A 53,264-nucleotide genomic window follows, 5' to 3' on the forward strand; every position below is an offset into this window, starting at 1 on the left:
TGGTTGCCAAGATCATCGAGTAATGATCTGAAGCGTCAGCAAAAGCCCCCGTTCTTCGGGGGCTTTTGTATTTGAGTTGACAGTGGGTGGTTGCATCAGTAGAATTGCGCCTCCCTTGGATGGGCCTGCCCGTTGTGCGGGTGTGCTCAGAAGAACCGTTACTTGGAGTTTCTGGTCAAATGCAGAACCAACAAATCCGTATTCGGTTGAAGGCTTTTGACCATCGCCTGATTGATCAATCTACCCAGGAAATCGTGGATACCGCGAAGCGTACTGGGGCTCAGGTGCGTGGTCCGATTCCTTTGCCGACTCGCAAAGAGCGTTTTACCGTATTGATTTCTCCGCACGTCAATAAAGATGCGCGGGATCAATATGAAATCCGTACCCACAAGCGGGTGCTGGATATCGTTCAGCCCACCGACAAAACTGTTGATGCGCTGATGAAGCTGGACCTGGCAGCAGGTGTAGAGGTCCAGATCAGCCTCGGCTGAAGCCCCACACGACGGGGGCTATCAGTCGTGTAACGCCCTGAAATGGGCGGCCATAGCGGGTAAATAGCCCCGTGCACTCATGAGGTTTACAACATGACTATTGGTGTAGTCGGCCGGAAATGCGGTATGACCCGCGTTTTCACTGAAGATGGTGTTTCCATTCCGGTTACGGTGATTGAAGTAGAGCCGAACCGTGTCACTCAGGTTAAGTCCCAGGATACCGACGGCTATCAGGCCGTGCAGGTGACCGTTGGTGAGCGTCGCGCTACTCGCGTGACCAAGCCGATGGCAGGGCATTTTGCCAAGGCCAATACTGCGGCAGGTCGCCGCGTATGCGAATTCCGCCTGGAAGCAGGTCAGGAGTTTGAAGCCGGCGCAGAAATTACCGTTAGCATTTTTGAAGCGGGCCAGAAAGTAGACGTTACCGGGCAATCCAAGGGTAAGGGCTTCGCCGGTACCATCAAGCGCTGGAACTTCCGCGGTCAGGATGCTACCCACGGTAACTCCGTTTCCCACCGTGTACCGGGTTCGATTGGCCAGTGCCAAACTCCGGGTCGCGTCTTCAAGGGCAAAAAAATGTCTGGTCACATGGGTGCTGAGCAAGTGACCGTGCAGACCCTGGAAGTCGTGCGCGTTGACGCCGAACGTAACCTGCTGCTCATCAAGGGCGCGGTACCTGGTGCTACCGGTAGCGACGTTGTTGTTCGCCCGGCAGTCAAGGCCAAGGGTTAAGGGGGAGTTACCATGAATTTGAATGTAGCTGGCGCAAGTGCGATCGACGTTTCCGATCTGACCTTTGCCGCCGAGTTTAACGAAACCCTGGTTCACCAGGCAGTCGTCGCCTACATGGCTGGCGGCCGTCAGGGCACCAAGCAGCAGAAGACCCGTTCCGACGTTTCTGGCGGTGGCAAAAAGCCCTGGCGCCAGAAAGGCACTGGTCGCGCCCGTGCCGGTACCATCCGCAGCCCGATCTGGCGTGGGGGCGGTACCACTTTCGCCGCGCGTCCGCGTGACTTCGAACAGAAGTTGAACCGCAAGATGTACCGCGGTGCCCTGCGTTCGATCCTGTCCGAGCTGGTCCGTCAGGAGCGTCTGGTTGTGGTTGAGAGCTTTGCTGTCGACGCACCCAAGACCAAAGGCCTGATCGGCAAGCTGAAGGATCTGAACCTGGACAACGTGCTGATCGTGACCGACAGCGTTGACGAAAACCTGTACCTGGCAGCGCGCAACCTGCCGCACGTCGATGTACGTGATGTACAGGGTTCGGACCCGGTCAGCCTGATCGCCTACGACAAGGTGCTGATTACCGTGCCTGCCGTCAAGAAGTTCGAGGAGATGCTGGGATGAACCAGGAGCGCATTTTCAAAGTACTGCTGGGCCCGCATGTGTCTGAAAAGGCGACTGTGCTGGCTGACAGCAAGAACCAGTTTGTGTTCAAGGTGGACACCACTGCCACCAAGCTGGAAATCAAGAAGGCCGTTGAGCAGTTGTTCAACGTTAAGGTCAAGAGCGTCTCGACCCTGAACGTCAAGGGCAAGACCAAGCGTACCATGCGCGGCCTGGGCAAGCGTAATGACTGGAAGAAGGCCTATATCAGCCTGGAAGCCGGTCAAGACATCGACTTCGCCAGCGCTGAATAAGGGGATACATCATGGCTATCGTTAAATGTAAACCTACTTCCGCTGGCCGCCGCTTCGTCGTCAAGGTCGTCAACTCTGACCTGCACAAGGGCGCGCCTTATGCTCCTCTGGTCGAGAAGCAAGGCAAGTCTGGTGGTCGTAACAACAATGGTCGCATCACCACGCGTCACCGCGGGGGCGGCCACAAGCAGCACTACCGTTTGGTCGATTTTCGTCGCAACAAGGATGGCATTCCGGCCGTCGTTGAGCGTATCGAATACGATCCGAACCGTACCGCTCATATTGCTCTGCTGAAATATGCCGATGGCGAGCGTCGTTACATCATCGCGCCCAAGGGCGTGAGTGCTGGTGATCAGGTGATCTCCGGTGCCGATGCACCGATCAAGCCGGGTAACACTCTGCCGCTGCGCAACATTCCGGTCGGTAGCACCATTCACGCGATCGAACTGAAGCCCGGCAAGGGTGCTCAGGTTGCTCGCAGCGCCGGTGCCTCCGTTCAGCTGGTTGCTCGTGAAGGTGCCTATGTCACCGTGCGTCTGCGCTCTGGCGAGATGCGCAAGGTGCTGGGTGAGTGCCGCGCCACCCTGGGCGAAGTGTCCAACGGTGAGCACAGCCTGCGCTCTCTCGGCAAGGCTGGCGCCAAACGCTGGCGTGGTATCCGTCCGACCGTTCGTGGTGTTGCCATGAACCCGGTTGATCACCCGCATGGTGGTGGTGAAGGGCGTACTTCTGGTGGTCGTCATCCGGTGTCGCCGTGGGGCTTCCCGACCAAGGGTGCCAAGACTCGGTCCAACAAGCGCACTGACAAGATGATTGTCCGTCGTCGCAGCAAGTAATTAGAGGGGATACGACAGTGCCGCGTTCTCTGAAGAAAGGTCCTTTTATCGATCTTCACCTGTTGAAGAAGATCGAAGTGGCAGTTGAAAAGAATGAGCGTAAGCCGATCAAGACCTGGTCGCGCCGTTCGATGATTCTGCCGCAGATGGTTGGTCTGACCATCGCCGTACATAACGGTCGTCAGCATGTACCGGTCATCGTTACCGAAGACATGGTCGGCCACAAGTTGGGCGAATTCTCTGCTACGCGTACCTATCGTGGTCACGCGGCAGACAAGAAAGCCAAGCGCTAAGGGGTTAGGAAGATGGAAGTAGCCGCTACTCTCAAGGGCGCCCGACTCTCTGCCCAGAAAGCTCGCTTGGTCGCCGACCAGATCCGCGGGAAAAAGGTGGATGAGGCCCTGAACCTGCTGAGCTTCAGCAACAAGAAGGCCGCTGATGTCATCAAGAAAGTGCTGGAGTCGGCAATTGCCAACGCCGAGCACAATGATGGCGCAGACGTGGATGACCTGAAGGTCTCCACCGTGTTTGTCAATGAAGGTCGCTCCCTGAAGCGCATCATGCCGCGTGCCAAAGGCCGTGCTGATCGCATCGTAAAGCGGTCTTGCCATATCACGGTCAAGGTTGCTGACAAGTAGGAGTCGATCACATGGGTCAGAAAGTACATCCGGTAGGCATTCGCCTCGGTATCGTTAAAGAACACACTTCGGTGTGGTACGCAGATGGTCGCAACTATGCCGACTATCTGAACACCGACCTGAAAGTACGTGCGTACATTCAGGACAAACTGAAAAGCGCTTCGGTCAGCCGCGTGGATATCCAGCGTCCGGCCCAAACCGCCCGTATCACCATTCACACCGCTCGTCCGGGCATCGTGATTGGCAAGAAGGGTGAGGACGTCGAGAAGCTGCGTCAGGAACTGACTCAGCAGATGGGCGTGCCGGTGCACATCAACATCGAAGAGATCCGCAAGCCGGAGCTCGACGGTGCCCTGGTGGCCCAGAGCGTTGCTCAGCAGCTGGAGCGTCGCGTGATGTTCCGTCGCGCCATGAAGCGTGCGGTTCAGAACGCCATGCGTATCGGTGCCAAGGGTATCAAGATTCAGGTCAGCGGCCGTTTGGGCGGCGCCGAAATCGCCCGCACCGAATGGTATCGCGAAGGTCGTGTGCCGCTGCACACCCTGCGCGCCGACATTGATTACGCGACAGCTGAAGCCCACACCACTTACGGTGTGATTGGCGTCAAGGTTTGGATCTTCAAGGGCGAGATCATTGGTGGTCTGCCGGAAGAAACCAAAGCTGCCGCTCCCAAGAAAAAAGCTGCTAAGTAAGGGGTACGCACATGTTGCAACCGAAGCGTACGAAGTTCCGCAAGCAAATGACCGGTCACAACCGTGGCCTGGCGCATCGCGGTAGTAAGGTGAGCTTTGGCGAGTTCGCCCTCAAGTCCGTCAGCCGTGGTCGTCTGACTGCTCGTCAGATCGAGGCGGCCCGTCGTGCCTTGACCCGTCACGTCAAGCGTGGTGGCAAGATCTGGATCCGGGTATTCCCCGACAAGCCGATCTCCAAGAAGCCGCTGGAAGTGCGGATGGGTAAAGGTAAAGGTAACGTCGAGTACTGGGTAGCCCAGATTCAGCCGGGCAAAGTCCTGTACGAGATTGAAGGTGTTTCCGAAGAGCTGGCGCGCGAGGCATTTGCCCTGGCCGCAGCCAAGCTGCCTCTCGCTACCACCTTTGTTAAGCGGACGGTGATGTGATGAAAGCGACAGAACTTCGTGAAAAATCAGCCGAGCAGCTCAACGAGCAGCTGCTCACCCTGCTGCGTGACCAGTTCAATCTGCGCATGCAGAAGGCTACCGGTCAACTGGGTCAGAGGCACCTGCTCAAGCAGGTCAAGCGTGATATCGCCCGTGTGAAGACCGTGCTCAATCAGAAAGGTGGTAACTGATCATGGCCGAGAACAAAACAGTACGTACCGTTACTGGCCGTGTGGTCAGCGACAAGATGGACAAGACCGTCACTGTGCTCGTTGAGCGTCAGGTAAAGCATCCCCTTTACGGCAAGTACGTAAAGCGCTCTACCAAGCTGCATGCGCACGACGAAAACAACGAATGCCGCATCGGCGACCTGGTCACCATCCGGGAAACCCGCCCCTTGGCTAAAACCAAGAGCTGGACCCTGGTGCAGGTTGACGAGCGCGCGGCGCAGGTATAAGCCCCGCGCGGTATAGCGGATTATTTAAGGGTCGGAGAAAGTTATGATTCAGACTCAATCCATGCTGGATGTGGCTGACAACAGTGGTGCACGTCGAGTGATGTGTATCAAGGTTCTGGGCGGTTCTCACCGCCGCTACGCCGGCATTGGCGACATCATCAAAGTTACCGTCAAGGAAGCGATTCCGCGCGGTAAGGTAAAGAAAGGCCAGGTGCTCAACGCGGTCATCGTGCGTACCCGTCACGGCGTACGCCGTACTGACGGTTCGCTGATCCGTTTCGATGGCAACGCTGCCGTTCTGCTCAACAACAAGAATGAGCCGATCGGTACCCGCATCTTTGGGCCAGTGACGCGTGAACTTCGTAACGAGAAGTTCATGAAGATCGTTTCCCTCGCGCCCGAAGTGCTGTAAGGAGCCCGGTCATGCAAAAGATCAAACGTGACGACGACGTAATCGTCATCGCCGGCAAAGACAAAGGCAAGCGTGGCAAGGTCCTCAAGGTCCTGGCTGATGCCCGCCTGTTGATCGCTGGCGTCAACATTGTCAAGCGCCACACCAAGCCTAATCCGATGGCTGGTCGTCAGGGCGGCATTGTTGAAAAGGAGGCGCCTATCCACGTCTCCAACGTGGCTATCTTCAACCCTGAGACCAGCAAGGCCGATCGCGTCGGCTTCAAGGTCGAAGACGGTAAGAAGGTTCGTATTTTCAAGTCGACCCAAAAAGCGGTCGACGCTTGAGAATCTAGGTGCTTACCATGGCAAGATTGAAAGAGCATTACCGCACTAACCTCGTTCCCAAGCTGAAAGAAGAGCTCGGCCTGAAGAACGTGATGGAAGTGCCGAAGATCACCAAGATCACCCTGAACATGGGTCTTGGTGAGGCCGTCGGTGACAAGAAAGTCATCGAGAACGCACTGGCCGATCTGGAAAAGATCACCGGTCGCAAGGGCATCGTGACCTATTCGCGCAAGTCGATCGCGGGTTTCAAGATCCGTGATGGCTGGCCGATCGGCGTCAAGGTGACCCTGCGTCGTGAGCAGATGTACGAATTTCTCGACCGTCTGCTGTCGATTTCGCTGCCGCGTGTACGTGACTTCCGTGGTCTGAACGCCAAGTCGTTCGACGGTCGCGGTAACTACAGCATGGGCGTCAAGGAACAGATCATTTTCCCGGAAATCGATTACGACAAGATCGATGCCCTGCGTGGTCTGGACATTACCCTGACCACCACCGCGCGGACCGACGATGAAGGTCGTGCGCTGCTGCGTGCGTTCAGCTTCCCGTTCCGCAACTAGGAGTCAGGTCATGGCCAAAATCAGCATGAAAAACCGCGAGGCCAAGCGCGCTCGTCTGGTTGCTAAGTACGCCAAGAAGCGTGCTGAGCTCAAGGCTACCATCGGTAATGTCAACGCCTCTGCCGAAGAGCGTTGGAATGCCCAGGTAGCCCTGCAAAAATTGCCGCGCGATGCCAGCCCGGTCCGTCAGCGTAACCGCTGCCGTATCACTGGTCGTCCGCACGGTGTATATCGCAAGTTCGGTCTGAGCCGCATCAAGCTGCGTGAAGCAGCCATGCGCGGTGATGTTCCCGGTCTGGTCAAGGCCAGCTGGTAATCCAGACCTTTATTACTCAGTTTCAGGAGCAGAAAGCCCATGAGTATGCAGGACCCGTTGGCAGATATGCTGACCCGTATCCGTAATGCCCAGATGGCTGAAAAGTCCAGTGTCAGCATGCCTTCGGCAAAGCTGAAGGTGGCTGTCGCCAAAGTACTTAAAGAAGAAGGCTATGTTGCCGGTTATGAAGTTTCAGGTGATGCCAAGCCTGTGCTCTCGATCGAGCTCAAGTACTTCGAGGGCAAGCCGGTAATTGAAGAGCTGAAGCGTGTGAGCCGTCCCGGCCTGCGCCAGTACAAAGCCGTTGACCAGCTGCCGAAGGTCAGGGGTGGACTGGGTGTCTCGATCGTCTCCACCAACAAGGGTGTAATGACTGATCGCGCTGCTCGCGCTGCCGGTATCGGCGGCGAAGTACTCTGCACCGTATTCTGATAGGGGGTTACGATGTCTCGCGTCGCTAAGAACCCTGTCAAATTGCCGCAGGGTGTAGAAATCAAGGTCAACGGCCAGGAGCTGTCAGTCAAGGGCGCCAAAGGTACCCTGCAGCTGAATCTGCACTCCACCGTTGAAGTCGTTCAGGAAGATGGTGAGTTGCGCGTAGCTGCTCGTCCGGGTAGCCCGAACATGGCCATGGCCGGTACCACCCGCGCCCTGGTCAACAACATGGTTATCGGCGTCAGCCAGGGCTTTGAGCGCAAGCTGCAGCTGGTCGGTGTAGGTTACAAGGCTCAGGCCAAAGGGCAGGTTCTGTCTCTGGCTCTGGGTTACTCGCACCCGATCGACTATCAGTTGCCCGAGGGTGTTTCCGTTGAAACCCCGAGCCAGACTGACATCATCATCAAAGGCATCGACAAGCAACTGGTCGGTCAAGTAGCCGCGGAAATTCGTGATTTCCGTCGTCCTGAGCCTTATAAGGGCAAGGGTGTACGCTACGCCGATGAGGTCGTGCGTCGTAAAGAAGCCAAGAAGAAGTAGGGCATAGCAAATGAGCGATAAAAAAGTTATTCGTCTCCGTCGCGCTCGCCGTTCGCGTCTGAAAATGCGTGAGCTGGAAGCCGTACGTCTGTGCGTGCACCGCTCTTCGCAGCACATTTACGCACAGGTGATCGCTGCCGATGGTTCCAAGGTTCTGGCCAGTGCCTCCACCCTGGACGCCAGCCTGCGTGGTGGCAACACCGGCAACATCGAAGCCGCCAAGAAGGTTGGTCAACTGGTCGCCGAGCGCGCCAAAGCTGCCGGCGTTACTCAGGTCGCTTTCGACCGTTCCGGCTTCAAGTATCATGGCCGCGTCAAGGCGTTGGCCGACGCTGCTCGTGAAGGCGGGCTGGAATTCTAAGGGTAAAAGCTATGGCTAATTTCGACCAAAAGCGCGACGAAGGTTACATTGAGAAGCTGGTTCAGGTTAACCGCGTTGCCAAAGTAGTAAAAGGTGGCCGTATCTTCGCCTTCACCGCACTGACTGTGGTAGGTGATGGCAAGGGCCGTGTTGGCTTCGGTCGTGGCAAGGCGCGTGAAGTGCCTGCCGCTATCCAGAAAGCCATGGAAGCCGCTCGTCGCAACATGATTCAGGTGGACCTGAACGGGACCACTCTGCAGTACCCGGTCAAAGCTGCTCATGGCGCCTCCAAGGTGTTCATGCAGCCGGCCTCCGAAGGTACTGGTGTCATCGCTGGTGGCGCAATGCGTGCCGTGCTGGAAGCTGCGGGCGTGCATAACGTTCTGGCCAAGTGCTACGGTTCCACCAACCCGGTTAACGTCGTTCAGGCTACCTACAAGGGTCTGAAGTCGATGCAGTCTCCCGAGTCTGTAGCGGCCAAACGCGGCAAGACCGTCGAAGACATCGCGGGGTAAGCTCAGATGGCTAACGAAAAAATCAAAGTAACGCTGACCAAGAGCGTTGCCGGTCGTCTGCCCAAGCACATCGCCTGTGTAAAGGGCCTGGGCCTGCGCCGTATCGGTCACACTGTTGAAGTCGAAGATACTCCGGCTGTCCGTGGGATGATCAACAAGGTCTCCTACATGGTTCGGGTAGAGGGTTAAGACATGAAACTGAATGATCTGCGTTCCGCACCGGGCGCCCGTCGCGAGAAGCATCGCGTCGGCCGCGGTATCGGTAGCGGCCTGGGCAAGACTGCCGGTCGCGGCCACAAGGGTCTGACTTCTCGCTCCGGCGGGACCGTCGCCCCGGGCTTCGAGGGTGGTCAACAGCCGTTGCATCGTCGTCTGCCGAAGTTTGGTTTTGTTTCCAAGATTGCCATGGTGACCGCCGAGATCCGTACCAGTGAGCTGAACAAGCTGGACGTTGAGGTGGTTGACCTGCAGGCGCTCAAGGATGCCAACATCATCGGCAACAAGTATTCGCGTGCCAAAGTGGTTCTCTCCGGAGAAATCACCAAGGCCGTCACCCTGAAAGGCCTGATGGCTACTAAGGGTGCACGTGCAGCGATCATCGCGGCTGGCGGCAAGATCGAGGACTAAATGGCTAAGCAAGGCGCTCTCTCTGGAATGAATCAAGGCGGCCTGAGTGAACTATGGGGGCGTTTGCGCTTCCTGTTCCTGGCGATCATTGTTTACCGTATCGGGGCGCATATCCCGGTGCCGGGTATCAACCCTGATCGTCTGGCCGATCTGTTCAGACAGAACGAGGGGACCATTCTTAGCCTGTTCAACATGTTCTCTGGTGGTGCCCTGGAGCGAATGAGTATCTTCGCCCTGGGCATCATGCCGTACATCTCTGCGTCAATTATCATGCAGTTGATGACGGCGGTCAGTCCAACCTTGGAGCAGTTGAAAAAGGAAGGTGAGTCCGGGCGTCGGAAAATCAGTCAATACACTCGTTATCTGACTCTGGTGCTGGCCTTTATTCAAGCCATTGGTATGTCTGTGGGTCTGGCCAGTCAGGGCGTAGCGTTCAATACCGGGTTCGGCTTCTACTTCGTAGCGGTCACGACCTTCGTATCGGGCGCCATGTTCATGATGTGGCTGGGTGAACAGATCACCGAGCGCGGTGTTGGCAACGGCATCTCGATGCTGATTTTTGCCGGTATCGTTGCCGGGTTGCCAAGTGCTATTGGCCAGTCGTTCGAAGCGGCGCGCCAGGGCGACATCAACATTTTCGCCTTGATTGCGATTGCCCTTCTGGCGATTGCCTTGGTGGCCTTCGTCGTTTTCGTCGAACGCGGCCAGCGTCGGATCACCGTCAATTACGCTAAGCGCCAACAGGGCCGCAAGGTGTTCGCCGCTCAGAGCAGTCATCTGCCGCTGAAGGTGAATATGGCGGGTGTGATTCCGGCGATTTTCGCCAGCAGTATCCTGTTGTTCCCGGCCTCGCTGGGGACCTGGTTCGGTCAGGGTGAGGGTATGGGCTGGCTGCAGAGCCTGTCTCAGGCCATTGCTCCGGGTCAGCCGCTGAATATCATTCTGTTTAGTGCAGGGATCATTTTCTTCTGCTTCTTCTATACAGCGTTGATGTTCAATCCGAAAGATGTCGCTGAAAACCTGAAGAAATCAGGTGCGTTCATTCCGGGTATTCGCCCCGGTGAGCAGTCAGCGCGTTACATTGACGGTGTTCTGACTCGTCTGACCATGTTCGGTGCCTTGTACATGACTGCGGTTTGTTTGTTGCCGCAGTTCCTGGTGGTATCGGCAAATGTGCCCTTCTATCTGGGTGGGACCTCGCTGTTGATCGTCGTAGTGGTTGTTATGGACTTCATGTCCCAAGTACAATCGCACCTCGTTTCTCAGCAGTACGAGTCTCTTTTGAAGAAATCGAACCTGAAGGGCTACGGCAGCGGCATGCTGCGCTGACGTTCAGGTTTTAGGAGTCGGTTATGAAAGTTGCAGCATCTGTGAAAAAACTTTGCCGTAACTGCAAGGTCATCCGCCGCAATGGTAGCGTGCGCGTGATTTGCAGTGCTGAGCCTCGTCACAAGCAGCGCCAAGGCTAATCGCCTCAACAGCTGATTGAAGACTACGTCTCAGGATAACCGCCACCCGGCCAGATAATTGGCTGGGTGGTTGAATTTTGTTTTTGTTAGCGCTACCCTACTGCACCCTTTTTTGCGCAACCTGGTTTGCTTGGGGTGAGTCAGGTAGCTGTCAGACGGAGTAAATTTGGATGGCCCGTATTGCAGGCGTCAACATCCCGGATAACAAACACACTGTTATCTCCCTGACCTATATCTTTGGTATCGGTCGGACCAAGGCACAGGAAATTTGTGCCACCACCGGCATTGCGCCGGATGTGAAAATCAAGGACCTCAACGAGGAGCAGGTTGACCTGCTGCGTAACGAAGTCGCCAAGAGCACTGTCGAAGGCGATCTGCGTCGTGCGATCAACATGAACGTCAAGCGTCTGATGGATCTGGGTTGCTACCGTGGTCTGCGTCACCGTCGTGGCCTGCCGGTCCGTGGTCAGCGCACCAAGACCAATGCTCGTACCCGTAAGGGTCCGCGCAAGCCGATCCGTAAGTAATCGCGAAGGAATATACAGATATGGCTAAGCCTGCTGCTCGTGTCCGTAAGAAAGTCAAGAAGACGGTGGTTGATGGGGTTGCCCACATCCACGCGTCGTTCAACAACACTATCATCACCATTACCGATCGCCAGGGTAATGCCCTGAGCTGGGCCACTTCCGGTGGTTCCGGTTTCCGTGGCTCGCGCAAGAGCACCCCGTTCGCTGCCCAGGTGGCTGCCGAGCGTGCTGGTCAGGCGGCTCTGGAATATGGTCTGAAGAACCTCGACGTGTGCGTCAAGGGCCCCGGCCCGGGTCGTGAGTCTGCTGTCCGTGCGCTGAATGCCTGCGGTTACAAAATCAGCAGCATCACTGACGTTACCCCCATCCCGCACAACGGCTGCCGCCCGCCGAAGAAGCGTCGCGTTTAATCAGGAGAGACGGAAATGGCTCGTTATATTGGTCCCAAGTGCAAGCTGTCTCGCCGTGAAGGTACAGATCTGTTCCTGAAAAGCGGTGCGCGTGCTCTCGAATCCAAGTGCAAACTGGAAACCCCTCCGGGCGTACACGGTCAACGCCGTGGTCGTCTGTCTGAGTACGGCACCCAGTTGCGTGAAAAACAGAAGGTCCGTCGTATGTACGGCGTTCTGGAGCGTCAATTCAGCAACTATTACAAGGAAGCTGCCCGCCTGAAGGGTGCTACCGGTGAGAACCTGCTGCAACTGCTCGAGCGTCGTCTGGACAATGTGGTTTACCGCATGGGCTTTGGTGCTACCCGCTCCGAAGCGCGTCAGCTGGTTTCCCACAAGGCCATCAGCGTTAACGGCAAGACCGTGAACATCGCTTCCTTCCTGGTATCCCCGGGTGACGTGGTAGCCGTTCGCGAGAAGGCCAAAAACCAGCTGCGTGTTAGCAGTGCGCTCGAACTGGCTGCCCAGCGCGGTCAAGTAGAGTGGATCGAGGTCGATTCTGGCAAGAAGGAAGGTGTCTTCAAGAGCCTGCCGAGCCGCAGCGACCTGTCCGCCGACATCAATGAAAACCTGATCGTCGAGCTCTACTCCAAGTAAGCGACAGACAGTAAATAGGTGCCCCATGCAGAGTTCGGTTACCGAGTTTCTAACCCCGCGTCACATTGACGTACAGGAAACCTCGCCCACCCGCGCCAAGATTACTCTTGAGCCGCTGGAGCGTGGTTTCGGCCATACCCTGGGCAATGCGCTGCGTCGCATCCTGCTCTCCTCCATGCCCGGTTGCGCCGTGGTAGAGGCGGAAATCGACGGCGTTTTGCATGAGTACAGCGCCATCGAGGGCGTCCAGGAAGATGTCATCGAGATCCTGCTGAACCTCAAAGGTCTGGCAATCAAGATGCACGGCCGTGACCAAGTGACCCTTAGCCTTTCCAAGAAAGGCCCAGGTCCGGTTACTGGCGCGGACATTCAACTGGATCACGATGTCGAGATCGTTAACCCCGATCACGTAATCGCCAACCTGTCCGACAACGGCTCCCTGAGCATGAAGTTGACTGTCGCTCGTGGCCGTGGCTACGAGCCGGCGGATGCTCGCCAGTCCGACGAAGACGAGAGCCGTTCGATCGGTCGTCTGCAACTTGACGCTACTTACACCCCGGTTCGCCGCGTGGCTTATGTAGTGGAAAGTGCGCGTGTCGAGCAACGGACCAACCTGGACAAGCTGGTTATCGATCTGGAGACCAACGGTACTCTGGACCCGGAAGAGGCCATTCGCCGTGCCGCTACCATTCTGCAGCAGCAGTTGGCAGCTTTCGTCGATCTCAAGGGTGACCAGGAGCCGGTGGTTGAGCAGCAGGAAGACGAGATTGATCCGATCCTGTTGCGTCCGGTGGACGATCTTGAACTGACTGTGCGCTCGGCCAACTGTCTGAAGGCTGAAAACATCTATTACATTGGCGATCTGATCCAGCGTACCGAAGTGGAGCTGCTGAAGACCCCGAACCTGGGCAAGAAGTCCCTGACCGAGATCAAGGACGTTCTGGCTTCGCGTGGTCTGTCCCTGGGTATGCGTCTGGACAACTGGCCGCCTGCTAGTTTGAAGAAGGACGACAAGGTTTCGGCCTGATCGTCTCGACACCGAGGAATTGAGAGATGCGTCATCGTAAAAGTGGTCGTCACCTGAGCCGGACCAGCTCACACCGCAAGGCCATGTTCCAGAACATGGCGGTGTCGCTGTTCGAGCATGAATTGATCAAAACCACCCTGCCCAAGGCCAAGGAGCTGCGTCGCGTTGCCGAGCCGCTGATCACCCTGGCTAAGGAAGACACTGTTGCCAACCGTCGTCTGGCGTTTGACCGTACCCGCAGCAAAGAAGCGGTCGGCAAACTGTTCAACGATCTGGGCAAGCGCTATGCCGACCGTCCCGGCGGTTATGTGCGTATCCTGAAGTGCGGTTTCCGCCCTGGCGACGCCGCGCCGATGGCTTACGTCGAGCTGGTTGATCGCCCTGAGCTGGCTTCTGCCGGCGAAGAGTAAGGTCAGTCCTTGCTTAGCAAAAAGGCCGGGTTTTCCCGGCTTTTTTGTGCCTGCGATTTGTCGCCTAATCTGTAATCCCTTCCTGAAAGTTTTTCTCTATTGGCAAGCTTGTGTAAATGAATTGGCTGAGTCAGCGCTCAAGGTCAATACTTGCTGCATCCGGTTTCGGCCGGTTCTACCCAGTGTCCATTCGTGACCTATGCATAGCAAGGAGCCTGATATGCCACACAAGAAGAAATCAGTTCAAGCTGAATACCCCTCGGTGATCAATTCACCTTCAAACCGATTTCCATGACTGAGCGCTAAGTCGGATTCTCGCAAAGCCTGGCGCTGACCTAAATCGAGCTCAGCCAAGCATAAAACTGGTATTTCTACCCATTCTGGCTCTATACCCAACCAGCAATGGCGTATCAACCTAAAGGAAGGAACATATGTCGACTGAATCAAAATGCCCTTACCATCCTGCGGGCCTTGGAACCCAGAATATTGACTGGTGGCCGAATATGCTGCGCGTTGATCTGCTCAACCAGCATTCGGAAAGATCTAATCCTCTGGGCGAGAAATTTAACTACGCCAAAGAGTTCAAGAAGCTCGACTATGCCGCGCTCAAGGCTGACATCAAGAAGACCCTGACCGACTCGCAAGAGTGGTGGCCTGCTGACTGGGGAAGCTACGGTGGCCTGTTCATTCGCATGGCTTGGCACAGTGCGGGTACCTATCGTCTGGTAGACGGCCGTGGCGGCGCCGGTCGCGGTCAGCACCGCTTCGCTCCCCTGGGCTCTTGGCCAGATAATGCCAGCCTGGACAAGAGTCGCCGTCTATTGTGGCCGGTAAAACAGAAGTACGGGCAGAAAATCAGTTGGGCCGACCTGTTTATCCTGGCAGGCAACATTGCCCTGGAGGCCTCGGGCTTTCGTACTTTCGGCTTTGCTGCTGGTCGTGAAGACACCTGGGAGCCGGATAACGATGTCAACTGGGGGACCGAGAAGGAGTGGCTGAAACACCGCCGTTCCGAGGCGCTGAAAGACAGTCCCTTGTCTGCTACCGAGATGGGTCTGATTTATGTTAACCCTGAAGGTCCGGAGGCCAGCGGTGATCCGCGTTCGGCGGCGCCGTTTATTCGCGCCACCTTTGGCAACATGGCGATGAACGACGAGGAAATCGTTGCGCTGATCGCTGGAGGCCACACCCTGGGCAAGACTCACGGTGCGGTTCCGGGCGACAAAATCGGGCCGGATCCGGAAGCGGCACCGATCGAACAGCAAGGTCTGGGCTGGGCCAGTGGCTATGGTAGTGGTGTGGGTAAGGATGCGATTACCTCAGGTATTGAAGTGATCTGGACACAGACCCCGACCCAGTGGAGTAACTACTTCTTTGAAAACCTGTTCAAGTACGAATGGGTTCAGACCAAGTCTCCGGCCGGCGCCATCCAATGGGAGGCCAAAGACGCACCAGAGATCATGCCTGACCCCTTCGATCCGTCGAAGAAGCGTAAGCCGACCATGTTGACCACGGACCTGACTCTGCGCTTCGATCCCGAGTTCGAAAAAATTTCGCGCAAGTTCCTCAATGATCCGCAGGCTTTCAACGAAGCCTTTGCGCGCGCCTGGTTTAAGCTGACCCACCGCGACATGGGTCCCAAGGCGCGCTATCTCGGCCCGGAAGTGCCGAAGGAAGATCTGATCTGGCAAGATCCGTTGCCGCCTGCTGGCGCTGCGCCGTCCGCTGCTGATATTGCTGATGCCAAGGCCAAGATCGCTGAGCTAGGGTTGAGTGTTTCCGACTTGGTTTCGCTCGGCTGGGCCTCAGCTGCAACCTTCCGTGGTGGTGACAAGCGCGGTGGTGCCAACGGCGCGCGTCTGGCCCTGCAGCCACAGCGTGGTTGGGCGGTCAACAAGGTCGCGGTTGCTGCTTTGGCCAAGATTGAGGCCATCAAGCCCGCGACCAAGCTGTCGCTGGCTGATCTGATCGTGCTCGCCGGCAATCTTGGTGTCGAGCAGGCAGCCAAGGCTGCGGGTGTGGCGGTCAATGTACCGTTCGCCGCCGGTCGGGTCGATGCGCTCCAGGAGCAGACCGAAGTCGATACCTTTGAATACCTAAAGGGTGTGGCTGATGGTTTCCGTAACTGGAAAGGTGACGGTGTTGATATCAGTGACGAAGTTCTGCTGCTGGACAAGGCTCAGCTTTTGACCTTGACCGGCCCTGAAATGACCGTGTTGGTTGGCGGAATGCGGGTGCTGGGAGCGAACTGGGACGGCAGCAAGCACGGGGTCTTCACTGATAGGGTGGGTGTGCTCAGCAATGACTTCTTCGTCAACCTTCTGGATATGGCTACCGTTTGGAAGTCCAACGGTGGTATCTACGAAGGCGTGGATCGCAAGAGTGGGGCCAAGAAGTACACCGCAACTCGTGCTGATCTGGTGTTTGGTTCCAACTCAATCCTGCGTGCCTATGCCGAGGTTTATGCTCAGGCTGGTGGTCAAGAGAAGTTCGTGCAGGACTTCGTGGCGGCCTGGACCAAGGTGATGAACCTGGACCGCTTCGATCTGGCCTAAACCGCCAGGCAAAGACCTTAGTGGTCATTGCCGCAAAAGCCGGGCTACAAGCCCGGCTTTTGCGTGTCTGCGTTGAGGCAAATTATCTGCGGGATGAATCAGGTACGGTCACGCTCCAGCAGCGGGCCGAGGAATCGCCCGGTGTGTGACTGGGGCATTGCTGCGACTTGTTCCGGGGTGCCACTGGCGATGATCTGTCCCCCCTTGGAACCACCCTCGGGACCAAGGTCGACCAGCCAGTCGGCGGTCTTGATCACGTCCAGGTTGTGTTCGATCACCACCACGGTGTTGCCGTGGTCGCGCAGCCGGTGCAGGACGTCGAGCAGTTGCTGAATGTCGGCAAAGTGCAGGCCGGTAGTCGGCTCGTCGAGAATGTACAGGGTCTTGCCGGTATCACGCTTGGACAGCTCGCGGGCCAACTTGACCCGTTGGGCTTCGCCGCCCGAGAGCGTGGTGGCCGACTGACCGAGGCGAATGTAGGACAATCCGACATCGATCAGGGTTTGCAGTTTGCGGGCAATCGCCGGAATCGCGTCGAAGAACTCGCGAGCCTCCTCGATGGTCATTTCCAGCACCTCATGGATGCTCTTGCCCTTGTAGCGAATCTCCAGGGTCTCGCGGTTGTAGCGTTTGCTCTTGCATACATCGCAGGGGACGTAGATATCTGGCAGAAAATGCATTTCGACCTTGATCAGACCGTCACCCTGGCAGGCTTCGCAACGCCCGCCCTTGACGTTGAACGAGAAGCGCCCGGCCTTGTAACCGCGAGAGCGGGCTTCCTGGGTGCCGGCAAACAGCTCGCGGATCGGGGTGAACAGGCCGGTGTAGGTGGCCGGATTGGAGCGCGGGGTACGGCCGATCGGGCTCTGGTCAATATCGACTACCTTGTCCAGGTGTTGCAGGCCGTCGAAGCTGTCGTAGGGGGCAGCCTCTAGGGTGGTGGCGCCGTTCAGTGCAGTAGCGGTGATCGGGAACAGGGTATTGTTGATCAGGGTTGATTTTCCCGAGCCGGAGACGCCGGTGATGCAGGTCAGCAGCCCAACCGGGATCTCCAGATTGACCTTCTGCAGGTTGTTGCCGCAGGCCCCCTTGAGCTTTAGCCACTGACCTTTCTGCAGTGGAGTGCGCTTGGCCGGCACGGCAATCTTCTTGCGCCCGGACAGGTATTTGCCGGTCAGCGAGGCGGGGTGCGCCATGACCTGCTGGGGGGTGCCATGGGCAACGATCTGGCCACCGTGCACGCCCGCTCCGGGGCCGATGTCGACCACATAGTCGGCCAGGCGGATGGCATCTTCGTCGTGCTCGACCACGATTACCGTGTTGCCCAGGTCGCGCAGGTGCACCAGGGTTGCCAGCAGTCGTTCGTTGTCGCGTTGATGCAGACCAATTGAGGGCTCGTCGAGGATATACATGACACCGACCAGGCCGGCGCCGATCTGGCTAGCCAGGCGGATGCGCTGGGCCTCGCCACCGGACAGGGTGTCGGCACTGCGGTCCAAGGTCAGGTAATCAAGGCCAACGTTGACCAGAAACTGCAGGCGTTCGCGAATTTCCTTGAGGATCTTCTCGGCGATCTCCCCCCGGCTGCCATCCAGATGCAACTGGCCGAAGTAATCGGCGGCGGCACCGACCGGCAGGGTGGTAATGCCCGGCAGGTTGCGTTCGTCGATGAATACGTGGCGAGCCTCGCGACGCAGTCGGGTGCCGTGGCAGTCTGGACAGGGTTGGGTGCTCAGGTACTTGGCCAGCTCTTCGCGTACGCTTTGCGATTCAGTTTCCCGGTAGCGTCGCTCCAGATTGGGAACGATGCCCTCAAACGGGTGTTCGCGCAGCACGATATCTCCGCGGTCATTGAGGTAGCGGAAGGTGACCTTAGTGCTGCCGGTGCCATTGAGGATCAGTTTGCGGTGTTGCTCAGACAGCTGGCCAAACGGGGTGTCCAGGTCGATACCGTAATGTTCGGCCAACGAGCCGAGCATCTGGAAATAATAGACGTTGCGCCGATCCCAGCCGCGGATGGCACCCTCGCCAAGGGTCAGCTCGCCATTGACCAGGCGCTTCTGATCGAAGAACTGCTTGACTCCGAGCCCGTCGCAGCTGGGGCAGGCACCGGCCGGATTGTTGAAAGAGAACAGCCGCGGTTCCAGTTCGCTGATCGAGTGCCCGCACTCGGGGCAGGCAAAGCGTGCGCTGAAGGTGATTTCGTCACCGTCTTCGCCGTCCATGGGGGCGATAATGGCGATGCCGTCGGCTAGTTGCAGAGCGGTTTCAAAGGATTCGGCCAGACGCAGTTGCAGATCATCTCGAACCTTGAACCGGTCGACCACCACTTCGATGCTGTGCTTGCGCTGTTTGTCCAGTGCCGGGGCTTCATCCAGATCATGCACACGGCCATCGATGCGGGCGCGGACAAAACCCTGGGCGCGCAGTTCGTCGAGCACTGCCAGGTGCTCGCCCTTACGCTCGCGGATTACCGGGGCCAGCAGCATCAGCTTGCTGCCTTCGGGCAGGGCCAGCACCTGGTCGACCATCTGGCTGACGGTCTGGGCCGCCAGCGGCAGGTCATGATCCGGGCAGCGTGGAATGCCGACCCGGGCATACAGCAGGCGCAGATAATCGTAGATTTCGGTAATAGTGCCGACGGTCGAGCGCGGGTTGTGCGAGGTAGATTTCTGCTCGATGGAGATCGCCGGCGACAGGCCTTCGATATGGTCGACATCGGGCTTTTCCATCATCGACAGAAACTGCCGGGCATAGGCCGACAGCGACTCGACGTAGCGGCGCTGACCCTCGGCATAGAGGGTGTCGAAGGCCAGGGAGGACTTGCCTGAGCCGGACAGGCCAGTGATCACGATCAGCTTGTCGCGGGGCAGATCAAGGTCGACATTCTTCAGGTTGTGGGTGCGTGCCCCACGAATCAGTATGGTATCCACAACACATGCACCGGGCGGCCAGCAAAGCGGACTAGTATACGGGTTTCGGCCACTGGACGGCAAAGTGATGGGGCTTGCGGCGTCGGTCGCTCGGGGCGTGGCGTGGCGGGGCGGTGTCGGCGTGCTAGAATGCGCGCTTTTGCTGATTGCGGAGCCACCATGCCCAGGGCTGATTCAATGACCACTGCCGAACGCCGGGCGGCCTCGTCGCTGGCGGCGGTGTTCGCCTTTCGCATGCTGGGGCTGTTCATGGTGCTGCCGGTGCTGGCCACTTACGGTCAGGGACTGGCCGGGGCGACACCGCTGCTGATCGGCATGGCGATTGGTGCCTATGGCCTGACCCAGGCCTTTCTGCAGATTCCCTTTGGCATGCTGTCCGACCGGATTGGGCGCAAGCCGGTGATCGTTGGTGGTCTGGTGCTGTTCGCCCTGGGTGGGTTACTGGCCAGCCAGGCGGAAACTATCTATGGCGTGATCGCCGGGCGGGTGCTGCAAGGGGCTGGAGCAATCGCCGCTGCGGTGATGGCGCTGGTGGCTGACCTGACGCGCGAGCAACACCGGACCAAGGCCATGGCCATGATCGGCATGAGTATCGGTACTTCTTTTGCCGTGGCGATGGTGGCTGGGCCGGTAATCGCTGGTCTGGGTGGCCTGACGGCAGTGTTTCAGGTGACCGCCGGGTTGGCCGTGTTGGGGTTGGTGCTGGTGCTCTGGGTGGTGCCGTCGCCGCAACAGGCGCTTCGTCACCGTGAGGCGGGGGTGGTGCGCGCGGCCTTTTGGCCGACCCTGCGCAACCCTGAGCTGCTGCGACTGAACTACGGCATTGCGGTACTGCACGCGATATTGATGGCGGTATTCATTGCCGTACCGCTGGCTCTGCAGGAACGGGCCGGGCTGCCGCCTGAGGAGCATTGGTGGGTCTATCTGGCGGCTTTGCTGGTGTCGTTCTTCGCCATGGTGCCGTTTATCATCTATGCCGAGCGTCAGCGACAGATGAAACGGGTGGTGTTGGGGGCAATCATGCTACTGGCGCTGGTCCAGCCGCTGTTCTGGCTGAGTGTTGATTCGCTGGGCTGGCTGGTGACGGCGGTCGTGCTGTTCTTCATTGGCTTCAATCTGCTTGAGGCTACCTTGCCATCGCTGCTCAGCAAGCTGGCGCCAGCCGGCAGCAAGGGTACCGCCATGGGCGTCTACTCAACCTGCCAGTTCGCTGGCGCGGCGCTGGGTGGGGTGCTGGGTGGCGCGGTATTCGGGGCCTTTGGCTTGACCGGGGTGTTCGTCTGTTGTGCGTTGCTTGCACTGTCCTGGTGGGTGATTGGTGTTACCATGGGCGAGCCACCGTACGTTACCAGCTACCGCCTGCCGTTGCCCCTGGCGCTGGTCCGGGATGAGGCATTACCCCGGCGAATTCTCGCGGTTCCGGGGGTAGCTGAAGCGGTGGTTGTGGCCGAAGAGGCCGCAGCATATCTAAAAGTCGATACACAGGTGCTCGACCGTGAGGCTCTGGATCGGGTCATTGATCCGGCCTGAGCTGGCGGCGGCACGTCAGGAGAGAAAACATGGCCAGAGGCGTCAACAAGGTAATTCTGATCGGTAATGTAGGGGGCGACCCGGAAGTGCGCTACCTGCCCAACGGCAATGCGGTGGCCAACGTCACCCTGGCCACCAGCGATAGCTGGAAAGACAAGCAGAGCGGTCAGATGCAGGAGCGTACTGAGTGGCACCGGGTGGTGTTCTTCGGCCGTTTGGCGGAAATCGTTGGAGAGTATGTACGCAAGGGCTCCAAGCTCTATATCGAAGGTCGTCTGCAGACCCGCGAATGGGAGAAGGATGGGGTCAAGCGCTACACCACCGAGATCGTGGTCGATATGGGCGGTCAGATGCAGTTGCTCGATAGCCGTCAGGGCGGAGAAGGCATGGGGCAACGTGCACCGCAGGAACGTCCGGCGCAGCCGGCTCGTCAACAGCCGCAGGCTCAGCCAGCCGCTCAGCAGCAGCCGGCGCCCGATTACGACAGCTTTGATGACGACATTCCGTTCTGATATGTAACTGTCGGTGAAACCCGGTATGACCGAGCATAGAATGCTATCCCGGTCTGCCGGGTTTTCTTTTGTTCAGTGAAAATGGGTTGCCCGATGTCAGATATCTACTTCGTACGCCATGGCCAGGCCTCCTTCGGCTCCAGCAACTATGATCAGTTGTCCGAGTTAGGACATCAGCAGGCGCGGCTGCTGGGCGAATATTTTCGCGAGCGGGACATGCAGTTTGAGCGGGTTCTGGTCGGCGATATGGTCCGGCATCGGGAAACCGCCGAAGGCATCTGTCAGGGGATGGGGCTCAGCGGTAGCAGCTTCGAGGTTCTGACAGAGCTCAACGAATTTGATTTTCATGCGATTCTGAAGGCCTATCTTACTCAATTCCCGGACCAGGCGTTGCCGGAGAAACCGGCGGTGGCGGACTTCTTCAAGCGTCTGCGCCAGGGCATTCTGCTCTGGTCGCGTGGCGAGCTGCAGGGTGAGTTGCCGGAAACCTGGGTGCAATTCGAGCAGCGTTTGCAGTATGTCCGTGAGTATGTGATGCGCGAGTGTGCCGGCCGCCGGGTGCTGGCGGTCAGTTCTGGTGGGGCGATTGCCATGTTGGTACGGCAACTGCTCAAGGCGCCGGAAGAAATCATGGTCGAACTCAACCTGCAAACCCGCAATACCGCGTTGATTCACTGCATCTTCAACCAGCGTTCAATGCGTTTGAGCAGTTTCAACAATGTGCCGCATCTGGATCACCCAGAGCGCCAGGCACTGATCAGCTACACCTGAGGGTGACGAGCAGGCCGCAAGCAATGCACAATGCAGCGAATCTGAACGGATAAAGGTAAGTGCATGCGCATGCGGGTAATGCTGCTGGGGGCTGACAATAGGTTGGGACAAGCCCTGACGGCTCTGGCAGCGGCTGAAGACATCCAGCTCATGGCGGTCGGCCAGCCTGAAGGCGGCTGGCGCGCCGAGGCGCTGGACAGTTGGCTGGCGCAGCAGCCGGACGCCGTGGTCAATCTGACCCATTACCATGAACAGTTTCAACTGGGTGTCCAGGATGCCCGCACGTTGCAGGCTCAGCGGGCCTTCGATACGGCGCTGCTCGCGGCCTGCCAGCAGCATGACGTGCTGTTGCTGATGCTCTCCAGCGCCAGGGTCTTCGATGGGCTCAAGCCGGCGCCCTACAGCGAAAAGGATGAGACCGCACCGGCTGATCCGCTGGGGGCGATGCAGGCTGAGCTGGAGCAGCGGCTGCTGGCCTGGGAGCGGCATTTGATCCTGCGCTTGAGCTGGGTGCTGGACAGTTCGGCTGAAGGTCAGCTCGGACGCTTGTTGACTCAGCTGTGTTCGGCCCAGCCAGTGACCCTGGCCGAAGAATGGCGTGGCAACCCGACCCCGGTGACCGATGTGGCCCGGGTGATACTGGCGCTGCTCAAACAGGTCGACTGTGACGCCCCATTGTACGGGCTCTACCACTATGGTGGTGCCGAGGTCAGTAGCTGGATCAGTCTGGCCAAGGCGTTGGTGCAGGAATTGCTGGCCGCCGGTTATATCGAGCACGACCCGCTGATTCAGCCGGTTCCCTTCAGCAGTCAGCCGATGGCCGGTAAGGAACCGCAGAATGCGGCGCTCTCGGGCAAGCGGATTCTGCATACTTTCGGGATCAAGCCCAGGGCCTGGCGCAGTCAACTGGCCGGGCTACTGGAGCAGAGCCTGGGAGCCAAAAACCAACGGCCGCAGTAGCGGCCGTTGTTCGTTCCCGGTGGGCTTAAAACTTGTAGCCCAGGCCCACCATGTAGACAAACGGGTCAACGTCGACATCGACTTTCAGGCGGCCGACGCCATCCAGGTGAGTGTAGCCGGTGGTGCTGATGTCGATATAACGAACCTGGGCGTTGACCATCAGATTTTCGGTCAGCATGTAATCAGCGCCGATCTGTGCAGCCCAGCCCCAGGAGTTATCCAGGCTCAGGCCGCGGAAACCCTTGCCCTTGGCCTCGCTGCCTACTTCCTCATCAAAGAACCAGGTGAAATTGACCCCAGCACCAACATAGGGCTGGAACGCTGAATTGTTCTGCAGCGGATACCACAGTGCACTCAGGGTCGGCGGCAGGTGTTTGATGGTTCCGAGTTTGCCGTTAAGGGCATCCAGGCCCGCTGGTGAGCCGGCAACCCCGACTTCGTGTTTGAACGGGGTGGCGGCCAGCAGCTCTACGGCAAACTGGTCGGTCAGCATGTAGGCAAAGTTCAAGCCAAGCTGGGTGTCCTTGTTCAGGGTAGCCTTGCCGCCCAGATTGGCGCCGCCGGTCTTAATGCCTGAGCTGTCCTCGCGCGGGTCGACCACAATGGCGCCAGCGCGGACGATGATATCACCGGCCTGATGAGCCTGGGCGACAGAAGCAGCGAGTAGAGCCGGAGCCAGCAGCAGGCTGGCGGTCAATTTGGAAACGAAATGCGACATGGAGTCTCTCCTTGAATAACGTGTAGGGCGACTTTAGTAGCTGGGTCATGGGGCGGTATTGATCTGGAGCAAAGGTTGAATGGGGTTGCCTGCGACCGTCTGTCACAGTGGTCAGGGAGTCTGCAGGGGAACGCCCGGGAAAATGTCCCGGGGCTGGATTGGTGGTTGAAGTCTGTGCAGTCAAAGATGATAATGCTTCTCTTTTAAGAGGCGCCGGCTAGAGCGGCGCGGTGGGAGATACCAATGAAAGTGGTGTGGATGGTGATGCTGGCCCTGTTGCCGGGTCTGGCGCTGGGCCAGAGTGCCGGTGAGCGGGCGCTGACCGAGAGCGAGGCGCTGAGCGCCGAGGCGGCGGCTTCCCAGCAGCGGATCGAGCAGATGGACGATGCTGCCCGGCAGGCGCTGGAGCGCTATCGCCAGGCGGTCACCCAGCGCGAGCAATTGCTGGCCTATAACGAGCGCCTGCGCGACATGGTGACCGCCCAGGAAGGTGAACTGGAAAGTCTGCAACTGCAGGTGGCCAGCATTGAGGAGACCCAGCGTGAAGTGCTGCCGATGATTCAGCGGATGGTCGACTCGCTGGAGCAGTTCGTCGCTCTGGATCTGCCATTTCTGGCAGAGGAGCGGGCCGAGCGGGTGACTCAGCTCAAGGAGCTGATGGCTCGGGCCGATGTCAGCGTAGCGGAAAAGTACCGGCGCACCATCGAAGCCTATCAGATTGAAAGTGATTACGGTCGGACCCTGGAGGCCTGGCGTGGCACTGTCGAAGCCAATGGCCAAGCCCGGGTGGTCGATTTCCTCCGGCTTGGACGGCTGATGCTGTTCTATCAGAGTCTGGATGGTCGCGAGCAGGGCTATTGGGATCCTCAGGCCCAGCGCTGGACCAGCCTGCCGTCGGGCTATCACCGGACGCTGGAACAGGGACTGAGCATTGCCCGTCAACAACAAACCCCGGTGATGCTGAAGTTACCGCTGCCGCCGATCAGCGAGCCGGGAGGTGAGTCATGAAACGCCTGTTGATTATCCTGCTGGCCGGATTGATGGCGCCGCTGGTACAGGCGCAACCGGCCAGCCTCGACGATCTGCTGCGCAACGTCCGTGAGCTGCGTAGCAGCGAACAGGCGGCAATGCGTGAGCGTGAAACCCGCTTCATTACTGAACGCGACCAGCAGCAACGCCGGCTGCGCGAGGCCGAGCAGGCGCTGGCCGGGGTTCAGGCTGAAGCCGACCGGCTCAAGGCTCGGTTCGATCAGCAGGAGGCTGAGCTGGCCGAACTGCAGGCTGAGCTGAGCCAGCGCAGTGGCAGTCTGGGCGAGTTGTTCGGGGTCGTCCGCCAGAGTGCGGGTGACACCCTCAGTCAGTGGCAAGATTCCTTGCTCAACCTGAAATTCCCTGAACGGATCGCGACTCTGCAGCAGTTGTCCGAGAGCCGGCAGATTCCCACCGTCGAGACGCTGGAGCAGTTCTGGTTCACCCTGCAGCAGGATATGACAGACAGTGGCAAGGTTAGCCGCTTCGACGCACCGGTTGTGGGGCGCGATGGCCAGCAGCAACTCAGCCCGGTGCTGGCAGTGGGGCCCTTCATCGCAGTGCAGGGGCGTGACTACCTGATTTATCAACCCGAAGCAGGGCAACTGCTGGTGGCTGCGCGTCAGCCTGATGGCAATGGCTTGGCGAGCAAGTTCGACAGCCCGCGCACCGGGCTGGCTGACCTGTGGGTCGACCCGACGCGTGGCAATGTCATCAACCAGTTGCAACTGACCCCGAGTCTGTGGGAGCGGGTTCAGCAGGGAGGCTTGGTGGGTTATGTGATTCTGGCACTGGGTCTGATTGGCCTGCTGCTGGCGCTGGCGCGGCTAGCCTGGCTGCAGCGCACCCAGCAACGAGTTGACCGGCAGATTGCTGATCTGGACAACCTGGATACCGGCAACCCGCTGGGCCGGGTACTTGGGGTCATCGGTGCGCAACCGAAGCTGGAACAGCTCGATACCCTGGAATTGAAGCTGGATGAAGCCATCCTCAAGGAAACGCCGGCGCTGGAGCGTTGGCAGGGGCTGATCAAACTGTTGGCCGCGGTGGCGCCGCTGCTCGGGCTGCTCGGCACCGTGACCGGGATGATCGCGACCTTTCAGGCCATCACCCTGTTTGGTACCGGTGATCCGAAACTGATGGCCGGGGGTATTTCCCAGGCGCTGGTAACCACAGTACTGGGCCTGGTGGTAGCCATTCCGCTGCTGTTCATGCACAGCCTGGTGGCGGCGCGTAGCAAGGCTCTGGTACAGCTGCTGGAACAGCAGAGTGCCGGCCTGATCGCGCTGCACCTGGGCGGCGATGAGCGTGGCGAGGAGCGCCGCGGTGCTTGACGGACTGTGGCTGCTGCGCGATTTCCTCGACAGCGGTGGCTGGGTCCTGTGGACCATTCTCTGGGTCACCGTACTGCTGTGGACGTTGATGCTTGAGCGCTTGTGGTTTCTGGGCTGGGTATTTCCCCGCCAGGCCCAGGGCTATCAGCAGGCCTGGCAAGCCCGGGCCGATCGCGCCAGCCTGGCCGCCCGGCATATACGCAACGCCTGGCTGTCTCAGGCCCAGCAGCGGCTTAACCGGTTTATCCCGCTGGTGCGGGTACTGATCGCCCTGTGCCCCTTGCTGGGGTTGCTGGGCACCGTGACCGGGATGATCCAGGTGTTCGATGTCATGGCCCTGAGTGGCAATGGCAATCCCCGGGCCATGGCGTCCGGGGTTTCGCGGGCGACCATGCCGACCATGGCCGGCATGGTGATCGCCATCAGCGGCTTATTTTGCCTGGCGCGGCTGGATCAACAGTCACGCAGGGCGCTGCAGCGGCTTACCGACCGACTGCGACACGATTAGGAATTGAGTTATGCGCATGCGCAGGCACACCGGCAATGACGAGGAAGCGGGCATCGACTTGACCCCGATGCTGGATATCGTCTTCATCATGCTGATCTTTTTCATCGTCACCAGCTCCTTTATCAAGGAATCGGGGATTACCGTGCAAACCCCTTCGGCGGCGAGCGCCAGTGAGCAGCCCAAGGGCAATATCCTGATTGCGGTCAGCCCCAACGGCGAAATCTGGATCGACCGTCAGCGGGTCGATATTCGCGCCGTGCGCGCAGCAGTCGAGCGTCTGCGGGTGGACCAGCCGGACAGCAGTGTCGTGGTCCAGGCCGACCGCGACTCGCGCAGCGGACTGGTGATTCAGGTCATGGATCAGGTACGCCTGGCCGGGGTCATGGACGTGGCTCTGGCGGCCACGGCAGAGAGCCGCTGATGCGCCTGTTGGTCAGTTTCCTTGGCGCGCTGCTGGTGGCGCTGGCGCTGTTCGCCCTGATGCTGGTGCTGATCATGCCGCCGCGTGACAACAGCCTGCCGGACGACGAGCTGGCACGGGTCAGCTTCGTGCGCAGCGTTTCCGATACCCAGAGCGACAGTCGCGAGCGCCAGCCGCGTCAGGCCCCTGAGCCGCCGACCCCGCAGCCGCCGGTCACGCCGACCCCGCCTAGGCCGCCGCAGCCGCAGGTCGATACCCAGGTCAATCTCAACATTGACCTGCCGAATATCAGTACCCCGCTGGCGATCAGCAGTGCGCCAAGCCTGCAGAACCTCAGTGCCGCGGCGGAAGTGGCAACGCCACCGCCAGCCCCGACCATGGACGCCACGCCAAGCCTGTCGGAAGAAGTGACGCCACTGGTCGATATTCCGCCGAACTACCCGCAACGGGCGCTGGCGGCTGGGATTGAAGGGGAGGTCACGCTAGCCTTCACCATCACCGCCGACGGTCGGGTCGACAACTTGCGGGTTACCCATGCCAATCCTCCAGGTGTGTTTGAGCGCGAGGCCCGCCGGGCGGCGATGCGCTGGCGTTTCGCCCCGCGACGGGAGAATGGCCAGAATGTGGCGCGCGAAGCCACCAAAACGCTCTACTTCCGTTTGGATGGAGGTCGCTGATGCGTTACTTGATCCTGTTACTGGTCCTGGCAAGCCCGATGGTGTGTGCTCAGCAGACGGTTCAGCCTTCCGTGTTTCAGGCCCTGACCAGTGCCCAGCAGGCGCAGCAGCAGGGTAACTACGGTCAGGCTCGCGACACGCTGCAGCAGGCGCTGAATCAGGTGCGGGCCGGCAGCCTGGAGCAGGCGCTGATTGAGCAGCGGCTGGGTTATCTGGCGATTGCCCGTGACCGCCACGAGGAAGCGATCGACTGGCTGAGCAAAGCTCTAGCACACGACCGGCTGGAGGCCGAAGCCGCCAGTCAGGATCGGCGTAATCTGGCCCAGTTGCTGGCCGTGGCCGGGCGTTACCGTGAGGCTGTGACGTTGCTTGAGGTAGAACAGGCGCGCGGCGCTCTGCCGCGAGACAGTCAGCGCCTGCTAGTGCAGGCCTACAGTCAGCTGCGTCAATTCGACAAGGCCATTCCCTTGGCCGAGCGGGTTGTGCGCGAAGAACCAGGCATCGATGCCGCCTGGTATCAATTGCTGGTCGGCATGAACTACCGCCTGCAGCGTTACAGTCAGGCCGAGCGCTGGCTCAAGCCGATGCTGCGCCGTGAGCCTGCCAATGCGGAGTACTGGCGGCAACTGGCCGCAATGCAAAGCCTGGACAACCGTCCTCGGGCGGCGGCGGCCAGTTTGCGCCTGGCTTATGAGGCCGGGGTGCGTTTCTCGGCCACCGACCTTGATAGCCTGGTCGGTCTGCAAACCCAGGCCGGCGCACCCTGGCAGGCGGCCAGGCTGCTGGAGGAAATGTTCGAGCGTGGGCTGTTGCCGGCCAATGCTGAGCGACGTGAGCGCCTGGCCCAGTTATGGCAGCTGGCGCGTGACCGGCAGCGCGCCGAGTCGGCCTGGCGCAGCCTGGCTGAACACAGTGGTCGCGCTTCACACTGGCTGAGAGTGGCAGCGGTGCAGATGGAGAGTGAAGACTGGAACGGGTTGCTGGCCAGCCTGGCCCGCGCCGAGTCTGACGCCAATGCCGAGCAGCGGCGGCAGATTCGTTTGTGGCAGGGTTATGCCCGCCAGGCCCTGGGTGAGCCGGAGGCGGCGCGTCGGGCCCTGCTGGAGGTTAGTGACGGGCGTCAGGCGGAAGAGGCCCGACGCTTGCTGGAGTGGATTGACAACCAGTCCTGAGCAGGCTGGACGCTCCAATCAATAGGTATAGGGCTCGACCTGGGCTCCGGCGATCCGGTAGCCGGCATTGGCCAGATCGCTTTCCATGTGCTCAACCTGCATGGGGCCGGTGATCCAGAAGGGCTGATACAGATCCTGCAGGGGAATGCCCTGGCTGCTCTTGACGTAGACGATCTGGTTTGATGGCGGCGGCGGAACATGGATGCAGGCGCCGAAGTAAGGCACCAGCAGAAACTCATCAACTTCCCCGCGCTCGGTAATCCCCAGCGGCACGACATAGCCGGGCAAGCGCACCTGGCGACCATCCAGTTCCGGTACTACCGGCGCCGCCGGCTCCACCTGCACCGCCGGGTCGCCATAGAATTCGTCACCCAGAGCGTCGGCCAGTTGCGACAGGTCGTGCACCGGTGCCGGCATGCCAAGCATGTCGCGGGCCTCGGGCGGTACCAGGTCGCCCCAGGTCAGTTCCTCAACGGCCCAGCTATTGGCGCTGAGCAGGGTGGTGGCGAGTAGTGCAGCCAGAATTCGCATAAATACTGCTTACCTCAGGTTCGTATCGACAGCCCATCGACCAGCGATTGGCGGTAGGCCCGCCAGGCCGGGACGCTGCCCATCAGGATGCTGGCGCACAGGATAGCGCCAAGCAGTTGCCATTCATACAGGCCCGGGGGGGTGATCTGGATGAACAGGCCATAGTGGGCAAGGATCAGCGGCTGACCGATCCACAGCCCCAGGTACATCAAGCCGAGCCCCAGCAGGATACCACTCAAGGCCAGACTGGCGGCTTCAAGCAGCAGCAGACCGAAGATGTGTCGGGGCTTGGCGCCAACCGAGCGCAGTATGGCCATTTCCCGTCGACGCTCGTTGAGACTGCTGAGAATAGCCGTCAGCATGCCGACCAGGCCGGTCAGGACTACAAACACCGAAACGATGAACAGGGCCTTTTCTGCGACCCCGAGCAGGCTCCAGAGTTCCTGCAGAGCGACGCCTGGCAGGATCGCCAGCAGCGGCTCACCGCGGTACTGATTGATCTCGCGCTGCACCGCAAAGGTACTGATCCGGTTGTTCAGGCCCAGCAACATGGCGGTGATGGCCTTGGGCGTCAGCTCCAGTTCGCGGGCCTGTTCGGCATCAATACGGGCCGAACCGCGGGCGGGCATGCCCTGTTGCCAGTCGACATGCAGGGCTTCCATGCCTTCCAGGCTGATATGCACGGTGCGGTCGACCGGTGTGCCGGTGCGTTCGAGAATACCGCTGACCCGAAACGGTTTGTCTGCGTGATCGACAAAGCTGACCGCGCCAGTGCCATGGGCCAGGACGATCTCGTCACCCAGGCGGTAATTCAGTTCGCGGGCGATATCGGCGCCGAGCACCGCGTCGTACAGGTCATCGAAGGCCTGACCCTGGCTCAGCTGCAGGGCCTGGCTGCGACCATAGCGAAAGTGCTCAAAATAGCTGTGATTGGTACCCATGACCGGGAATCCACGGTGCGAGTCGCCCAGCGAGACCGGTATGGCCCAGGCGACCCGGGGGTGCTCGGCAAAGTGCTCGAAGCTGTCCCAGCGGATGTTGTTGGTGGCGCTGCCGATACGAAAGACCGAATACAGCAGCAGTTGTACTGAACCCGAGCGGGCACCGACGATCAGGTCGGTGCCGCTGATGGTATTGGCGAAGCTGGCGCGGGCTTCAGTACGTACCTTCTCCACTGCCAGCAACAGGGTCACGCTGAGGGCGATGGCCAGCACCGTCAGAATTGCGGAAAAACGCCGGTTACCCAGGCTCTTCAAGGCCAGTCGCAGCAGATGCATCAAATCACCTCCTGGGTGCTGGCGGCCCGATTGAGTTGTTGCAGCGACAAGCCTCGGTCGAACAGCCGTTCCAGTGAGGCATCATGGCTGACAAACAGCAGGCTGCTGCCGGCGGCCTGACATTCGGCGAACAGCAGTTTGAGAAACGCCTCGCGGCTGTCGGCATCCAGCGCCGAGGTCGGCTCGTCAGCGATTACCAGTTCCGGGCTGCCGATCAGGGCGCGAGCCGAAGCCACGCGTTGTTGTTGACCAATCGACAGTTCGGTCACCGGACGCCGCAACAGGGCTGGGTCAGCCAGACCGAGGTGGGCGAGCAGCTCGCAAGCAGCTTGCTCCAGGCTGGGGTGGCGTGCCAGCGCGCGCTGGCGGCGGATTCGTGAGAAACGGCAGGGCAGGATGACATTGTCGACCAACGACAAATAGGGCAGCAGGTTGAACATCTGAAATATGTAGCCGGTGTGGTCGGCGCGGAAACGGTCGCGGCGTACCGATGACAGTCTGGCCAGATCCTGGCCGAGCAGGCGGATATGTCCGCTGGCTGGCAGGTAGACCCCACCAAGCAGGCCCAGCAGGGTGGTCTTGCCGCTACCTGATGGCCCCTTGAGAAAGACTTTTTCACCAGCTTGCAGGGTGAACTCATGGATATCCAGCAGGGTTGGCTGGCCAGGCCATGCATAGGTCATGTCGTGCAGTTGGATAACAGGCTGGGTCATGGGCGTGCCGTTGGCAGATTGCAGGGGTTCAAACTACAGGCTTGGGCTAATGCAAGACAAGAGGGCGTGCAGGGCGGGTCTGCACGCCGGGGGTATTTCAGAAGCGGATCAGGTTCTGAGCCGGGCTCAGCTCGCCACCTTGCTGGCCTGCCGGCGTGATGGCCTGCAGCAGCAGTTTCTCGGTGCGCGGGAAGCTTTCAAACAGCTTCAGTTCAATCTGGTTCAGAGCTGCGACGTTGGTGCAGGTAAAGTGGTAGTGCGCTTCGATGTCGTTATGGGCATTATCATGGTCATGTTTGTGCGTGTGAGCGTGGCCGTGGTCATGCTTGTGGCTGTGCTCGACGGCGCTGAACAGAGGGCTTTGCAGTTCCACCTGATCCAGGCTGCAACCGGCGGCGGCCGGGAACTGGAACAGGGCATCGGCCTGGCGCAGGCTGGCCATGGCCTCACGCACCTTGGCTTTGTCGGCGTCGGTGCTGGGCAGGTATTCGAAGCCCACCAGGTTGTCGGCCGGGCTTTCCAGTTCAATGGCCAGGGCGCTGCCTTCGAGTACCAGGTTCAGGTTGGCTACCCCGTGCTGATGGGCGCCCAGGCTGTCGCCGTGCTCATGTGCATGGTCATGATCGTGGCCGTTATGCCCGTGATGATCGTGGTTGTGGGCATGCAGGCTGAAGGCCAGAGTAGTCAGCAGACTACCGGCTACAAGGGGGAGTAGGCGCATCGGGAAGTTCTCCTGGCAGTCGGTGAAAAGCATGATGTTATCTTATAACGCCTGCAAAGACCAAAAGCAGCTTTGCTGCGGTATGTTTCAACCGCAGCCCGGTCACCGATCAATAGAGAAGCTGATACAGCTTGCGGCGAAACTGCAGGGTCAGTGGGTGGTCGCTGCCCAACAGATCGAACACCTGCAGCAGCGTTTTGTGCGCCGCGCCGTCAGCGTAACCGCGGTCCTGGCGGAACAGCTCCAGCAAGGCTTGCAGGCCGGCTTCGTGACGCTGGGCGGCCAGATCACTGACCGCCAGTTGGTAGAGCGCTTCGCTGTCGTTGGTCGCGGCTGCCAGACGCTGTTCCAGTGCCTGGCGGGGCGGGAAGCCGGCGGCCTGACGCAGGAAGGTCAGTTGCGCCCGGGCACCGTTCAGCGCCGCCTTGTGGCTATCCCGGTCCTTGACCGCCTCCAGTACCTGGCCCGCCTCGTCGAGTTGGCCATCGAGCGCCAGGGCGCGGGCCAGCAAAATCAGCAAGGGGTCGTCAGGCTTCTCGCTGATCAGGGGCTGCAACAGGGCAATTGCGGCTGCCGGATCGCCGGCCTCCAGCAGCTCGCTGGCCTGGCTGGCCGGATCGGCGGTGTCGCTGGGCTCCGGCGGGGTGCCGACATGGGGCTCAAGCAGGGTGCGGATCGCGCTCTCAGGCTGGACTCCGGCAAAGCCATCTACCGGCTGGCCATCCTTGAACAGCACCACAGTCGGCAGGCTGCGAATCCCGAAGCGCTGGGTCAGTCCGGCCTGTTCGTCACAGTTGACCTTGGCCAGCAGCAGCTCACCTCCAAGGCTTTCGGTAATTTTTGCCAGTACCGGCATCAGTGCCTTGCAGGGGGCGCACCAGTCCGCCCAAAAGTCGACCAGCACTGGCTTGTGAAACGAGTTTTCCAGAACAAAGCGGTCAAAATCGGCTTCTGTTACATCGAATATATAGGGCGACTGACTCATCGGGCTGATCCGTTCAAGGCTGGGGTATTGGTCGATAGTGGGGGCGGGGGGTAGGGAAATCAAGCCGCCGCTGAGGGGCGTTGGCGCGTGCTGTACAGCGCCACCTGGCGAAATTCCAGCGGCTCGCCCAGATCCGGCCAGGTCTGCCCCGCCAGTGTGGCCAGCCGCCGATAGTGTGGATGCTCAAGCTGGCGGACCCGTGAGTCGGCGATCAGCACCCGTGGTGCACGCTCGGCGAAATGTTCAAGCAGCGGGTGGTTGTCGCGGTCATAAAGCACATCGGCGGCAATGATCAGGTCCAGCTCGTCGGCAACGGCAAAGTAGTCGCCGGCCAGTTCCAGTTCTACGCCGTTCAGTTCGGCGTTCAGCGCGCTGGCCCACAGTGCCGGTTGATCAAGGTCGCAGGCAATACTGGTTCGGGCCCCAGCCAGGGCGCAGGCCAGAGCGACCACGCCGGAACCCGCGCCAAAATCCAGGACTCGTTGGCCGCGCACCTGCTGCGGATTGTCGAGAATCCAACGCGCCAGGGCCAGACCGCTGCCCCAGCAGAAGCCCCAGTACGGCGGGCTGTCGAGCAGGCGGCGGGTTTCGTCGCTGGCGAAGGCGCGATCCAGATTGGCCGGATCCAGCAGCCACAGTTTCAGCTCCGGCAGACCGGGCAGCGCCGTGGCGCATAGGCGGGCATCGGGCAGGACGGCATGCAGGGCGAGTTCAAGGCGGTTCAGGGTCATGGTCATTATCGGGCTTGAGCGGCGCGTTGGTGTCAGGATCGCACCTTACGGCCAGGGCTCACTCCAGTCCAGACTTCCCAGCCGCTCACGCAAAAACTCGATCAGCGCCCGGGCTGCGGGTGTGGGGTAGAGGTTTGGGGCGGTGATCAGGTACAACCGGTCGCCCCAGTCATCGACCCTGATCTGATACTGGTCGAGCAGCACGTCCAGCCGGTGATCATGCAGGGCATCGCTGACGGCGTAGGCCGGGAGCAGGGCGCAACCCAACCCGCTGATGGCGGCGCGCTTAAGGAACAGCACTTCGGCAGACTGCAGGCGCGACGTTACCGTCAGGTTCAAGCGCTGGGTCTGTGAGCTCAGGCGCAGAGTCAGCCGGTTGCCACTGAGCGGGGCGGTGAGAAATGGGTGCTGGCTCAACTGCTCCGGAGTGTTCGGTCGGCCTTGGCGTTGCAGGTAGTCGGGGGCGGCGCACAATACCCAATCGATGGGGCCTAGATCGCGCGCCACTACCGACTCCGGTGGGTAGCTGGTGATCCGGATGGCAATGTCGACTTCCTCGGCCATCAAGTCGGTAATCCGGTTGCTGAAAATCACCTGCAGGCTGACGTCCGGGTGGCGTTGGCCGAACTCCAGCAGCCAGGGGCCAATGACCATCTGGCCAAGGGCTGTCGGCATGCTGACGCGGATATGCCCACGCAAGCTCTGGCCCAGATCTTCCACTGTGGCCTGCAACGCCTGTAGCTCGCGGCTGATGCGTATCGCGTGAGCATGCAGCGCCCAGCCGATCTGGGTCGGTTCGAGCTGGCGGGTGGTACGTCGGAACAACTGTGCCTGAATCTGCTGTTCCAGAGACTTGATTCGCCGGCTGATGTAGGACCGGGTAGTACCAAGGCGCCGGGCGGCTGCACTCATCGAGCCCGCTTCGACAACGGCGAGCAGAAATTGCAGGGTTTTGATATCGGTTATTGTTTCCATAATGGAATCAGTTTGAGTGGTATATGGGTAATTGTCGACTGTTTGGGCGGTATCTATAGTCGGGTGCAGTTTCAGCGCCATCCATTCATTGTCCCCCGGAGTCCTGCCATGACCGCCGAACTGATTTTTGCCGAACAGTCATACCCCCCTGCCGAGCTGGATGATCGGGCTCTGCGCCTGGCTGGCGGCCTGGCGCGTCTGGGCGTGGAAGATGGTGACGTGCTGGCGCTGATGCTGCGTAACGGGCCGGCCTTCGTCGATGCCATTCAGGCTTGCCAGACGGCCGGCTGCTTCTATTGCCCGATCAACTGGCACTTCAAGGCCGAAGAGGTCGGCTTCATCCTGCGCGACTGCGCGGCCAAGGTGTTGCTGATCGAGGCCGATTTGCTGGCTGAGGTGCAGGTGGCGATTCCAGAGGGTGTCCGGTTGCTGGTGGTGGGCGCGGCAACTGCTGCCAGTGAGGCCCAGGACTATGGCCAATGGCTGGCGCTGCAGGCCCCTTATGCCGGGCCGCCGCGTACCCCGCGTGCGCACATGGCTTACACCTCGGGCACCACGGGACGGCCCAAGGGGGTCAAGCGTATGGCCCCGCAGCCTGAGGAGCGTGAGTTGATGCTGGCGCGCATGGCCGAGCTGGTAGCGACGGCCTGGGGTATCCGCCCAGGCGTCCGGGCACTGGTGTCGGCACCTTTGTATCACAGTGCCCCTAGCTCGTTTGCCCAGCAGGCTCTGCAGCAGGCCGAAACCCTGGTACTGATGGCCCGCTTCGATGCCGAGCAGACCCTGGCGCTGATTGAGCGCCACCGCATCGATACGGTGTTTCTGGTGCCGATCATGTATGTGCGTCTGTTGCGCTTGCCGGCCGAGGTACGTGCGCGTTACGACCTGTCTTCGGTACGTTTCGTCGCCTCGACCGGCGCGCCCTGCGCCCCTGAGGTCAAGCGCGCGATGCTGGATTGGTGGGGGCCAGTCATCTATGAGACCTACGCTTCCAGCGAAACCGGCATGATTACCCTGCAGGACCCGCAGTCGGCCCGGGACAAGCCCGGCAGTGTCGGCCGGCCAATCACCGGTACGCGGCTGCGTATCGTTGATGAGCATGGTCACGATTGCCCCGTGGGTGTGCCGGGGGTGGTTTATGTACGCCAGCCAGCGGTTACCGACTTCACCTATCTGAACAATCCGCAGGCCCGGGCTGATGCCGGGTTGGACGACCTGGTGACGGTCGGTGATATCGGCTATCTGGACGATGACGGTTATCTGTACATCTGCGATCGTGCCTCGGATATGGTGATTTCCGGCGGGGTGAATATCTACCCGGCTGAAATCGAACATGTTCTGCTGACCATGCCCGGTGTGGCCGACTGCGCCGTCTTCGGAGTGCCGGATGCGGAGTATGGCGAGACCTTGGTGGCGCTGCTGGCCGGGCAGGACAGTGGCCGGGCGACGCCTGATCAGGTGCGCGAGCAGTTGCGCCAGCGGCTGGCAGGCTACAAGGTGCCGCGTGTGATTGAATGGGTCGAGCAGTTGCCGCGCGATGACAATGGCAAGGTTGCCAAGCGTCGGTTGCGTGATAGCTGGTTAGCCACGCAACGCTGAGTTTCGCCGCTGGCGTTTATTCATGCCGGGCATGGGAGTAAGATGGGCGGCGCTTAAGACCCTAGGAACCCAGCTATGCATTGCCCGTTCTGTGGTGCCCATGACACCAAGGTGATTGATTCCCGGCTTGTGGCCGATGGCGATCAGGTGCGCCGACGGCGTGAATGTCTGGCCTGCCAGGAACGCTTCACTACCTTCGAGACCGCCGAGTTGGTGCTGCCTCGGGTGATCAAGCAGGATGGCCGGCGTCAGCCGTTCGATGAGGAAAAGCTCCGGGCTGGTCTGCTGCGGGCGCTGGAAAAGCGTCCGGTCAGCGTCGAACAGATCGAAGCGGCGATCGGCCATATCAAGCACCGGTTGCGGGCTACCGGTGAGCGGGAGATCAAGGCCATGGTGGTGGGCGAGATGGTGATGGACGAACTCAAGCAGCTCGACGAGGTCGCCTATATCCGCTTTGCTTCGGTCTATCGCCGGTTCCAGGATCTCAATCAGTTCCGTGAGGAAATCGAGCGCCTGTCGCGGGGCGATCAGGATCCCGGCAATGCCTGAAATGGCGGTGCTCGATCAGCAGATGATGGCTCGCGCCCTGCAACTGGCGGCGCGCGGCCTGTATACCACCGAGCCCAATCCGCGGGTTGGCTGCGTGCTGGTGCGCGATGGGCAGATTGTCGGCGAGGGCTGGCATGTGCGTGCCGGCCAAGGGCACGCCGAGGTCAATGCGCTGGCCCAGGCCGGCGCCCAGGCCCGGGGCGCAACGGCCTATGTCACCCTGGAGCCCTGCAGTCATTTCGGTAAGACGCCACCCTGTGCCGATGCGCTGGTCAAGGCCGGCGTCAGCCGGGTGGTTGCGGCCATGCAGGACCCTAATCCGCAAGTGGCCGGGCGCGGCCTGGAGCGTTTGCGCGCGGCGGGCATCGCCGTTACCTGTGGGGTGCTGGAGGCCGAGGCCAAAGCGCTCAATCCCGGTTTTATCAAACGTATGCGCAGTGGTTTGCCTTGGGTACGACTCAAGCTGGCCATGAGTCTGGACGGCCGCACGGCCATGGCCAGTGGCGAAAGTCAGTGGATTACCGGCCCGGCTGCACGCGCCGATGTGCAGCGGCTGCGGGCCCGCAGTGGCGCAGTGATCAGCGGCGCCGACAGCGTGTTGCTGGATGACTCGGCCCTGAACGTGCGCGCCGCCGAGCTGGACCTGCCGGAAGACCAGGCCCGTGCCGCCGCCGAACGCCAGCCGCTGCGCGTGTTGATCGACGGCCGTCTGCGGGTCCCGCTGACGCGCCGGCTGTTCCAGACCCCAGGCCCGACCCTGGTGGTCTGTTATCAGGCCTCGAACCGTCAGGCCGAATACCAGGCGGCGGGCAGTGAGCTGCTGGCGCTGCCGGGCCAGGACCAGCATGTGGATCTGGCGGCGCTGCTGGCCGAGCTGGCCGGGCGTGGCTGCAACGAGGTGCTGGTGGAGTCCGGTGCCCACCTGGCTGGCGCCTTCTGGCGTGCGCAACTGGTCGATGAATTGGTGATTTATATGGCACCGCGGCTGCTGGGCAGCCAGGCCCGCGGCTTGCTTGAGTTGCCGTTTGCCCATATGGCCGAGGCCATGGATGTCGAGATTACCGACCTGCGCGCGGTCGGTCGCGACTGGCGGATTACGGCGCGCCCGGTTTTTCCTTCCTGAAGAGTACGTCACATGCATAGCGCGGTAGAGGTGCTGCTGATCGTCATGGCGATTGCAGCGTTTGCGGGGGTTGTGCTGGAAGAGGTCATTCACGTCAGCAAGGCCAAGGTGGTGTTGCTGTTCGGTGCGCTGGCCTGGCTGGTCATGTTTATGGCTGCACCGGATCCGGCGTTCCGGGCCGAGGTCCAGGCCGCCCTGAACCATAATATTGCCGATATCGCCGGGCTCTGGCTGTTTCTGCTGGCGACCATGACCTTTGTTGCCTACCTGAACAAGAAGGGGTTGATCGAGAACCTCATATACCTGGTGCTGCCGGGGCGGATTACCGAGCGCAAGCTGCTGTTTCTCACCGCGCTGTTCTGCTTTGTATTTTCCTCGATTGCCGACAACATCACCGCGACCCTGGTATCGGTGGCGTTGATCCTCAGCCTCAACATGGAAGCGCGCAAGACCTTGCGTTTTGCGACTCTGGTGGTGTTTGCGGTCAACTCCGGCGGGGTGGCGATGATCACCGGGGATGTCACCACGCTGATGATCTTCCTGGCTGACAAGGTCGAGATCACCCATCTGCTGATGCTAAGCCTGCCGGCATTCATGGCAGTGATGCTGCTGGCCGGATTGCTATCCTGGGGGCTTAATGGCGAGGCGGTGATCGAGAAAGAAGCGTTGCGACCGATCCGTGGGGTGGATCAGGTGATTGCCGGGATTTTCCTGGCGACCATCGTCTTTACCATCCTCGCCAGCCTGCTCTGGGCGATTCCGCCAGTGCTGAGCTTTCTTACCGGCCTGGCGATCATGTTTCTGGTGGCCCGGTTCTTCAACGAAGACATCGACAACGACCCGATTCTCGAATATATCCGGGCCATCGAGTTCGAGACGCTGCTGTTCTTCCTCGGCGTGTTGCTGCTGGTTGGCATGCTGCAGTTCATCGGCGTACTCGAAGGCCTGACCGCGCTCTATGGCATGATGCCGACCCTGCTGGCCAACTTCCTGATGGGGCTGCTCTCGGCGTTGATCGACAACGTGCCGCTGACGGCCGCGCTGCTCAAGTCCGATCTTAAGATGAGCGTCGCCGAGTGGATGGGGCTGACTTATGCTGTCGGAGTGGGCGGTTCCTTGCTTATAATTGGCTCCGCCGCCGGTATCGTGGCCATGAGCAAGGTGCCGGGGCTGACCTTCATGACATACCTTCGCAGCTTCGGGCTGCTGCTGTTGGCTTTTGCCTTCGGCTTTCTGGCGGTGTACGGTCTCGGCCTGGTGGTCGGTGGCTGACAGCGTACTTCGTGCAACGAGAGGCATCCTATGTTCACTGGCATCATCGAAGCCGTGGGTCGGATCCAGAGCATGCAGCCACGTGGTGGCGATGTGCGGGTCTACGTGAAAACCGGGAAACTGGATATGGCCGACGTCAAACTGGGCGACAGCATCGCCGTCAACGGCGTGTGTCTGACCGCCGTGGAATTGCCGGGTGACGGCTTTTGGGCCGACGTCAGTCAGGAGACCATTCGCCGTACCGCATTCACCACCCTCAAGGAAGGTAGCCGGGTCAATCTGGAGAAGGCGCTGACCCCGGCTTCGCGGCTGGGCGGCCATCTGGTCAGCGGTCATGTCGACGGCGTCGGCAAGGTCCTGTCGATGCATGAGGATGCCCGTTCCTGGCACTTCCGGATCGAGGCGCCGGCGGCGCTGGCCAAATACATAGCCGAGAAGGGCTCGATCACCGTCGACGGCACCAGTCTGACCGTCAACGCAGTGGACGGTGCGGTGTTTCACCTCAACATCGTCCCGCATACGTTGCAGGAAACCATCATGGGCGACTACCGCCCCGGGCATCCGGTCAACCTGGAGGTCGATGTGATTGCCCGCTATCTGGAACGCCTGCTGCTGGGTGACAAGGCGGCCGAGCCGGGTGCCGGTGACGGCGGCCTTAGCCTGGCGTTCCTGGCCGAAAACGGCTATCTGAAGTCCTGATCAAGGTGCCCGGGAGGGCCGCATGAAACTCAACAGTATCGAAGAAATCATCGAAGATATTCGCGCCGGCAAGATGGTCATCCTGATGGATGACGAAGACCGCGAGAATGAGGGCGACCTGATCATGGCCGCCGAAGCCTGCCAGGCCGAGCACATCAACTTCATGGCGCGTTTCGCCCGTGGTCTGATCTGCATGCCGATGAGCCTGGAGCACTGCGAACGGCTCAAGCTGCCGCTGATGGTCCAGCGCAACGCCTCCGGTTTCGGCACCAAGTTCACCGTTTCAATCGAGGCGGCCACCGGTGTTACCACCGGCATTTCCGCCGCCGACCGGGCGCGGACCGTGCAGGCCGCCGCTGCGCCTAATGCCGTGGCTGAAGATATCGTCAGCCCCGGCCACATCTTCCCGCTGATGGCTCAGCCCGGTGGTGTGCTGGCGCGGGCTGGCCACACCGAAGCGGCCTGCGATCTGGCCCGGATGGGCGGGTTCGGCGAGGCTGGGGTGATTTGCGAGATCATGAATGACGACGGCAGCATGGCCCGGCGGCCTGAGCTGGAAAAGTTCGCCAAGGAACACAACCTGAAGATCGGCACCATCGCCGACCTGATTCACTATCGCCTGCTCAATGAGCGCACTGTGCAGCGCGCAGCCGAGCAGGAGATCAACAGTGAACTGGGCAACTTCCGCCTGGTCGCCTATCGTGATAGTACCGACGGCCTGGTGCACATGGCCCTGACCCTGGGCGAGATCAGCCCGGAGCAGCCAGTGCTGGTGCGGGTGCACAACGTCGATCCGTTGCGCGATCTGTTCCAGGTGCAGGAGTCGGGACGCTGGAGTCTGCAGGACGCCATGCGCAAGGTCGCCGAGGATGGTTCCGGGGTGGTGTTGTTGCTGGGCAACCACATCGATGGTGATGCGCTGCTGGAGCATGTTCGCCAGTTGGGCGGTACTCGTGAGCAGCAACCGCGCCGGCCTACCACCTACAATACGGTAGGCGCCGGCTCGCAGATCCTGCGTGATCTGGGGGTACGCAAGATGCGCCTGCTGTCGACGCCGATGAAATTCAATGCGATATCCGGTTTCGACCTGGAAGTAGTAGAATACTTGCCCCGCGACTGATCGCACCGAATCCATGTGCCGGCAAGGCACGCGATGATGGCGCCACTGCGCGCCATCCGTTCTTTAAGAGAGAGAGACCATGACTGCTATCCGTAATATCGAAGGCGACTTCATCGCCGTCCAGGGCCGCTACGCACTGGTTGTTGGCCGTTTCAACAGCTTTGTGGTGGAAAGCCTGGTGGCTGGTGCGGTCGATACGCTCAAGCGCCACGGAGTCAAGGACGAGGACATCACTATTATCCGCGTGCCCGGCGCCTTCGAAATTCCGCTGATGGTCAAGAAGGTCGCAGAGCTCAAGCAGTTCGACGGCATCATCACCCTGGGTGCCGTAATTCGCGGTGGTACGCCGCATTTCGAGTACGTCGCCGGTGAGTGCGTCAAGGGCGTGGGCTCGGTATCGCTGGAATACGGCGTGCCGGTGGCTTTTGGTGTGCTGACGGTCGACAGCATCGAACAGGCCATCGAGCGTTCCGGCACCAAGGCCGGCAACAAGGGCGCTGAAGCGGCACTGTCGGTGGTCGAGATGGTCAGCGTCATCAAGCAACTGGGGGCCTGAGTGAGCGAGCATGATCCCCGACCGGCCCGCGCGGCCGGTCCCAAGCCATCGGCTCGGCGCAAGGCGCGCAGCCTGGCCATGCAGGCCCTGTACTCCTGGCACATGGCCGATCAGCCAGTGTCCGACATCGAGGCTCAGTTCCTTACCGACAACGATTTCAGCAAGGTCGATGGGGCCTATTTCCACGAACTGCTGACTGGCGTGCCACGCCATCTCGACGAGATCGACGGAGCCTTGGCCGATGTGCTTGACCGGCCGGTGGCCGAGGTCGACCCGATCGAACTGTCGATCCTGCGTCTGGGGGTCTATGAACTGCTCAAGCGCATCGACGTGCCCTACAAGGTGGTGATCAACGAGGGCATCGAACTGGCCAAGACCTTCGGTGCCACCGAAGGACACAAGTACGTCAACGGCATTCTCGACAAGCTGGCGCCCCGGCTACGCAGTGTCGAGGTCAACGCGGCCCGCAAGGGGCGTTGATGCCCCTGACTCGAGTCGGTTGTCATGGCGCTGGGTGAGTTTGAGCTGATCCGGCGTTATTTTCGCAGTGCAGCGCTGGAGAAGGCTGGCCCGCAGGCGGCCATCATCCAGAGCATCGGCGATGACGCCGCCTTGCTGCAGCCTGCCCCCGGCCAGCAGTTGGTGATCTCCACCGACAGCCTGGTCGAAGGGGTGCATTTCCCGCTCGACTACCTGCCTGCCGATCTTGGCTACCGCGCCCTGGCGGTGGCGGTCAGTGACCTGGCGGCTATGGCCGCCACCCCGCTTGCCTTTACCCTGGCGCTGACCCTGCCTGCTGTCCGCGAGGACTGGCTGGCCGGTTTTGCCGAGGGCTTGGCCGCTGCTGCCGCTGATCACCGGATCAGCCTGATCGGCGGCGATACCACCCGAGGCCCGCTGAATCTTGGACTCACCGTATTCGGCCAGGTTGCCGCCGGCCAGGCGCTGCGCCGTGCTGGCGCCGCGGCGGGTGATCTGCTGTGCGTCGGTGGCCCGCTGGGCGATGCTGGTGCCGGGCTGGCGCTGGTGCAGAGCCAGGCGGCCCCGCCAGCACTTGATCCGGCCGGGCGCGACTATCTGCTGCAACGCTTCTGGCGACCGCGAGCCCAGTGTGGATTGGGCATGGCACTGGCCGGTGTTGCCAGTGCCGGGCTGGACATTTCCGACGGGTTGCTGGCTGACGCCGGACATCTGGCTGCCGCCAGCGGCGTTGCCGTGCATATCCGTGCCGCCGATCTGCCCTGTTCCGCTGCCCTGGCCTGCTGGCCCGAACCTCAGCGGCTGAACTGGATGCTAGGCGCTGGCGATGACTACGTCTTGCTGTTCAGTCTGCCTGCCAGGCACAGAGCCCGGCTGGAGGCTGACGGCTGGTGGTTGCGGGTAATCGGCGAAGTGGCAGCGGGCGAGGGCGTCTGGCTCGATCAGGGCCAAGGGCCGGAGCGGGTCAGCGCATTACCCGGTTACCAACACTTCAAGGAGTCCCAGGATGGCTGAGTCCCGAGAACCCACCCCGGCATCGGTGTGGCGCAACCCTATTCATTTTCTTGCCTTTGGGTTTGGTAGCGGCGCGATGCCGCGCGCGCCCGGAACCTGGGGCACCCTGGCGGCGCTGCCGTTTGTGCTGCTGTGGCAGCAATTACCGCCTGGAGGCTATACCCTGGTGCTGATCGTCAGCACCCTGCTCGGTATCTGGCTGTGCGGACGTACCTCGCGCGACCTGGGTGTGCACGATCACGGCGGGATCGTCTGGGATGAATTTGTCGGGCTGTGGATCGCCCTGTGGCTGGCACCGCCCGGCTGGGCGTGGCTGCTCGCCGGTTTTGTGCTGTTCCGGCTGTTCGATATCTGGAAACCCTGGCCGATTCGCTGGATTGACCGGCATGTGCACGGCGGTCTGGGCATCATGCTGGACGATATCATCGCCGGGTTCATGGCCCTGGCGGTCCTGTGGCTGGCCGAGTGGGCGCTGCTGCCGCTATTCTGAGTTCATCGATGCGATCAATTCGGGAGCCCCGATGAAACGCTTGCTGATTCTGCCTGTTGCGCTGTTGGCCCCGCTGGCGTTTGCCGAGCCGGTGGTCAGAGTGGTTGGTTTGTTTTCCGGTGCGGCGGTGATCACCGTCGACGGTCAGCGACATATGCTCCGGGCCGGCCGGCCTGGGCCGCAGGGTATCGAGCTGCTCAGTGCCGACAGTCACAGCGCGACCCTGCGAATCAATGGTCAGACCCGTCAGTTCCGGCTTGAGCGCGATTACACCGAGGGCTTTGCCCAGCCGGAGCGCCAGCGGGTCAGTATCCCGCGCGGCGATGGCGGGCACTACCGTATCGCTGGCTCGATCAATGGTCAGGGTGTCCAGTTTCTGGTTGATACCGGTGCCACCAGCGTGGCCATGAGCTCGGTGCAGGCCCGACGTCTGGGTATCGACTACCGGATTGCCGGCACCCCGGTGCAGGCCGCTACCGCCAGTGGCCAGGCCAACGGCTACCGGGTGCGGCTGGATCGGGTCAAGGTCGGCGATATCGAGCTGACCGGCGTCGAGGGACTGGTGCTGGAGGGCGGCTTTCCCCTGGAGGTGCTGCTGGGCATGAGTTATCTCAGCCGGGTGCGGATGGATGATCAGGGCAGTAGTCTGGTGCTCGAGCGCCGTTATTAGGGAACCTCTGAAAAACTACCTGTGTTGGCAATACTGCGTTAAAAACAGCCTCAAAATGCTCATTTACCACACGTAAACTGCGCTTTTTCGGCTGTTTTTGCCTTGTCTTGCCTGCCTCGCCTACGTTTTTCAGGTGTCCCATAGGCACTATTCAGAGGCTTCTGACCGTCGCGGTCAGGTTCCGCACCTGCTAATATGGCTGCCCCTTTTTGTGTGCAGCGGCTGTACAGGAGTCCGGTGTGGCAGTCACCTTCATTGCTTCGTCCAAGTTGCCGACCCCGTGGGGCACCTTCACCATGCACGGATTCTTCGAGGAAGAAACCGGCAAGGAGCATGTGGTGCTGACGATGGGCGAGATCGCCGATGGCCAGCCGGTCCTCGGCCGGCTGCATTCCGAATGCCTGACTGGCGACGCGCTGTTCAGTCTGCGCTGCGACTGCGGCTTCCAGTTGGAGGCGGCGCTCAAAGCGATTGCCGATGAAGGTCGTGGGGCGCTGCTGTATCTGCGCCAGGAAGGCCGGGGCATTGGCCTGATGAACAAGATCCGCGCCTACCACCTGCAGGATGGCGGTGCTGATACCGTCGAAGCCAACGAGCAGCTTGGCTTTGGCGCCGACCAGCGCGATTACAGCATCTGCAAGCCGATGCTCGAGCATCTGGGCATCAAGACCCTCAAACTGCTGACCAACAACCCGCGTAAGGTCAAGGCGCTGGAAGAGTTCGGGGTGCCGGTAGCCGAGCGTTTGCCGCTGCAGTTTGGTCTCAACCCGCATAACCGCAAGTACCTGGCGACCAAGGCCGGCAAGCTTGGGCATATGTTGGGCAACATCCATCAGGCCGAGGCCGACTGATGTTTGATACGCGTCCGCACTGGAAAGCCCTGCAGCGCAACTGGCGCTTGCAGACCGTCGTTTCGCTGGGCCTGCCGATTGCTCTGGTCTGGTTCCTTGGCAGTTGGCAAGGTGCCTGGGAGCAAGCGGCCATCCCGCTGTTCGTGGTCGGGGTTGCTAGTGTGTTCCTTACCCTGCGGCGCTTTCGGTATTACAAGCAGGCACTGATCGAAGCTGATCGTCAGGGGCAGCAGCCCGAAGCGGAAGCGGCCTGGGCGCGGCTGCATCATCAGCAACTGCTGGGCCTGCTCAATGCCAAGCTGCCAGGCTGGATCGGCATGCTGCAGTATGTCTGCGCCGGTGAACTGGTGCCGCTGATTCTGCTGGTGCTGGCCAGCCAGGGCGTGATGCTGCTGTATCGCCCACCGGCTGCCTGGGTCCAGGCCGCAAACCAGTGATGCTGCGCTGGCTGCTGACCACACTGCTGGTGCTGGTCAGCCTGCCAGCACTGGCGGCCGAACGGATCGTCAGCCTCGCCCCTTTTCTCACTGATCTGATCGTACAACTCGACGCTGGCGAGCGCCTGGTCGGCGTGCTCGACGACGGCAACCTGCCGCCCGAGCTGGCCACGGTAACCCGGGTCGGCAGCCACCAGAGCCTGCCGGTCGAGCGTATTCTGGCGACCCGTCCCGATATGGTCCTGGCCTGGACCAGCGGCAATCCGCCGGAGTTGCTGGCACGCCTGGAGCAGTTGGGACTGCGGGTCGAGCGCTTTGACCCGCAAAGCCTGGCGCAGATTGCCGAGGTTACCCTGGCGGTGGGGCGTCTGAGCGCGACCGAAGCCCGCGCTGCTGCACTGGTCGATAGCTACCACCAGCAACTGGCGCAGTTGCACCGGCCACTGACCGAGGACTCTCCCCGGGTGTTCATTCAGCTCTGGGACGACCCGCTGTATACCATCAGCGACGCCCAGTTGATGGGCGATGCCCTGCGCCACTGCGGTGCTCGCAACATCTTCGCCGACCTGGCTATTCTGGCTCCGCAGATCGGTCGGGAAAGTGTCATTGCCGCCGACCCGGATGTGATTATCCTGCTGGCTGACGAGCGCAAGCTGGCCGCCCCCTGGCTTCAGCGTTGGCGCCAGTTTCCGCACCTGCGGGCGGTGCGTCATGAGGCGCTGTTCGTGCTCGACAGCAACACCCTGGTACGTCCGACTCCGGCTGCGGTAGAGGGGGTGAGGGTGCTGTGTGAGTTGGTTTGGCAGGAGCAGCGCGGTTTCAGTGCGCCGCATGCGGACACGATCCGGCCATAGCGCCCGCTGTTCAAGCCCGCCAAAGCATGCCAGCATGAGCCTTTCCATCACGGGCAGGAGCCGGGTTATGAGTGCAGGTAGCAATGGGCACAATGTGGGGCTGGCGGTGTTGATCGATGCGGACAATGCCAACCCGGCGATCGTCGAGGGGTTGCTGGCTGAGGTGGCGAAGTTTGGAGTGGCCAGTGTCAAGCGCATCTACGGTGACTGGACCACGCCGGCGCTGGGCAAGTGGAAGGCGGCGCTGCTGGAGCATTCGATTCAGCCGATCCAGCAGTTCGCCTATACCAGTGGCAAGAACGCCACCGACAGCGCGATGATCATCGACGCCATGGATCTGCTGTATACCGGTGAGTTTGGTGGCTTCTGTATTGTATCCAGCGACAGCGACTTTACCCGTCTGGCCTCACGCCTGCGCGAATCCGGCAAGGTGGTTTACGGTTTTGGCGAGCGCAAGACCCCCAAGCCGTTCGTGGCGGCCTGCGACCGGTTTATCTACACGGAAATCTTTACCAGCAACCCGGAAACCGAAGAAGCGGCGATCAAGCGCAAGAGTGCGCAGGAGCTGCGTCAGGATACCAAGCTGTGTCATCAGTTGCGTCAGGCCATCGAGGCCGCTTCTGATGATGAGGGCTGGGCTAACCTGGGGCCGGTGGGTAGTCAGTTGGCCAAGCAGATGCCCGAGTTCGATCCGCGCAACTATGGCTACAGCAAATTCAGCGGGCTGCTTGAGGGCATCGGCCTGTTCACGATCAAGCGCGAGAACAATCAGTTGCTGATCAAGGACCAGCGCCCAGGCAAGAAAGCCTGAGCGCGGTCACTCAAACCAGTTCTTCCATAAAGTCCAGCATCCCCTGCTGGCGGATGACTCGTCGATGCTGGGCCCACAGCTCGGCCACCCTTTCGCGGTTGAGTTGTTGCCGGTCGAGCAGTACCCGGGTGTTGAGTTCACCGACCGGCTGACGGCTGGGCACCTTGCTGAACACGAACTGGTTGCTGATCAGGTCGAGGAAGGGACCGGCCTTGCTGGTCGGCATGATGAAGATCAGTTGCAGCCCCAGGGTTTCGGTCAAGTAGCCGATCACCTCGCGTGAGCGGGTTTCGTCCATGTGCATGAAGGCTTCATCGACGATCACCATGCGCAGGTGGCTGTCGCCCTCATTGAAGCGGAAGGCGCTGGTCACGGCGGCGGCGCGAATGATATAGGCCGGGGTTTCCAACTGCCCACCTGAGCCGGTGCCGTATTCGCTGAGGCGGATCGCCGGCTTGCCCTGGGGGTGCTTGAGAATGTCGTAGCGGCGGTAGCGGCGGTAGTCGCTGAGCCGCTCCAGCTCGCGCAGGGCCTGCTGCTCGTCACCATCGAGCAGCAGCGACAGCAGCCGGTCGCGGATGCTGGCGGCGCGTTCGGACAGATTGCTGTCGAACAGGCTGGCGCCATCACCCAGGTTGGGCATCTGCATTACTTCCTGGAAGAAATCCCAGTATTCCTTGTATTCGGGCAACCAGTCCCAGTCGAACTGGAAGCGCTCGCGGTCGGCACCGAACTGGTGGTGTTCCAGCTCCAGGTTCAGTTGTTCCAGAATCCGCCGGCCGTCGTTGATGGCCTGGTGGATTTCATGGCACAGGTCGCTGACGAAGGTGGTGTTGAAGCTGTCGCGCAGGCTGGCCAGCTGGTTCTGCTTTTCCAGCAGGACGTTGTTGCGCAGGCGATTGTAGAGGTTGTCGAGCTGGCGCTGCAGGCCGCCGATATGGCGGAAAAAACCAAGGCTGTGCAGTTCGTCGGCGCAGTCGTGCAGCAACTGGTCAGCCGGCTGGGACTGCTGGTTGTACTGCTCGATGGCGCGCTCCAGACTGATCGCCTGCTGGTGCAGACGAGTGGTCAGGGTGGCGCTGTCGGCGACGAAGTCGAAGGGGCTGTGGGCCTGTTCTAGCATGGCGTCGAGCTGCTCCAGGCGCTGCTGCGGATCCAGGCCGGGCAGGCCGCTGGCGGCTTCCAGCAGATGCTGTTCGGCAGCGTCCTTGGCTTCCAGCAGGGTGTCGCTCTGGTCGGCCAGCTGGTTGATCCGCTGGCTGAGCTGGCGGTGTTTTTCGTCCAGCCGGCCATGCTCTTCGAGCAGTTCGCGCTGGCGTTGTTCGAGTTCGCGGTAGCGTTGGCTGACCCGTGACTGCTGGTCGTCCAGATCGCCGTGGTTGCCCAGATCGAGACTGTCCAGTTGCTGTTCGAGTTCGCGGAGCTGGCGCTGGCAATCGAGCAGAGCGCTGGCCCGGGCCGCGTAGTCCAGTGGTTTGATCTGGTTCAGCAACTGGGCCAGTTGCTGCAGTGCCTGCTGTTGCTGACGCAGGGCGTGACGTTGCAGGTGCAACTGCTCCAGCTGGCTTTCCTGGGCACGCAGGTTGCGCTCGCGGGCTTCGGCACCGAACACCAGTTGGCTGTCGTCGATATCGCAGCGGAACAGTGCATAGTTGCCCGAACCCAGTCCTTCGCGGGTGATGCCGCGGCGGGTCTGGCGTAGCGCATCGGCATGCTCGACACGCTGTACTCCGGCATAGGAGGCGCGCAGGTAGTACTCAGCAATCTTGTGGCCAAAGCGCATGACCTTGAGGATCGAATCCTCCGGTACGCTGAGCCGTTCGGCATCCTGGCGGGCCTTGTCGCCCTGAATCACCCGGGCGCGGTTGCGTTCGCGGCTGCTGAGCTGGCGGACGATACGGATGGCTTCGGCCTCGAAGGCCGGTTCGACCAGAATGGCGAAGCGGCTGCCGCCGATATAGCCTTCGATCGCCATTTGCCAGTCCGGGTCGAGCACTTCGACATAATCGCACAGGACCCGCGGGTCGGCCTGCGGGCACTGCTGGCGAATGGCGCGCAGGGCGTCTTCGACATAACCGGGATAGCTGACCCGGCTGGCGCGCAGGGTGCTGATCTGTTGTTCGCACTGGCTGACCTGGCGCTCCAGGCTGGTGACTGCGGCGGCGCGCTCCTGGCCCAGCCGGTCAACCTTCTGCAGCAGACTGATGCCGTCGCTGCCCTCGGCGTACAGGTGTTCGGCCAGCAGGTTGTGGCTGTGCTGCTGGCTGCGAATGGCGTCCAGGCCGGCATCCAGCGGGCTGAGGTCGATCCAGTCGCGGGCCAGCAACTGGTTGAGATCGGCCACTGGTTGCTGTTCGGCGGCCAGTACCGCCTGGCTGGTTTCCCGCCAGCCACGGCTGGCCAGTTGCGGCAGTTCCAGGCCCAAGCTGTGCTGGCTGAGCAGTTGCTGCAGGCTGCGCAGGGCTGCGACGTTCTGGTCGCGCTGGCGGGCCTGTTGCAGCAGCGGGGCGACCCCGGTCTGTAACTGCTCATGCAGCTGGCGCTGGCGACTTTCCAGTTGGTCCTTGTTGTGCAGGGCCGGGATGCCCTGACGCCGGGCTTCCAGTTGCACCAGCTCCTGATGGGCCTGCTCCAGGCGCTCGTTGGTCAGGCGCTGCTCGTCGAGATTGCTGGCCAGGCGCGCCGCCAGTTGGCGCTGTTCGTCCTTGGCCGCCAGATACTGTTTCTGATTCTGCCGCCAGGTTTGGGCTGCGGCGGCATAGTCGAGCCCGGTGCGCTCGAGCCAGCCTTCCAGGTACTGGTCGGCCTGATCGCGTGACTGCTGGAGCAGGGCCACGGCATCACGCAAGCGGCCGGCTTCCTGCTCCATGCCGTGCACGGTGCGCAGCAGTTCGCGAATCCGCCGGATGGTGTCGCCAAAGTCGCGGGCTTCCAGTACTTCTTCGGCAACGAACTGGTCGATCGACTTGACCGGTTTGTAGGCCATGAAGTTGGCGAAGGTGCGTGCGGCATTCTTGGCCTCGCGTATCGATACCGCATCACGGCGCCCGCGCAGTGCGCCATACAGCCGGGCCAGATAGGCGCTTTTGCGCTCGTAGAGTTCGACGCCGGCCTTGCCGAACTGGCGGCGCAACAGGGTCGGGAGTTCGGTAACCGGGACCACGTGGCGGCCGTCGTCGGCCTCGCGCACTAGATGCGACAGCGACAGCATTTCACCGGGAACGATCATCAGCAGCAGTTCGTTCTGGCGAGCCTGGCGGCTGCTGCCGGCGCTGTCGAGGTGGGCGCGCACGCCGATGACTGCGGTAAAGGGCTCGGCGCTTTCGCCTTGGGTCGGGTGGAACACGCCGGCGATGTAGCCGTCGGTATCCCAGGGCCGGGCGTAGGCACCATCGTCACAGCCCAGCACGTAGGAGGCCAGGGTCCGCACCTGCTTGCCGCCGCGCCCACGCTGGGTGGTTTCGTCCTGCCCGGGGTTGTAGTTGAACAGGTTGTCGTGGGCGGCGGTCATCAGGGTTTGCAGGGCATCGGCGGCGGTGGTCTTGCCCGAGCCGTTGCCGCCGGAAAACAGGTTGACCGGGCCGTACTCCAGTTCTTCGACCGGCAGGTTGCCCCAGTTCACGGTGATTGAGCGTTTCAGATACATCAGGGCGCGTCCTCGTCCAGGTCGTTGGCCTCGGGGCTGGCCAGTTGATTCAGGGCGCTGTCGGTGACCAGGCTGAGAATGCCGGGGCGGATCAGCAGCCAGGCATCCTCTTCACTGCTGTTGTCACCGGGGCTGCGGATCAGTCGCAGTTGGCGAAGGCGGCGCAACAGCGCCTGGCGCTCGCTGAGACTTTCCGGCAGCGGTTTGCCCAGCAGGTTGCGGCTGCTGAGGTTGAGGGCTTCCAGGGTCAGCAGCACCTGGCCCTGCTCGTCGACCTGACCTTCGCGCAGGGCCTTGTCGTATTCGGCGCGCAGCACCAGGATCAGGGCCACTTCCTGTTGGTTCAGGCGCTGGCGCAGGCCGGTGCGAAAATCGTCGTCGCTGTCAGCCAGGCCGGGCACTTCGGCACCGGGTGGGAACAGCCGCAGCAGGTTGAAGCGCGGCTCGTGCAGCAGGCGGATGCGCAGTATCTCAAGGTAATCCTCGACCAGTTCGCGTACCTGCAAGAAGCGGTCATAGAGCTCGGCCTCACGCTTGCTGTCGTCACGGCACAGCACACCGCGATCAAGCAGGCGGATCATCAGCTCGGAAAACTCCTCACTGCTCAGGCCGCGTTCGGCCAGTTGGGCGTTCAGGGCTTCACGCATGGTCGTCGTGTTCCAGTTCGATAATGAAGCCGTCGCGGCGGCTGAAATAGGTTTCGTCGGTAATCGTCTGGCCACTGGGCTCGATGCGTACCTGCAGGCCGCGGGCGGCATGTTCGGCGCCGGCCAGTTCGATCAGGTGACTGAGTGCCAGCAGATCGCTGGCGCTGGTGATCGGCAGGTCACGACTGTCGATTCGCTGGCGCCCGGCCAGGGCGTTGCGCAGGTAGTCGCGCAGGCCGCTGGCGTTGATGTTGAAGGCCTTGTCCAGGCGCTGCTGGGTGGCCAGTTCGTGCAGGGTGTCGTCATCCGGGGCGCCGGGGTCGCTCATCAGGCTTTGCACTGGTGGCCGCTCGCGGCGCTCGCGCAGGCGCAATTGGCCGGGGTCGAGCAGGCCCAGACCGACGCCGGCCATGAGCTCGCCGGCGGCTTGCAGGCGGGCGCTCTGCTCGGCTTCGGGCAGATTGGACAACTCCCGGCACAGGCCAACGATGTCGCTGTGCTGCTGGCTGTGCAGGTAGCTGAGCTGGCGGATGATCAGGTCGGCGCGCTGGGTAAAGCTCTGCAAGGTCTTGCGCAGGGCTGGCAGCATGATGTCCGAGGCATTGCGCAGGCGGCTGTCGATCGCATCGAGCAATTGCCACAGCACCGAGCTGCGCTCATCGCTCAGCAGGTCAGGGGCCAGGCGCCGCAGTTCGCGTTCGGCATGGGCTTTCCAGTCCCTGGGTTTGCGCCGAATCCGTTCGAGCAGCTCGAGGATGCGCTCGCGGTGACGTTCGACACTGTCGGCCGACAGGCGAATGGCCAGGTCGGGCTGAAAGCGTCGCTCCATGAATTCGAAGAACTGGTCGCTGGCCTGCTGTACCAGTTGCCGGGCTTCAACCTCGCGTACCAGTTCGCGCTTGCGCTCTTCCAGCTCGGCAATGATGTCGCTGAAGTCGGCGATGATCCGCTCGGAGTATTCATGGGCATCGAGCAGGTCGTAGACTTCGCCATGCTCGGCGAAGGCGCTCAGGGCGTTGAGGGTGTTGCGGGTATTGCGGTGGCGGGTGCGTACACTGCGCCCGTCGGCCTCGACCAGCGGCAGGGTGAACAGCCGGCCCAGGCGGCTGAACGGGTAGCTGGACTGAAAGCTGGCCTGGTCGACCTGGCGCTCCAGCCAGCCATGCTCGATCAGGCTGTTGAGAATCCAGTTGGCCTGCTCGCGGTTGTTCTTGAACCGGCCGCTGTCCTGGTCGTCGCCATCGAGCAAGGGCGCGCGCTCCAGGGCCTCGCAGAAGATATCCAGGACCTGTTCGCGGCGGGGTGATTCGCCATAGTCGGCGCGGGCACTGTACAGCCGCTCATGCAGCAGGCGCAGGCATTCGACGATCTGTTCGCGGTATTTGCTGGTGAGCGGGCGGAAGAAGTGCTGGCGCTCGTCGGTGAAGAACATGCGGCATCCGATGCGATGAAAACCAAGCGCGCATTATGCCTTAACTGGTGCTTGGCGCGGCAAGCCGCAGGCGACCAACTGACGACCCGAGTCAGATCGGGCCGTCAGTTGCAGGGTGGTTACAGCTGTGGAGTCCAGGTCACGGCCAGCAAGGCGCTGCGACCCTGTTCGCGGTAGGGGTGGTCAATCGACGGCGCCGGCCAGAAACCCGTGG

Annotated in this window: 67 protein-coding genes (1 of these 67 running past the window's edge); 54 read left to right on the plus strand and 13 right to left on the minus strand. The window is 61.0% G+C overall.

What is annotated here, in order from left to right:
• Positions 1-179 precede the first annotated feature (179 nt).
• From rpsJ to katG, 29 genes are all read left to right on the plus strand, one after another.
• The gene (gene rpsJ / locus C2846_RS15890) at positions 180-491 is read left to right on the plus strand and encodes a 30S ribosomal protein S10 (protein ID WP_044501102.1); all 312 of its coding nucleotides are present in this window, start codon (positions 180-182) and stop codon (positions 489-491) included.
• A 93-nt stretch (positions 492-584) separates the two neighbouring features.
• Entirely contained in the window at positions 585-1,223 is a 639-nt protein-coding gene (gene rplC, locus C2846_RS15895) for a 50S ribosomal protein L3 (RefSeq protein WP_080048722.1), read from the plus strand.
• A gap of 12 nt (positions 1,224-1,235) precedes the next feature.
• Positions 1,236-1,838 carry a 50S ribosomal protein L4 gene (rplD, locus tag C2846_RS15900; RefSeq protein ID WP_080048721.1) on the plus strand — a complete coding sequence of 201 codons (603 nt, stop codon included), beginning with the start codon at positions 1,236-1,238 and terminating at the stop codon, positions 1,836-1,838.
• Entirely contained in the window at positions 1,835-2,131 is a 297-nt protein-coding gene (gene rplW / locus C2846_RS15905; protein WP_080048720.1) for a 50S ribosomal protein L23, read from the plus strand. The genes rplD and rplW overlap by 4 nt, the downstream gene beginning before the upstream one ends.
• A gap of 11 nt (positions 2,132-2,142) precedes the next feature.
• The gene (rplB, locus tag C2846_RS15910) at positions 2,143-2,967 is read left to right on the plus strand and encodes a 50S ribosomal protein L2 (RefSeq protein WP_080048719.1); all 825 of its coding nucleotides are present in this window, start codon (positions 2,143-2,145) and stop codon (positions 2,965-2,967) included.
• 17 nt (positions 2,968-2,984) lie between these two features.
• Positions 2,985-3,260, plus strand: a complete 276-nt coding sequence (rpsS, locus tag C2846_RS15915; protein WP_080048718.1) for a 30S ribosomal protein S19 — start codon at positions 2,985-2,987, stop codon at positions 3,258-3,260.
• Positions 3,261-3,272: 12 nt separating this feature from the next.
• Positions 3,273-3,605, plus strand: coding sequence for a 50S ribosomal protein L22 (gene rplV / locus C2846_RS15920; protein WP_080048717.1), 333 nt, complete (start codon positions 3,273-3,275; stop codon positions 3,603-3,605).
• Between the two features lie 11 nt (positions 3,606-3,616).
• Positions 3,617-4,297, plus strand: coding sequence for a 30S ribosomal protein S3 (rpsC, locus tag C2846_RS15925; protein ID WP_095626741.1), 681 nt, complete (start codon positions 3,617-3,619; stop codon positions 4,295-4,297).
• 11 nt (positions 4,298-4,308) lie between these two features.
• Positions 4,309-4,722 (plus strand): 50S ribosomal protein L16, encoded by a 414-nt coding sequence (rplP, locus tag C2846_RS15930; RefSeq protein WP_080048715.1) that lies wholly within the window; start codon positions 4,309-4,311, stop codon positions 4,720-4,722.
• Positions 4,722-4,913 carry a 50S ribosomal protein L29 gene (rpmC, locus tag C2846_RS15935; RefSeq protein ID WP_119701939.1) on the plus strand — a complete coding sequence of 64 codons (192 nt, stop codon included), beginning with the start codon at positions 4,722-4,724 and terminating at the stop codon, positions 4,911-4,913. The genes rplP and rpmC overlap by 1 nt, the downstream gene beginning before the upstream one ends.
• A 2-nt stretch (positions 4,914-4,915) precedes the next feature.
• Complete coding sequence (gene rpsQ / locus C2846_RS15940) at positions 4,916-5,179, plus strand: 30S ribosomal protein S17 (protein WP_080048713.1); 264 nt, start codon at positions 4,916-4,918, stop codon at positions 5,177-5,179.
• A gap of 43 nt (positions 5,180-5,222) precedes the next feature.
• Complete coding sequence (gene rplN / locus C2846_RS15945) at positions 5,223-5,591, plus strand: 50S ribosomal protein L14 (protein WP_080048712.1); 369 nt, start codon at positions 5,223-5,225, stop codon at positions 5,589-5,591.
• An 11-nt stretch (positions 5,592-5,602) separates the two neighbouring features.
• Complete coding sequence (gene rplX / locus C2846_RS15950) at positions 5,603-5,917, plus strand: 50S ribosomal protein L24 (RefSeq protein ID WP_080048711.1); 315 nt, start codon at positions 5,603-5,605, stop codon at positions 5,915-5,917.
• A 17-nt stretch (positions 5,918-5,934) separates the two neighbouring features.
• Entirely contained in the window at positions 5,935-6,474 is a 540-nt protein-coding gene (gene rplE, locus C2846_RS15955; protein ID WP_080048710.1) for a 50S ribosomal protein L5, read from the plus strand.
• Positions 6,475-6,484: 10 nt separating this feature from the next.
• Positions 6,485-6,790 (plus strand): 30S ribosomal protein S14, encoded by a 306-nt coding sequence (rpsN, locus tag C2846_RS15960; RefSeq protein WP_080048709.1) that lies wholly within the window; start codon positions 6,485-6,487, stop codon positions 6,788-6,790.
• A 39-nt stretch (positions 6,791-6,829) separates the two neighbouring features.
• Positions 6,830-7,222, plus strand: a complete 393-nt coding sequence (rpsH, locus tag C2846_RS15965) for a 30S ribosomal protein S8 (RefSeq protein WP_080048708.1) — start codon at positions 6,830-6,832, stop codon at positions 7,220-7,222.
• A gap of 12 nt (positions 7,223-7,234) precedes the next feature.
• Positions 7,235-7,765 carry a 50S ribosomal protein L6 gene (gene rplF, locus C2846_RS15970; protein WP_080048707.1) on the plus strand — a complete coding sequence of 177 codons (531 nt, stop codon included), beginning with the start codon at positions 7,235-7,237 and terminating at the stop codon, positions 7,763-7,765.
• Positions 7,766-7,775: 10 nt separating this feature from the next.
• On the plus strand, positions 7,776-8,126 hold the full coding sequence (gene rplR / locus C2846_RS15975; RefSeq protein ID WP_080048706.1) for a 50S ribosomal protein L18: 351 nt from the start codon (positions 7,776-7,778) through the stop codon (positions 8,124-8,126).
• Between the two features lie 11 nt (positions 8,127-8,137).
• Positions 8,138-8,641 carry a 30S ribosomal protein S5 gene (gene rpsE / locus C2846_RS15980; RefSeq protein WP_080048705.1) on the plus strand — a complete coding sequence of 168 codons (504 nt, stop codon included), beginning with the start codon at positions 8,138-8,140 and terminating at the stop codon, positions 8,639-8,641.
• 6 nt (positions 8,642-8,647) lie between these two features.
• The gene (gene rpmD / locus C2846_RS15985) at positions 8,648-8,830 is read left to right on the plus strand and encodes a 50S ribosomal protein L30 (protein WP_080048704.1); all 183 of its coding nucleotides are present in this window, start codon (positions 8,648-8,650) and stop codon (positions 8,828-8,830) included.
• A gap of 3 nt (positions 8,831-8,833) precedes the next feature.
• Complete coding sequence (gene rplO / locus C2846_RS15990; RefSeq protein ID WP_080048703.1) at positions 8,834-9,268, plus strand: 50S ribosomal protein L15; 435 nt, start codon at positions 8,834-8,836, stop codon at positions 9,266-9,268.
• Complete coding sequence (gene secY, locus C2846_RS15995; protein ID WP_080048702.1) at positions 9,269-10,597, plus strand: preprotein translocase subunit SecY; 1,329 nt, start codon at positions 9,269-9,271, stop codon at positions 10,595-10,597. It abuts the gene before it with no gap.
• Positions 10,598-10,620: 23 nt separating this feature from the next.
• Entirely contained in the window at positions 10,621-10,737 is a 117-nt protein-coding gene (gene rpmJ / locus C2846_RS16000; RefSeq protein ID WP_074781302.1) for a 50S ribosomal protein L36, read from the plus strand.
• A 170-nt stretch (positions 10,738-10,907) separates the two neighbouring features.
• The gene (gene rpsM, locus C2846_RS16005) at positions 10,908-11,264 is read left to right on the plus strand and encodes a 30S ribosomal protein S13 (protein ID WP_080048701.1); all 357 of its coding nucleotides are present in this window, start codon (positions 10,908-10,910) and stop codon (positions 11,262-11,264) included.
• 20 nt (positions 11,265-11,284) lie between these two features.
• Positions 11,285-11,674 carry a 30S ribosomal protein S11 gene (gene rpsK, locus C2846_RS16010; protein ID WP_080048700.1) on the plus strand — a complete coding sequence of 130 codons (390 nt, stop codon included), beginning with the start codon at positions 11,285-11,287 and terminating at the stop codon, positions 11,672-11,674.
• 15 nt (positions 11,675-11,689) lie between these two features.
• Entirely contained in the window at positions 11,690-12,310 is a 621-nt protein-coding gene (rpsD, locus tag C2846_RS16015) for a 30S ribosomal protein S4 (RefSeq protein ID WP_080048699.1), read from the plus strand.
• A 25-nt stretch (positions 12,311-12,335) separates the two neighbouring features.
• A complete protein-coding gene (locus C2846_RS16020; protein ID WP_080048698.1) occupies positions 12,336-13,337 on the plus strand; it encodes a DNA-directed RNA polymerase subunit alpha in 1,002 nt (333 codons plus the stop codon).
• A gap of 26 nt (positions 13,338-13,363) precedes the next feature.
• The gene (gene rplQ / locus C2846_RS16025) at positions 13,364-13,747 is read left to right on the plus strand and encodes a 50S ribosomal protein L17 (protein ID WP_080048697.1); all 384 of its coding nucleotides are present in this window, start codon (positions 13,364-13,366) and stop codon (positions 13,745-13,747) included.
• 431 nt (positions 13,748-14,178) lie between these two features.
• Complete coding sequence (katG, locus tag C2846_RS16030; protein ID WP_119701940.1) at positions 14,179-16,302, plus strand: catalase/peroxidase HPI; 2,124 nt, start codon at positions 14,179-14,181, stop codon at positions 16,300-16,302.
• Positions 16,303-16,400: 98 nt separating this feature from the next.
• Here katG and uvrA read toward each other — a convergent pair whose 3' ends face one another.
• Entirely contained in the window at positions 16,401-19,235 is a 2,835-nt protein-coding gene (gene uvrA / locus C2846_RS16035; protein ID WP_119701941.1) for an excinuclease ABC subunit UvrA, read from the minus strand.
• Positions 19,236-19,394: 159 nt separating this feature from the next.
• Here uvrA and C2846_RS16040 point away from each other — a divergent pair, with 159 nt between their 5' ends.
• From C2846_RS16040 to C2846_RS16055, 4 genes are all read left to right on the plus strand, one after another.
• Positions 19,395-20,765: an MFS transporter gene (locus C2846_RS16040; protein ID WP_080048694.1), complete on the plus strand. Its 1,371-nt coding sequence runs from the start codon at positions 19,395-19,397 to the stop codon at positions 20,763-20,765.
• 29 nt (positions 20,766-20,794) lie between these two features.
• Positions 20,795-21,277 (plus strand): single-stranded DNA-binding protein, encoded by a 483-nt coding sequence (gene ssb / locus C2846_RS16045; RefSeq protein WP_080048693.1) that lies wholly within the window; start codon positions 20,795-20,797, stop codon positions 21,275-21,277.
• A gap of 93 nt (positions 21,278-21,370) precedes the next feature.
• Positions 21,371-22,048: a histidine phosphatase family protein gene (locus tag C2846_RS16050; RefSeq protein WP_080048692.1), complete on the plus strand. Its 678-nt coding sequence runs from the start codon at positions 21,371-21,373 to the stop codon at positions 22,046-22,048.
• A gap of 63 nt (positions 22,049-22,111) precedes the next feature.
• Complete coding sequence (locus C2846_RS16055; RefSeq protein ID WP_240638219.1) at positions 22,112-23,008, plus strand: sugar nucleotide-binding protein; 897 nt, start codon at positions 22,112-22,114, stop codon at positions 23,006-23,008.
• Positions 23,009-23,033: 25 nt separating this feature from the next.
• On the opposite strand, the gene C2846_RS16060 is transcribed toward C2846_RS16055, so the two are convergent.
• The gene (locus C2846_RS16060) at positions 23,034-23,726 is read right to left on the minus strand and encodes an OmpW/AlkL family protein (protein ID WP_080048691.1); all 693 of its coding nucleotides are present in this window, start codon (positions 23,724-23,726) and stop codon (positions 23,034-23,036) included.
• Positions 23,727-23,963: 237 nt separating this feature from the next.
• Here C2846_RS16060 and C2846_RS16065 point away from each other — a divergent pair, with 237 nt between their 5' ends.
• From C2846_RS16065 to C2846_RS16090, 6 genes are read left to right on the plus strand one after another with little or no spacing between them, the layout of a single operon-like run.
• Positions 23,964-24,734, plus strand: a complete 771-nt coding sequence (locus C2846_RS16065; RefSeq protein WP_080048690.1) for a DUF3450 domain-containing protein — start codon at positions 23,964-23,966, stop codon at positions 24,732-24,734.
• Complete coding sequence (locus C2846_RS16070) at positions 24,731-26,089, plus strand: MotA/TolQ/ExbB proton channel family protein (protein WP_119701943.1); 1,359 nt, start codon at positions 24,731-24,733, stop codon at positions 26,087-26,089. Before C2846_RS16065 ends, C2846_RS16070 begins: the two co-directional genes overlap by 4 nt.
• A complete protein-coding gene (locus C2846_RS16075) occupies positions 26,058-26,597 on the plus strand; it encodes a MotA/TolQ/ExbB proton channel family protein (protein WP_080048688.1) in 540 nt (179 codons plus the stop codon). The genes C2846_RS16070 and C2846_RS16075 overlap by 32 nt, the downstream gene beginning before the upstream one ends.
• A gap of 10 nt (positions 26,598-26,607) precedes the next feature.
• Positions 26,608-27,018: an ExbD/TolR family protein gene (locus C2846_RS16080; protein WP_080048687.1), complete on the plus strand. Its 411-nt coding sequence runs from the start codon at positions 26,608-26,610 to the stop codon at positions 27,016-27,018.
• Positions 27,018-27,695, plus strand: coding sequence for an energy transducer TonB (locus C2846_RS16085; protein WP_080048686.1), 678 nt, complete (start codon positions 27,018-27,020; stop codon positions 27,693-27,695). Before C2846_RS16080 ends, C2846_RS16085 begins: the two co-directional genes overlap by 1 nt.
• A complete protein-coding gene (locus C2846_RS16090; RefSeq protein WP_080048685.1) occupies positions 27,695-28,867 on the plus strand; it encodes a tetratricopeptide repeat protein in 1,173 nt (390 codons plus the stop codon). The genes C2846_RS16085 and C2846_RS16090 overlap by 1 nt, the downstream gene beginning before the upstream one ends.
• An 18-nt stretch (positions 28,868-28,885) precedes the next feature.
• Here the strand turns inward: C2846_RS16090 and C2846_RS16095 are convergent, their stop codons facing one another.
• The 7 genes from C2846_RS16095 to C2846_RS16125 all read right to left on the minus strand — a co-directional run bounded on the left by C2846_RS16095 (position 28,886) and on the right by C2846_RS16125 (position 34,800).
• Complete coding sequence (locus C2846_RS16095; RefSeq protein WP_080048684.1) at positions 28,886-29,398, minus strand: DUF3299 domain-containing protein; 513 nt, start codon at positions 29,396-29,398, stop codon at positions 28,886-28,888.
• Between the two features lie 14 nt (positions 29,399-29,412).
• Positions 29,413-30,675: an ABC transporter permease gene (locus C2846_RS16100; RefSeq protein ID WP_080048683.1), complete on the minus strand. Its 1,263-nt coding sequence runs from the start codon at positions 30,673-30,675 to the stop codon at positions 29,413-29,415.
• Positions 30,675-31,388: an ATP-binding cassette domain-containing protein gene (locus C2846_RS16105; protein ID WP_080048682.1), complete on the minus strand. Its 714-nt coding sequence runs from the start codon at positions 31,386-31,388 to the stop codon at positions 30,675-30,677. The genes C2846_RS16100 and C2846_RS16105 overlap by 1 nt, the downstream gene beginning before the upstream one ends.
• Positions 31,389-31,485: 97 nt before the next feature.
• Positions 31,486-32,109 carry a DUF2796 domain-containing protein gene (locus C2846_RS16110; protein ID WP_119701944.1) on the minus strand — a complete coding sequence of 208 codons (624 nt, stop codon included), beginning with the start codon at positions 32,107-32,109 and terminating at the stop codon, positions 31,486-31,488.
• Positions 32,110-32,218: 109 nt separating this feature from the next.
• Complete coding sequence (gene trxA, locus C2846_RS16115) at positions 32,219-33,094, minus strand: thioredoxin (protein ID WP_080048680.1); 876 nt, start codon at positions 33,092-33,094, stop codon at positions 32,219-32,221.
• Positions 33,095-33,153: 59 nt separating this feature from the next.
• Complete coding sequence (locus tag C2846_RS16120) at positions 33,154-33,825, minus strand: class I SAM-dependent methyltransferase (RefSeq protein WP_080048679.1); 672 nt, start codon at positions 33,823-33,825, stop codon at positions 33,154-33,156.
• A gap of 45 nt (positions 33,826-33,870) precedes the next feature.
• Positions 33,871-34,800, minus strand: a complete 930-nt coding sequence (locus tag C2846_RS16125; RefSeq protein WP_165443846.1) for a LysR family transcriptional regulator — start codon at positions 34,798-34,800, stop codon at positions 33,871-33,873.
• A 108-nt stretch (positions 34,801-34,908) separates the two neighbouring features.
• On the opposite strand from C2846_RS16125, the gene C2846_RS16130 reads away from it, so the two are divergent.
• The 15 genes from C2846_RS16130 (at position 34,909) to C2846_RS16205 (ending at position 47,325) form a co-directional block, all read left to right on the plus strand.
• The gene (locus C2846_RS16130) at positions 34,909-36,399 is read left to right on the plus strand and encodes an AMP-binding protein (protein WP_080048677.1); all 1,491 of its coding nucleotides are present in this window, start codon (positions 34,909-34,911) and stop codon (positions 36,397-36,399) included.
• A gap of 75 nt (positions 36,400-36,474) precedes the next feature.
• Positions 36,475-36,948 (plus strand): transcriptional regulator NrdR, encoded by a 474-nt coding sequence (gene nrdR, locus C2846_RS16135; protein WP_080048676.1) that lies wholly within the window; start codon positions 36,475-36,477, stop codon positions 36,946-36,948.
• 1 nt (position 36,949) lies between these two features.
• Positions 36,950-38,071 (plus strand): bifunctional diaminohydroxyphosphoribosylaminopyrimidine deaminase/5-amino-6-(5-phosphoribosylamino)uracil reductase RibD, encoded by a 1,122-nt coding sequence (gene ribD / locus C2846_RS16140; protein WP_119701965.1) that lies wholly within the window; start codon positions 36,950-36,952, stop codon positions 38,069-38,071.
• 12 nt (positions 38,072-38,083) lie between these two features.
• Positions 38,084-39,343: a sodium:proton antiporter NhaD gene (gene nhaD, locus C2846_RS16145; protein WP_080048675.1), complete on the plus strand. Its 1,260-nt coding sequence runs from the start codon at positions 38,084-38,086 to the stop codon at positions 39,341-39,343.
• A gap of 30 nt (positions 39,344-39,373) precedes the next feature.
• Positions 39,374-40,042 carry a riboflavin synthase gene (locus C2846_RS16150; RefSeq protein WP_119701946.1) on the plus strand — a complete coding sequence of 223 codons (669 nt, stop codon included), beginning with the start codon at positions 39,374-39,376 and terminating at the stop codon, positions 40,040-40,042.
• A gap of 22 nt (positions 40,043-40,064) precedes the next feature.
• The gene (ribBA, locus tag C2846_RS16155; protein WP_080048673.1) at positions 40,065-41,162 is read left to right on the plus strand and encodes a bifunctional 3,4-dihydroxy-2-butanone-4-phosphate synthase/GTP cyclohydrolase II; all 1,098 of its coding nucleotides are present in this window, start codon (positions 40,065-40,067) and stop codon (positions 41,160-41,162) included.
• A 79-nt stretch (positions 41,163-41,241) separates the two neighbouring features.
• A complete protein-coding gene (gene ribH / locus C2846_RS16160; protein ID WP_080048672.1) occupies positions 41,242-41,718 on the plus strand; it encodes a 6,7-dimethyl-8-ribityllumazine synthase in 477 nt (158 codons plus the stop codon).
• On the plus strand, positions 41,719-42,198 hold the full coding sequence (nusB, locus tag C2846_RS16165) for a transcription antitermination factor NusB (protein ID WP_080048671.1): 480 nt from the start codon (positions 41,719-41,721) through the stop codon (positions 42,196-42,198).
• A gap of 30 nt (positions 42,199-42,228) precedes the next feature.
• The gene (gene thiL / locus C2846_RS16170) at positions 42,229-43,212 is read left to right on the plus strand and encodes a thiamine-phosphate kinase (protein ID WP_119701966.1); all 984 of its coding nucleotides are present in this window, start codon (positions 42,229-42,231) and stop codon (positions 43,210-43,212) included.
• Entirely contained in the window at positions 43,205-43,702 is a 498-nt protein-coding gene (locus C2846_RS16175; RefSeq protein WP_080048670.1) for a phosphatidylglycerophosphatase A family protein, read from the plus strand. Before thiL ends, C2846_RS16175 begins: the two co-directional genes overlap by 8 nt.
• 31 nt (positions 43,703-43,733) lie before the next feature.
• Positions 43,734-44,372 (plus strand): retropepsin-like aspartic protease family protein, encoded by a 639-nt coding sequence (locus C2846_RS16180; protein WP_080048669.1) that lies wholly within the window; start codon positions 43,734-43,736, stop codon positions 44,370-44,372.
• A gap of 239 nt (positions 44,373-44,611) precedes the next feature.
• Positions 44,612-45,223: a GTP cyclohydrolase II gene (gene ribA / locus C2846_RS16190; protein ID WP_080048667.1), complete on the plus strand. Its 612-nt coding sequence runs from the start codon at positions 44,612-44,614 to the stop codon at positions 45,221-45,223.
• Positions 45,223-45,660, plus strand: a complete 438-nt coding sequence (locus tag C2846_RS16195) for a hypothetical protein (RefSeq protein WP_080048666.1) — start codon at positions 45,223-45,225, stop codon at positions 45,658-45,660. The genes ribA and C2846_RS16195 overlap by 1 nt, the downstream gene beginning before the upstream one ends.
• Positions 45,660-46,514: a helical backbone metal receptor gene (locus C2846_RS16200; RefSeq protein WP_119701948.1), complete on the plus strand. Its 855-nt coding sequence runs from the start codon at positions 45,660-45,662 to the stop codon at positions 46,512-46,514. The genes C2846_RS16195 and C2846_RS16200 overlap by 1 nt, the downstream gene beginning before the upstream one ends.
• Before the next feature lie 67 nt (positions 46,515-46,581).
• Complete coding sequence (locus C2846_RS16205) at positions 46,582-47,325, plus strand: NYN domain-containing protein (RefSeq protein WP_119701949.1); 744 nt, start codon at positions 46,582-46,584, stop codon at positions 47,323-47,325.
• A gap of 10 nt (positions 47,326-47,335) precedes the next feature.
• Here C2846_RS16205 and C2846_RS16210 read toward each other — a convergent pair whose 3' ends face one another.
• The 4 genes from C2846_RS16210 to C2846_RS16225 form a co-directional block, all read right to left on the minus strand.
• Entirely contained in the window at positions 47,336-50,971 is a 3,636-nt protein-coding gene (locus tag C2846_RS16210) for an ATP-binding protein (protein WP_119701950.1), read from the minus strand.
• Positions 50,971-51,618, minus strand: a complete 648-nt coding sequence (locus tag C2846_RS16215) for a DUF4194 domain-containing protein (protein ID WP_119701951.1) — start codon at positions 51,616-51,618, stop codon at positions 50,971-50,973. Before C2846_RS16215 ends, C2846_RS16210 begins: the two co-directional genes overlap by 1 nt.
• A complete protein-coding gene (locus C2846_RS16220; protein WP_119701952.1) occupies positions 51,611-53,050 on the minus strand; it encodes a Wadjet anti-phage system protein JetA family protein in 1,440 nt (479 codons plus the stop codon). The genes C2846_RS16215 and C2846_RS16220 overlap by 8 nt, the downstream gene beginning before the upstream one ends.
• Before the next feature lie 119 nt (positions 53,051-53,169).
• A protein-coding gene (locus C2846_RS16225) for a TonB-dependent receptor domain-containing protein (RefSeq protein ID WP_119701953.1) crosses the window boundary here: on the minus strand, positions 53,170-53,264 show its end. The gene runs 1,765 nt beyond the window's last position; the window shows 95 of its 1,860 coding nt (coding positions 1,766-1,860); the start codon falls outside the window, past its right edge — the gene reads right to left on this strand; the stop codon is at positions 53,170-53,172.

This window comes from Pseudomonas jilinensis (genome assembly GCF_003586265.1).
Classification (GTDB): Bacteria; Pseudomonadota; Gammaproteobacteria; order Pseudomonadales; family Pseudomonadaceae; genus Halopseudomonas; species Halopseudomonas phragmitis.

Excerpts from the sequence above, each read along its gene's own strand:
- rpsN (WP_080048709.1), top strand. The coding sequence starts at position 6,485 with ATGGCCAAAATCAGCATGAAAAACCGCGAGGCCAAGCGCGCTCGTCTG.
- C2846_RS16020 (WP_080048698.1), top strand. The coding sequence starts at position 12,336 with ATGCAGAGTTCGGTTACCGAGTTTCTAACCCCGCGTCACATTGACGTA.
- C2846_RS16110 (WP_119701944.1), bottom strand. The coding sequence starts at position 32,109 with ATGCGCCTACTCCCCCTTGTAGCCGGTAGTCTGCTGACTACTCTGGCC.
- C2846_RS16070 (WP_119701943.1), top strand. The coding sequence starts at position 24,731 with ATGAAACGCCTGTTGATTATCCTGCTGGCCGGATTGATGGCGCCGCTG.
- C2846_RS16120 (WP_080048679.1), bottom strand. The coding sequence starts at position 33,825 with ATGACCCTGAACCGCCTTGAACTCGCCCTGCATGCCGTCCTGCCCGAT.
- C2846_RS16205 (WP_119701949.1), top strand. The coding sequence starts at position 46,582 with ATGAGTGCAGGTAGCAATGGGCACAATGTGGGGCTGGCGGTGTTGATC.
- C2846_RS16180 (WP_080048669.1), top strand. The coding sequence starts at position 43,734 with ATGAAACGCTTGCTGATTCTGCCTGTTGCGCTGTTGGCCCCGCTGGCG.
- rplQ (WP_080048697.1), top strand. The coding sequence starts at position 13,364 with ATGCGTCATCGTAAAAGTGGTCGTCACCTGAGCCGGACCAGCTCACAC.
- rplR (WP_080048706.1), top strand. The coding sequence starts at position 7,776 with ATGAGCGATAAAAAAGTTATTCGTCTCCGTCGCGCTCGCCGTTCGCGT.
- rpsE (WP_080048705.1), top strand. The coding sequence starts at position 8,138 with ATGGCTAATTTCGACCAAAAGCGCGACGAAGGTTACATTGAGAAGCTG.
- nrdR (WP_080048676.1), top strand. The coding sequence starts at position 36,475 with ATGCATTGCCCGTTCTGTGGTGCCCATGACACCAAGGTGATTGATTCC.
- trxA (WP_080048680.1), bottom strand. The coding sequence starts at position 33,094 with ATGAGTCAGTCGCCCTATATATTCGATGTAACAGAAGCCGATTTTGAC.
- ribBA (WP_080048673.1), top strand. The coding sequence starts at position 40,065 with ATGAAACTCAACAGTATCGAAGAAATCATCGAAGATATTCGCGCCGGC.
- rplD (WP_080048721.1), top strand. The coding sequence starts at position 1,236 with ATGAATTTGAATGTAGCTGGCGCAAGTGCGATCGACGTTTCCGATCTG.
- rpsK (WP_080048700.1), top strand. The coding sequence starts at position 11,285 with ATGGCTAAGCCTGCTGCTCGTGTCCGTAAGAAAGTCAAGAAGACGGTG.
- rpsC (WP_095626741.1), top strand. The coding sequence starts at position 3,617 with ATGGGTCAGAAAGTACATCCGGTAGGCATTCGCCTCGGTATCGTTAAA.
- nhaD (WP_080048675.1), top strand. The coding sequence starts at position 38,084 with ATGCATAGCGCGGTAGAGGTGCTGCTGATCGTCATGGCGATTGCAGCG.
- secY (WP_080048702.1), top strand. The coding sequence starts at position 9,269 with ATGGCTAAGCAAGGCGCTCTCTCTGGAATGAATCAAGGCGGCCTGAGT.
- rplW (WP_080048720.1), top strand. The coding sequence starts at position 1,835 with ATGAACCAGGAGCGCATTTTCAAAGTACTGCTGGGCCCGCATGTGTCT.
- C2846_RS16040 (WP_080048694.1), top strand. The coding sequence starts at position 19,395 with ATGCCCAGGGCTGATTCAATGACCACTGCCGAACGCCGGGCGGCCTCG.
- C2846_RS16195 (WP_080048666.1), top strand. The coding sequence starts at position 45,223 with ATGTTTGATACGCGTCCGCACTGGAAAGCCCTGCAGCGCAACTGGCGC.
- katG (WP_119701940.1), top strand. The coding sequence starts at position 14,179 with ATGTCGACTGAATCAAAATGCCCTTACCATCCTGCGGGCCTTGGAACC.
- C2846_RS16095 (WP_080048684.1), bottom strand. The coding sequence starts at position 29,398 with ATGCGAATTCTGGCTGCACTACTCGCCACCACCCTGCTCAGCGCCAAT.
- C2846_RS16215 (WP_119701951.1), bottom strand. The coding sequence starts at position 51,618 with ATGCGTGAAGCCCTGAACGCCCAACTGGCCGAACGCGGCCTGAGCAGT.
- ribH (WP_080048672.1), top strand. The coding sequence starts at position 41,242 with ATGACTGCTATCCGTAATATCGAAGGCGACTTCATCGCCGTCCAGGGC.
- C2846_RS16075 (WP_080048688.1), top strand. The coding sequence starts at position 26,058 with ATGAGCGTGGCGAGGAGCGCCGCGGTGCTTGACGGACTGTGGCTGCTG.
- rplE (WP_080048710.1), top strand. The coding sequence starts at position 5,935 with ATGGCAAGATTGAAAGAGCATTACCGCACTAACCTCGTTCCCAAGCTG.
- rplF (WP_080048707.1), top strand. The coding sequence starts at position 7,235 with ATGTCTCGCGTCGCTAAGAACCCTGTCAAATTGCCGCAGGGTGTAGAA.
- C2846_RS16150 (WP_119701946.1), top strand. The coding sequence starts at position 39,374 with ATGTTCACTGGCATCATCGAAGCCGTGGGTCGGATCCAGAGCATGCAG.
- C2846_RS16220 (WP_119701952.1), bottom strand. The coding sequence starts at position 53,050 with ATGTTCTTCACCGACGAGCGCCAGCACTTCTTCCGCCCGCTCACCAGC.
- C2846_RS16210 (WP_119701950.1), bottom strand. The coding sequence starts at position 50,971 with ATGTATCTGAAACGCTCAATCACCGTGAACTGGGGCAACCTGCCGGTC.
- rpsQ (WP_080048713.1), top strand. The coding sequence starts at position 4,916 with ATGGCCGAGAACAAAACAGTACGTACCGTTACTGGCCGTGTGGTCAGC.
- rplC (WP_080048722.1), top strand. The coding sequence starts at position 585 with ATGACTATTGGTGTAGTCGGCCGGAAATGCGGTATGACCCGCGTTTTC.
- rpsJ (WP_044501102.1), top strand. The coding sequence starts at position 180 with ATGCAGAACCAACAAATCCGTATTCGGTTGAAGGCTTTTGACCATCGC.
- C2846_RS16080 (WP_080048687.1), top strand. The coding sequence starts at position 26,608 with ATGCGCATGCGCAGGCACACCGGCAATGACGAGGAAGCGGGCATCGAC.
- ribD (WP_119701965.1), top strand. The coding sequence starts at position 36,950 with ATGGCGGTGCTCGATCAGCAGATGATGGCTCGCGCCCTGCAACTGGCG.
- rpsH (WP_080048708.1), top strand. The coding sequence starts at position 6,830 with ATGAGTATGCAGGACCCGTTGGCAGATATGCTGACCCGTATCCGTAAT.
- rpmC (WP_119701939.1), top strand. The coding sequence starts at position 4,722 with ATGAAAGCGACAGAACTTCGTGAAAAATCAGCCGAGCAGCTCAACGAG.
- C2846_RS16060 (WP_080048691.1), bottom strand. The coding sequence starts at position 23,726 with ATGTCGCATTTCGTTTCCAAATTGACCGCCAGCCTGCTGCTGGCTCCG.
- rplV (WP_080048717.1), top strand. The coding sequence starts at position 3,273 with ATGGAAGTAGCCGCTACTCTCAAGGGCGCCCGACTCTCTGCCCAGAAA.
- C2846_RS16200 (WP_119701948.1), top strand. The coding sequence starts at position 45,660 with ATGCTGCGCTGGCTGCTGACCACACTGCTGGTGCTGGTCAGCCTGCCA.
- rpsD (WP_080048699.1), top strand. The coding sequence starts at position 11,690 with ATGGCTCGTTATATTGGTCCCAAGTGCAAGCTGTCTCGCCGTGAAGGT.
- C2846_RS16050 (WP_080048692.1), top strand. The coding sequence starts at position 21,371 with ATGTCAGATATCTACTTCGTACGCCATGGCCAGGCCTCCTTCGGCTCC.
- rpsM (WP_080048701.1), top strand. The coding sequence starts at position 10,908 with ATGGCCCGTATTGCAGGCGTCAACATCCCGGATAACAAACACACTGTT.
- rpmJ (WP_074781302.1), top strand. The coding sequence starts at position 10,621 with ATGAAAGTTGCAGCATCTGTGAAAAAACTTTGCCGTAACTGCAAGGTC.
- rplX (WP_080048711.1), top strand. The coding sequence starts at position 5,603 with ATGCAAAAGATCAAACGTGACGACGACGTAATCGTCATCGCCGGCAAA.
- rplB (WP_080048719.1), top strand. The coding sequence starts at position 2,143 with ATGGCTATCGTTAAATGTAAACCTACTTCCGCTGGCCGCCGCTTCGTC.
- ssb (WP_080048693.1), top strand. The coding sequence starts at position 20,795 with ATGGCCAGAGGCGTCAACAAGGTAATTCTGATCGGTAATGTAGGGGGC.
- rplO (WP_080048703.1), top strand. The coding sequence starts at position 8,834 with ATGAAACTGAATGATCTGCGTTCCGCACCGGGCGCCCGTCGCGAGAAG.
- C2846_RS16055 (WP_240638219.1), top strand. The coding sequence starts at position 22,112 with ATGCGCATGCGGGTAATGCTGCTGGGGGCTGACAATAGGTTGGGACAA.
- C2846_RS16175 (WP_080048670.1), top strand. The coding sequence starts at position 43,205 with ATGGCTGAGTCCCGAGAACCCACCCCGGCATCGGTGTGGCGCAACCCT.
- C2846_RS16090 (WP_080048685.1), top strand. The coding sequence starts at position 27,695 with ATGCGTTACTTGATCCTGTTACTGGTCCTGGCAAGCCCGATGGTGTGT.
- rplN (WP_080048712.1), top strand. The coding sequence starts at position 5,223 with ATGATTCAGACTCAATCCATGCTGGATGTGGCTGACAACAGTGGTGCA.
- C2846_RS16100 (WP_080048683.1), bottom strand. The coding sequence starts at position 30,675 with ATGCATCTGCTGCGACTGGCCTTGAAGAGCCTGGGTAACCGGCGTTTT.
- C2846_RS16105 (WP_080048682.1), bottom strand. The coding sequence starts at position 31,388 with ATGACCCAGCCTGTTATCCAACTGCACGACATGACCTATGCATGGCCT.
- rplP (WP_080048715.1), top strand. The coding sequence starts at position 4,309 with ATGTTGCAACCGAAGCGTACGAAGTTCCGCAAGCAAATGACCGGTCAC.
- C2846_RS16125 (WP_165443846.1), bottom strand. The coding sequence starts at position 34,800 with ATGGAAACAATAACCGATATCAAAACCCTGCAATTTCTGCTCGCCGTT.
- C2846_RS16085 (WP_080048686.1), top strand. The coding sequence starts at position 27,018 with ATGCGCCTGTTGGTCAGTTTCCTTGGCGCGCTGCTGGTGGCGCTGGCG.
- rpmD (WP_080048704.1), top strand. The coding sequence starts at position 8,648 with ATGGCTAACGAAAAAATCAAAGTAACGCTGACCAAGAGCGTTGCCGGT.
- C2846_RS16130 (WP_080048677.1), top strand. The coding sequence starts at position 34,909 with ATGACCGCCGAACTGATTTTTGCCGAACAGTCATACCCCCCTGCCGAG.